47 protein-coding genes (1 of these 47 running past the window's edge) are annotated in these 57671 nt (G+C 63.2%); 27 read left to right on the top strand and 20 right to left on the bottom strand.

Annotated features, from left to right (window positions below):
- From CO670_RS22870 to CO670_RS22860, 3 genes are all read right to left on the bottom strand, one after another.
- Window positions 1-575, bottom strand: partial view of a glycosyltransferase gene (locus CO670_RS22870; protein ID WP_097592313.1) — the 5' portion only. It extends 448 nt beyond the left edge of the window; 575 of the gene's 1023 nt are visible here — the first part of the coding sequence; the start codon lies at window positions 573-575; its stop codon lies off the left edge, out of view.
- On the bottom strand, window positions 572-2323 hold the full coding sequence (locus CO670_RS22865) for a Wzz/FepE/Etk N-terminal domain-containing protein (RefSeq protein WP_097592312.1): 1752 nt from the start codon (window positions 2321-2323) through the stop codon (window positions 572-574). Before CO670_RS22865 ends, CO670_RS22870 begins: the two co-directional genes overlap by 4 nt.
- Window positions 2324-2442: 119 nt before the next feature.
- Window positions 2443-3144 carry a sugar transferase gene (locus CO670_RS22860; protein ID WP_097592311.1) on the bottom strand — a complete coding sequence of 234 codons (702 nt, stop codon included), beginning with the start codon at window positions 3142-3144 and terminating at the stop codon, window positions 2443-2445.
- A 471-nt stretch (window positions 3145-3615) separates the two neighbouring features.
- On the opposite strand from CO670_RS22860, the gene CO670_RS22855 reads away from it, so the two are divergent.
- From CO670_RS22855 to CO670_RS22835, 5 genes are all read left to right on the top strand, one after another.
- Window positions 3616-4353, top strand: a complete 738-nt coding sequence (locus CO670_RS22855; RefSeq protein ID WP_097592310.1) for a Crp/Fnr family transcriptional regulator — start codon at window positions 3616-3618, stop codon at window positions 4351-4353.
- Window positions 4353-5699: a glycosyltransferase family 4 protein gene (locus CO670_RS22850; protein ID WP_097592309.1), complete on the top strand. Its 1347-nt coding sequence runs from the start codon at window positions 4353-4355 to the stop codon at window positions 5697-5699. The genes CO670_RS22855 and CO670_RS22850 overlap by 1 nt, the downstream gene beginning before the upstream one ends.
- Entirely contained in the window at window positions 5696-6940 is a 1245-nt protein-coding gene (locus tag CO670_RS22845) for a glycosyltransferase family 4 protein (protein ID WP_097592308.1), read from the top strand. The genes CO670_RS22850 and CO670_RS22845 overlap by 4 nt, the downstream gene beginning before the upstream one ends.
- 78 nt (window positions 6941-7018) lie before the next feature.
- Window positions 7019-8500, top strand: a complete 1482-nt coding sequence (locus tag CO670_RS22840; protein ID WP_097592307.1) for a lipopolysaccharide biosynthesis protein — start codon at window positions 7019-7021, stop codon at window positions 8498-8500.
- 51 nt (window positions 8501-8551) lie between these two features.
- Entirely contained in the window at window positions 8552-9379 is an 828-nt protein-coding gene (locus CO670_RS22835) for a glycoside hydrolase family 16 protein (protein WP_097592306.1), read from the top strand.
- A gap of 27 nt (window positions 9380-9406) precedes the next feature.
- On the opposite strand, the gene ugpC is transcribed toward CO670_RS22835, so the two are convergent.
- From ugpC to CO670_RS22805, 6 genes are all read right to left on the bottom strand, one after another.
- On the bottom strand, window positions 9407-10480 hold the full coding sequence (ugpC, locus tag CO670_RS22830) for a sn-glycerol-3-phosphate ABC transporter ATP-binding protein UgpC (protein ID WP_097592305.1): 1074 nt from the start codon (window positions 10478-10480) through the stop codon (window positions 9407-9409).
- Complete coding sequence (locus CO670_RS22825) at window positions 10477-11403, bottom strand: PfkB family carbohydrate kinase (protein WP_097592304.1); 927 nt, start codon at window positions 11401-11403, stop codon at window positions 10477-10479. The genes ugpC and CO670_RS22825 overlap by 4 nt, the downstream gene beginning before the upstream one ends.
- A complete protein-coding gene (locus CO670_RS22820; RefSeq protein WP_097592303.1) occupies window positions 11404-12426 on the bottom strand; it encodes an SIS domain-containing protein in 1023 nt (340 codons plus the stop codon).
- A complete protein-coding gene (locus CO670_RS22815) occupies window positions 12423-13268 on the bottom strand; it encodes a carbohydrate ABC transporter permease (RefSeq protein ID WP_097592302.1) in 846 nt (281 codons plus the stop codon). Before CO670_RS22815 ends, CO670_RS22820 begins: the two co-directional genes overlap by 4 nt.
- A complete protein-coding gene (locus CO670_RS22810) occupies window positions 13268-14152 on the bottom strand; it encodes a sugar ABC transporter permease (RefSeq protein WP_097592301.1) in 885 nt (294 codons plus the stop codon). The genes CO670_RS22815 and CO670_RS22810 overlap by 1 nt, the downstream gene beginning before the upstream one ends.
- A 79-nt stretch (window positions 14153-14231) precedes the next feature.
- Window positions 14232-15470, bottom strand: a complete 1239-nt coding sequence (locus CO670_RS22805) for an extracellular solute-binding protein (RefSeq protein WP_097592300.1) — start codon at window positions 15468-15470, stop codon at window positions 14232-14234.
- Window positions 15471-15698: 228 nt separating this feature from the next.
- Between CO670_RS22805 and CO670_RS22800 the strand changes: the two genes are divergently transcribed.
- The 5 genes from CO670_RS22800 to CO670_RS22780 all read left to right on the top strand — a co-directional run bounded on the left by CO670_RS22800 (window position 15699) and on the right by CO670_RS22780 (window position 21681).
- Window positions 15699-16904 (top strand): ROK family transcriptional regulator, encoded by a 1206-nt coding sequence (locus CO670_RS22800; protein ID WP_097592299.1) that lies wholly within the window; start codon window positions 15699-15701, stop codon window positions 16902-16904.
- 364 nt (window positions 16905-17268) lie between these two features.
- The gene (locus tag CO670_RS22795) at window positions 17269-18624 is read left to right on the top strand and encodes an extracellular solute-binding protein (protein ID WP_097592298.1); all 1356 of its coding nucleotides are present in this window, start codon (window positions 17269-17271) and stop codon (window positions 18622-18624) included.
- Between the two features lie 125 nt (window positions 18625-18749).
- Window positions 18750-19634 carry a sugar ABC transporter permease gene (locus CO670_RS22790; RefSeq protein WP_097592297.1) on the top strand — a complete coding sequence of 295 codons (885 nt, stop codon included), beginning with the start codon at window positions 18750-18752 and terminating at the stop codon, window positions 19632-19634.
- A gap of 10 nt (window positions 19635-19644) precedes the next feature.
- Window positions 19645-20559, top strand: a complete 915-nt coding sequence (locus CO670_RS22785) for an ABC transporter permease subunit (protein WP_097592296.1) — start codon at window positions 19645-19647, stop codon at window positions 20557-20559.
- Between the two features lie 12 nt (window positions 20560-20571).
- Complete coding sequence (locus CO670_RS22780) at window positions 20572-21681, top strand: sn-glycerol-3-phosphate import ATP-binding protein UgpC (protein ID WP_097592295.1); 1110 nt, start codon at window positions 20572-20574, stop codon at window positions 21679-21681.
- 6 nt (window positions 21682-21687) lie between these two features.
- Here CO670_RS22780 and CO670_RS22775 read toward each other — a convergent pair whose 3' ends face one another.
- On the bottom strand, window positions 21688-22161 hold the full coding sequence (locus CO670_RS22775; protein ID WP_097592294.1) for a cupin domain-containing protein: 474 nt from the start codon (window positions 22159-22161) through the stop codon (window positions 21688-21690).
- Window positions 22162-22248: 87 nt separating this feature from the next.
- Between CO670_RS22775 and CO670_RS22770 the strand changes: the two genes are divergently transcribed.
- Window positions 22249-22785 (top strand): hypothetical protein, encoded by a 537-nt coding sequence (locus tag CO670_RS22770; protein WP_097592293.1) that lies wholly within the window; start codon window positions 22249-22251, stop codon window positions 22783-22785.
- Here CO670_RS22770 and CO670_RS22765 read toward each other — a convergent pair.
- A complete protein-coding gene (locus tag CO670_RS22765; RefSeq protein ID WP_097592292.1) occupies window positions 22782-23552 on the bottom strand; it encodes a TIM barrel protein in 771 nt (256 codons plus the stop codon). The genes CO670_RS22770 and CO670_RS22765 overlap by 4 nt on opposite strands.
- Before the next feature lie 128 nt (window positions 23553-23680).
- Here CO670_RS22765 and CO670_RS22760 point away from each other — a divergent pair, with 128 nt between their 5' ends.
- Entirely contained in the window at window positions 23681-24469 is a 789-nt protein-coding gene (locus CO670_RS22760) for an SDR family oxidoreductase (protein WP_097592291.1), read from the top strand.
- A 196-nt stretch (window positions 24470-24665) separates the two neighbouring features.
- Window positions 24666-25130 (top strand): Rrf2 family transcriptional regulator, encoded by a 465-nt coding sequence (locus CO670_RS22755; RefSeq protein WP_088687100.1) that lies wholly within the window; start codon window positions 24666-24668, stop codon window positions 25128-25130.
- A 12-nt stretch (window positions 25131-25142) separates the two neighbouring features.
- Here CO670_RS22755 and CO670_RS22750 read toward each other — a convergent pair whose 3' ends face one another.
- Complete coding sequence (locus CO670_RS22750) at window positions 25143-26267, bottom strand: acyl-CoA dehydrogenase family protein (RefSeq protein WP_097592290.1); 1125 nt, start codon at window positions 26265-26267, stop codon at window positions 25143-25145.
- A 162-nt stretch (window positions 26268-26429) separates the two neighbouring features.
- Here CO670_RS22750 and CO670_RS22745 point away from each other — a divergent pair, with 162 nt between their 5' ends.
- Window positions 26430-27206: a metallophosphoesterase family protein gene (locus CO670_RS22745; RefSeq protein ID WP_176539003.1), complete on the top strand. Its 777-nt coding sequence runs from the start codon at window positions 26430-26432 to the stop codon at window positions 27204-27206.
- Between the two features lie 9 nt (window positions 27207-27215).
- Here CO670_RS22745 and CO670_RS22740 read toward each other — a convergent pair whose 3' ends face one another.
- The 3 genes from CO670_RS22740 to CO670_RS22730 form a co-directional block, all read right to left on the bottom strand.
- Complete coding sequence (locus CO670_RS22740) at window positions 27216-30401, bottom strand: multidrug efflux RND transporter permease subunit (RefSeq protein WP_097592289.1); 3186 nt, start codon at window positions 30399-30401, stop codon at window positions 27216-27218.
- On the bottom strand, window positions 30398-31576 hold the full coding sequence (locus CO670_RS22735) for an efflux RND transporter periplasmic adaptor subunit (RefSeq protein ID WP_097592288.1): 1179 nt from the start codon (window positions 31574-31576) through the stop codon (window positions 30398-30400). The genes CO670_RS22740 and CO670_RS22735 overlap by 4 nt, the downstream gene beginning before the upstream one ends.
- 374 nt (window positions 31577-31950) lie before the next feature.
- Window positions 31951-33492 (bottom strand): cation:proton antiporter, encoded by a 1542-nt coding sequence (locus CO670_RS22730; RefSeq protein ID WP_097592326.1) that lies wholly within the window; start codon window positions 33490-33492, stop codon window positions 31951-31953.
- 217 nt (window positions 33493-33709) lie between these two features.
- Between CO670_RS22730 and CO670_RS22725 the strand changes: the two genes are divergently transcribed.
- Genes CO670_RS22725 through CO670_RS22715 form a run of 3 tightly spaced genes read left to right on the top strand, consistent with a single transcriptional unit; the run spans window position 33710 to window position 36921 of the window.
- On the top strand, window positions 33710-34174 hold the full coding sequence (locus CO670_RS22725) for a MarR family transcriptional regulator (protein ID WP_097592287.1): 465 nt from the start codon (window positions 33710-33712) through the stop codon (window positions 34172-34174).
- Entirely contained in the window at window positions 34167-35387 is a 1221-nt protein-coding gene (locus CO670_RS22720) for an HlyD family secretion protein (RefSeq protein WP_097592286.1), read from the top strand. Before CO670_RS22725 ends, CO670_RS22720 begins: the two co-directional genes overlap by 8 nt.
- A complete protein-coding gene (locus tag CO670_RS22715) occupies window positions 35380-36921 on the top strand; it encodes a DHA2 family efflux MFS transporter permease subunit (protein WP_097592285.1) in 1542 nt (513 codons plus the stop codon). Before CO670_RS22720 ends, CO670_RS22715 begins: the two co-directional genes overlap by 8 nt.
- A 59-nt stretch (window positions 36922-36980) precedes the next feature.
- Here CO670_RS22715 and CO670_RS22710 read toward each other — a convergent pair whose 3' ends face one another.
- From CO670_RS22710 to CO670_RS22700, 3 genes are all read right to left on the bottom strand, one after another.
- Window positions 36981-37598, bottom strand: a complete 618-nt coding sequence (locus CO670_RS22710; RefSeq protein ID WP_097592284.1) for a DNA-3-methyladenine glycosylase — start codon at window positions 37596-37598, stop codon at window positions 36981-36983.
- Between the two features lie 48 nt (window positions 37599-37646).
- Window positions 37647-37961, bottom strand: coding sequence for a hypothetical protein (locus tag CO670_RS22705; RefSeq protein ID WP_097592325.1), 315 nt, complete (start codon window positions 37959-37961; stop codon window positions 37647-37649).
- A 67-nt stretch (window positions 37962-38028) separates the two neighbouring features.
- The gene (locus CO670_RS22700; RefSeq protein ID WP_097592283.1) at window positions 38029-38937 is read right to left on the bottom strand and encodes a LysR family transcriptional regulator; all 909 of its coding nucleotides are present in this window, start codon (window positions 38935-38937) and stop codon (window positions 38029-38031) included.
- A 118-nt stretch (window positions 38938-39055) separates the two neighbouring features.
- Between CO670_RS22700 and CO670_RS22695 the strand changes: the two genes are divergently transcribed.
- Window positions 39056-39799, top strand: coding sequence for an SDR family oxidoreductase (locus CO670_RS22695; protein WP_097592282.1), 744 nt, complete (start codon window positions 39056-39058; stop codon window positions 39797-39799).
- Window positions 39800-40034: 235 nt separating this feature from the next.
- On the opposite strand, the gene CO670_RS22690 is transcribed toward CO670_RS22695, so the two are convergent.
- Window positions 40035-40946 carry a LysR family transcriptional regulator gene (locus CO670_RS22690; protein WP_097592281.1) on the bottom strand — a complete coding sequence of 304 codons (912 nt, stop codon included), beginning with the start codon at window positions 40944-40946 and terminating at the stop codon, window positions 40035-40037.
- 165 nt (window positions 40947-41111) lie between these two features.
- Between CO670_RS22690 and CO670_RS22685 the strand changes: the two genes are divergently transcribed.
- From CO670_RS22685 to CO670_RS22655, 7 genes are all read left to right on the top strand, one after another.
- Window positions 41112-41927: an alpha/beta hydrolase gene (locus CO670_RS22685; protein WP_097592324.1), complete on the top strand. Its 816-nt coding sequence runs from the start codon at window positions 41112-41114 to the stop codon at window positions 41925-41927.
- 46 nt (window positions 41928-41973) lie between these two features.
- Window positions 41974-43164, top strand: coding sequence for an efflux RND transporter periplasmic adaptor subunit (locus tag CO670_RS22680; protein ID WP_097592280.1), 1191 nt, complete (start codon window positions 41974-41976; stop codon window positions 43162-43164).
- Window positions 43165-43287: 123 nt separating this feature from the next.
- The gene (locus tag CO670_RS22675; protein ID WP_097592279.1) at window positions 43288-46488 is read left to right on the top strand and encodes a multidrug efflux RND transporter permease subunit; all 3201 of its coding nucleotides are present in this window, start codon (window positions 43288-43290) and stop codon (window positions 46486-46488) included.
- A gap of 250 nt (window positions 46489-46738) precedes the next feature.
- Complete coding sequence (locus CO670_RS22670; protein WP_097592278.1) at window positions 46739-47650, top strand: NAD(P)-dependent oxidoreductase; 912 nt, start codon at window positions 46739-46741, stop codon at window positions 47648-47650.
- Between the two features lie 14 nt (window positions 47651-47664).
- Window positions 47665-49431 (top strand): IlvD/Edd family dehydratase, encoded by a 1767-nt coding sequence (locus CO670_RS22665; protein WP_097592277.1) that lies wholly within the window; start codon window positions 47665-47667, stop codon window positions 49429-49431.
- Window positions 49432-49586: 155 nt separating this feature from the next.
- Window positions 49587-51377 carry a GGDEF domain-containing phosphodiesterase gene (locus CO670_RS22660; protein ID WP_097592276.1) on the top strand — a complete coding sequence of 597 codons (1791 nt, stop codon included), beginning with the start codon at window positions 49587-49589 and terminating at the stop codon, window positions 51375-51377.
- A gap of 297 nt (window positions 51378-51674) precedes the next feature.
- Window positions 51675-52526, top strand: a complete 852-nt coding sequence (locus CO670_RS22655; protein WP_097592275.1) for a GNAT family N-acetyltransferase — start codon at window positions 51675-51677, stop codon at window positions 52524-52526.
- Between the two features lie 93 nt (window positions 52527-52619).
- On the opposite strand, the gene CO670_RS22650 is transcribed toward CO670_RS22655, so the two are convergent.
- Window positions 52620-53537, bottom strand: a complete 918-nt coding sequence (locus tag CO670_RS22650; protein WP_097592274.1) for a DMT family transporter — start codon at window positions 53535-53537, stop codon at window positions 52620-52622.
- 193 nt (window positions 53538-53730) lie between these two features.
- On the opposite strand from CO670_RS22650, the gene CO670_RS22645 reads away from it, so the two are divergent.
- Both CO670_RS22645 and CO670_RS22640 read left to right on the top strand, forming a co-directional pair.
- Complete coding sequence (locus CO670_RS22645; protein ID WP_097592273.1) at window positions 53731-55029, top strand: adenylosuccinate synthase; 1299 nt, start codon at window positions 53731-53733, stop codon at window positions 55027-55029.
- A 60-nt stretch (window positions 55030-55089) separates the two neighbouring features.
- Window positions 55090-57609: a hypothetical protein gene (locus tag CO670_RS22640; protein WP_097592272.1), complete on the top strand. Its 2520-nt coding sequence runs from the start codon at window positions 55090-55092 to the stop codon at window positions 57607-57609.
- Window positions 57610-57671 lie beyond the last annotated feature (62 nt).

The following is a 57671-nucleotide window of genomic DNA, read 5'->3' as shown; positions in this document are numbered from 1 at the left end:
GCAAGGCGGACCGCCATGTTGCATCCATAGGCGTTGTAGACATCCGTGACCTGCTCGGCCCCTTCGCCGGCCGTTTCGATGGCCTGGAGCGCCTGCGGCATGGCGAGCCCGCCATCGAGGACGCCATCGGCCAGCACCTCGCCGGTGGCGATCGCCACGTCGGGCCGGGCTGCAAAGACGGCGGCCATCCGTGACAGGAAGGTTGTGGCGGGAATGAAGTCGTCGTCGAGGAAAATCAGGATGTCGATATCGGCTGCCGCCGCCTCGATGATCCTGTTGCGCTGGCACGTCAGGCCGCGGCTGCCGACGATGAGTTCCACATCGCCGCGGTCGGCGAGGCCGGCGGCATCCTCGACGGCGGGCACACAGATGATCAGCCGCTCCGCCTGGCGGGGCAGGCCTGTGAGATAATCGACGGTATCCCGCAGGATCGAGGGGCGGCCCGCCGAGGCGATCCCCACAGCAATCCGCAACGGATGTCCTGCGCGCGCCGCCGCGGCTTCCTCGCCGCAGGGCCAAGGCGTCGTTTCGCTCGGACCGGCCTGCCGGATTGCTCCTGCCGAAGGCGAGATCATGACTCTATTCTCTTCGGTGCATTGTTGATGATCGCGCCGAGGATCTCCGCGCCGACATTGCGCAGGGTGTCGATGACGCGCACGGTGTCGTCGATCGACGTGCGCCCATGCGAGGTGACCACGAGGACGCCATCCAGTTCCGGCGCGATTGCATTGGCATCGGGCGAAGCGGAGAAAGCGGAAATATCGACGAATATGGCGTCGAACTCCTTTTTCAGCTCGGCGAAGCTCAGCTGCGTGCGGCGGGAGCTCAGGCGAACGGCCGGCGTCACCGTCTCCACCGTGCCGAGCGGCAGGAATTTCAGTGTCGGGGTGAGGGGCAGGGCCGCCGTCTGGATCAGTTCGCCGTTGTCGAGAACATCGACGAGACCTGTGGAGCTGTGGGGCGCGATCGACGTGCTGAGCGAGGATTTGTGCGCGGCTGCATCGATCAGCAGCGTACGTGCCCCCGATATCGACGACAGGACCGCCAGTTCGCAGGCGATGGTCGAGGCGCCGCTGCCGGGATCGACGGCAACGATACCGATGACGACGCGACGCTTGCGCCGGAGACCGATGACGGTTGCGCTCAATTCCGCCATGCCCGGAATGACGGGATCGGCGGCCGTGGTGCTGCTGTCCCTGCCGGCGGCGAGGAAAGGTGCCGGATGGCCGCTCCGGTTCTTCGTCGATCTCGCCAGCAAGGTGACGGAGGACAGGCCGCCGGCGTCGGCGATCTGGTGGGGGCGGACGATCCGACGGTCGCTGGCGTGCCTGATCATGGCGAGCGCGAGGCCGGTGCCGAGGCCGACTGCGCCGGCAAAGGTCATGATGAGCGTGCTGCGCGGCCGCGCCTTCGACAGGGGCAGCGTGGCCCGCGAGACGATCGTGGCGTCGGACACGGGGTAGGTGATCCGCTGCTTGGCCTCGGTCAGCTGGGTCAGCGTGCTTTCATAAAGGGTGCGGCGGGCATCCGTCGCGCTCTGCAGCTCGGCGAGCTTGAACTGGTCGCGCGGATTGCTGTTGAAGGTGTTCAGGGCATTGGAGGCATCGGCCAGTCCGCGCTGCTGCTCCCGCAGGAATTTTTCCAGCCAGTCGCTGTATTGGCGGGAGGCATCGGCCTTCATCGCGATGTTCTTCTGGATATATTGCCTGGCGAGCGTATCGGCGATGGCGACCGCCTTCTGGGGGCTCGATGCCGCAGCCGATATCTCGATGACCGTCGAACTGCCGATCCGGCGTATGTCCATCATGCTGAGCAGCGTGGCGACCGTCACGTCGTGGAGACGTTCCTCCTCGGTCTGCGGTCTGGCTTGGGTTTCGTTGGCATTCTCAGCCGTATACACTTCCGCAGAAACGCCCAGCAGCCAGTCCTTCGCCTTGTCCAGCAGCGAGGGCTTCCAATCGATAAAGTCGGGATCGCTGTCGAGAGCCAGCGCCCTTACCGTGCCGGCGATGACATCGGTGGAGCTGGCGATTTCCAGCTGTCCTTCGATGAATGCGTCCTCCGCGATGGCTCTTTGCGTTTCGGAGCCGCTCACTTGGGGAAAGATCACCAGCTGGGTGCTGGCCACGAAGGTGGGCTTGGCCGTCAGCAGGTAGCTTGCGGCGAAAATCAGGAAGACGACGGCCGTCCCCGCGATCCACGGCCAGCGCATCTTCAGGAAGAAGAGCATGTCGCGCAGGGTCAGCGGCGCGTTGCCGCCCGTGGCTGCGGCTGCGGGCAGGGATATCGGAGAAACACCGCTGAAGATCGTGCTTGAGGTCATGTCGTCCTAATCCAAAATGGCGAGATTACGGAGGTACGAGGTGCTGGCTGCTTGGAAGGGACGAGGGGAGTAGCGTATCTTCCGATTTCGGGCATGATCGGCGCTCACCCTCTGAACGCTCAGTACGAGCCGCGCTGCGAGAACAGAGCGGGAATGGTCTTGGCGATGATGACGAAGTCGCGGCCGAGCGACCAGTTGTTGATATAATGGACGTCGAGGGAGACCCGGTGCTCGTAGCTGACGTCGTTGCGCCCGCTCGTCTGCCAGTGGCCGGTCAGGCCCGGGCGTACGGCCATGTAGGCCCATATATGCTCGCCGTAGCGGGGCAATTCCTCGGCGGTGACAGGCCGCGGTCCGACGAGGCTCATGTCGCCACGCACGATATTGATCAGCTGGGGAAGCTCGTCGATGCTCGACCGCCTGAGGATATCGCCGATGGCGGTGATCCTCGGATCGTCCTTCAGCTTGCGCGTCGTTTCCCATTCGACCCGCGCAGCCGGATTGTTTTGCAGCAGTTCGGCAAGCTGGGCACTGGCGTCGGTCTTCATGGTGCGAAACTTGAGGCATCCGAAGGCCGCGCCGCCGACGCCGATGCGCGTATGGGAATAGAAGACGGGACCGCGATCGCTGAGCTTCACGATCATTGCGATGATCAACAGAAGCGGAGAAAGCAGGGCCAGAGCGGTGATCGCGACGACGAGGTCGATTGCGCGCTTCGATGATTTGCCTGCTGCACGAGGCCGGGACGCGTGGAGCTCGCCGCCATTCGCGGGACCTCCGACACGCGACCATGCCTCGAAACTATGTGCTTCCCATGTCATCGGCCGCCTCCAGAACATCGGTTAAGAACCGTTCAAAGTTTGCTGCGCCGCACTCTGGTTGTCTGTTACCAAGGTCATAATGCCTAACAAATTCTTTATGCTACTAACCGGCGCAAGATAATTTCGACTGTCCCGCGATAAACCTTCTTCTCATTTTAACGGCGATATAACCTAACTGTTGGTGATCAATATGTGTTTTTCATTTATAAATTTGATATCTTCATTTAAGCTATTGCTTATTTTTAGTTCATTAAGTCACTTTAATAGGCATATGTATTTAGAATTTTGATCGTTTTCTGGATTGTTGAAGCTTTTGATTTCGTTTGTCGATGTATTTCTATCTGAAAGTTAAATGTAGACTTGACATTTTCACTGTCTCTCGGTGGTGTTATTTGACTTCGATATTAACGCAATATAAATGATGCAGTGCAGCATTGCTTATGGTCATTCCGGGTACTGGGAGTTTTGCGCATGGACGGAGCGACGCATCTATCGGATCGCAGGGTCGGCATCGGCAAGGCAGCGATTTCTGCCGGCAGGGGCATTCATCTCAGCAGCCGTATCGTTCTCGACGATGAATTTCTTTCCTGCCGCTCGAGCGTGCGGCGTTTTCGCCGGGGCGAAATCATCGCCGGGGCGGGCGTTCTCGTCGATACGTTCGCGCGCGTGCATTCGGGGCTGGTCAGCGCCAGCACGATGCTTCCCGACGGCCGGGAATTCATCGTCGAGATCATTCCGAAAGCAGGTCTCATCGGCGAGCTCGAGGTGCTGCGCAGGCAGACCTTGACCCTTGAATACCGGGCCGGCTCCAATTGCGAGCTGCATTTCTTCGAAGGCCGGCTGCTGCGCGACATGTATGCCAGCGACCCCTGCTTTCGCGAGAAGGTTTTCTCCAGGGCGCTGGCGCGGATTTCGGAGCTCGAGCAGCGGATCATATCGAATGCCGCCTCGACGCTGCAGTCGAGGCTGGCCAGCACGTTGCTGCGGCTTTCCGCGGTCTATGGGAAAGATGCGGCAAACAGCGGCGACGAACTGATCATTTCGCAAAACGACCTGGCCGCAACGCTGCCGGCGTCCCGCGAGAAGGTCAACCAGTGCCTGCGGCGCCTGCGGGAATGCAAGATCATCGACGGAGGGCAGGGCAAGATCCGAATCCTCAACCGCAGGGCTCTGGAAGCCTGTGCCAATGGCGCGATGTCGGTGAAGTGATGCGTCCGTCGCTTTCCGAGGCCCTGAAACTCGCCGCAAATGTCAACCGTTTCCCCCGCCCCGGCAGGGCAAGGATCGATCGCGTGGTCGTCATCGACGACTACTCGACGGCCAGAGGCGGCGCGACGGCGCTGGCAGTGCTGTCAGCGAAGCTGTTTCGCGGCCTCGATATTCCCGTGACCTATATTTGCGGCGATGACGCGGCCAATGCGGAGCTTGTCGCGCTCGGGGTCTCGATGGTCGGCCTCCACAGCCGCGACCTGCTGAGCGCCGAGCGTGCGAAGGCCTTCGTGACCGGCATCCACAACGGCGCCGCCGTGCGAATGGTGGCGGACTGGATTGCGGCAAACGATACCGCGCATACCGTCTACCACGTCCATGGCTGGCATCAGATCCTGTCTCCCGCACTGTTCAAGGCGCTGGCGCCGGTCGCCGGCCGGTGCGCCGTTCATGCGCATGATTTCTTCACCGCCTGTCCGAACGGCGCCTTCTTCGACTATCAGTCCCAGCAGACCTGTGTTCGCCGCCCGCTCGGTGCCGGCTGCGTTGTGACGGCCTGCGACAAGCGGAGCTATTCGCACAAATTATGGCGGGTCGCCCGCGGCTCCAACATCCTCCGGCTGCTGAGGGATCGGGCCGAGTTCGGCCGGATCATCCTGCTGCACGAGAAGATGGCGCGCTTCCTCGTCGGTGCCGGCTATCGGCCGGAACGGCTGACGACGATCCGCAATCCCGTCGCGCCTTTGTCGATCAAGCGCATCGAGGCTGAGGCGAACGACGAGTTCGTCTTCATCGGCCGGCTGGACGAGGAGAAGGGCATCGAAGACGCCGTTGCCGCCACGCGCCGGGCCGGCGTCAGACTCTGCGTGATCGGCGACGGGCCACTGATGCCGCAGGTGGCGGCCTCCGGAGATCACGTCCGGGCGCTCGGCTGGCAGTTGCATGCCGAGATCGGCCCGACGATCCGCAAGGCGCGCGCATTGCTGATGCCGTCGCGCTATCCCGAACCCTTCGGTCTCGTCGCTATCGAAGCGGCCCGCAGCGGCCTGCCCGTCATCATGTCGCGCGGCGCCTTTCTGGCCGAGGAAATGGAACGTGCCGGCATGGCGCTTGCCTGCGATACGGCGGATGAAAGCGCCTTTGCAGATACGCTGACGCGATTCAGCCAGATGCCGAGGCATGAGGTCCGCGCCATGAGCGAGCGGGCTTTCCTGATGTCGCCCGATCTCGCCTCGACACATGAGGAATGGCGCGACGCGCTTCTTGCCGAATATCACGGCCTGATTTCGACGCATGCGGTTCGCGAGCCGACAAACGGTGTGGCGATACAAGGAGTATTCAGTTGACCCTTAAAGCAACAACCTCCCTTCCCGATGCAAGAGCGTTTCTCGCTGACGCACCCGTCATGGCGAAACGGCGTGTCGTGGAGGCCGGAAGCGCAAGCGACGGCAGGCAGCTCCGCGTCGCCATCGTGCATTACTGGCTCGTTTCGATGCGCGGCGGCGAAAAGGTCGTCGAAGAGCTTTGCCGCATGTTTCCGCAAGCCGACATCTTCACCCTGGTCTGCAACCGGGATCGCATCAGCGATTTCCTGAAGACGCGCAACATCCGCACGTCCTTCCTGCAGAAGATCCCCGGCGCGCAGCGGCATTATACCAAGATGCTGCCGCTGATGCCCTTCGCGCTCGAGCAGTTCGATCTGCAGGATTACGATCTCGTGCTGTCGAGTGAATCCGGGCCGGCCAAGGGCATCATCACACGCGCCGACGCGCTGCATGTCTGCTACTGCCATTCGCCGATGCGCTACATCTGGGACCAGTTCCATGTCTATCGCCATGGTCTTCCCTGGGTCGGCCGCGCCCTGATGTCGATCACCGCGCCGATGCTGCGCGCCTGGGATGTGACGACCGCCTCGCGGGTCGATATGTTCGTCGCCAATTCCGACTATGTCGCAAGCCGCATCCGGCGCTTTTACGACCGGGATTCCGTCGTCATCCATCCGCCCGTTGCGACCGACGATTTTGCGGTGGGGAAGGGGAAAGGCGAATTCTATCTCTATGCCGGACAGCTGACGACCTACAAGCGGCCGGATATAGCCGTTCGCGCCTGCACCGAAGCCGGTCGCAAGCTGGTGGTGATCGGCGAGGGAGAGCAGCTGCCCTATCTGAAATCGATTGCCGGACCGACCGTCGAGTTTCTCGGCCATCAGCCCTTCAACGTGCTGCGCGATCACCTGTCGCGATGCCGTGCCCTCTTGTTTCCGGGCACCGAGGATTTCGGCATCCTGCCGGTGGAGGCCATGGCATCGGGACGTCCGGTTCTCGCTTTCGACGCCGGCGGCGCCAGAGAAACCGTTTCCTCGCCGCAGGTCGGCTTCCGTTTCGCCGAGCAGACGACGGAAGCTCTGCTGGAAACGATGGCGGCGTTCGAAGAGGTCGAGGACGATATCGATCCGCATGCGATCCGCGCACACGCGCTGAAATTCTCCTCCGCCGTGTTCCGCGACCGGCTGAGCAATCTCATCGAGCAGCAGCTGTCCGACCATGGCGACCGATCCGCCGACGTTTTCAGAAGACGGCCGGGCTGAAGGCAGGGAACGGAGCTGCCTGTTTTGCTGCCGCGACCGAAACCGTCTCACACCGTCGATGAGGAATGATAGCAGATCATGTCAAGCGTATCTCAAAGGACGGCGACGGCGAGCATCTGGACGGTCAGCGGAAAATTCCTGGCGCGGCTGCTCGATTTCGTCAGTCTCCTTATTCTGGCGAGGCTTTTGAGCCCGGCGGATTTCGGCCTGGTCGCCATTGCAACCTCGGTGCTCGTGATCGTCGAAACGGTGCTGGATCTGCCGTTGACGCAGGCCCTGATGCGCCAGCCGTCGCCTTCGGACAAGATGTTTGCCACGGCCTTCACCCTCAGCCTGCTGCGAGGGACTGCCATCAGCCTGCTGATGATCATCATCTCCTGGCCGATGGCGGTGATCTACGACGATTCCCGGCTCTTTGCCCTTGTCGCCGTTCTCTCGATCGCGCCTGCCATGCGCAGCATGATCAGCCCGCGCATGGTGCTCTTCATGCAGCGCTTCGATTTCAAGCGCGAATTCGCGCTCGATCTCATCACCAAGGGCTCGACATTGCTGTTCGGGGTCGGCGTGGCAGTCACGACCGGCAGCTATTGGGGGCTGGCGGCCGGAGCGGTCGCAGGTCCGACTGCGGCGATGATCACCTCTTACATCTTTGCGCCGATGCGGCCGGCCTTCAGTCTCTCGGAATGGAAGCACTTTCAGGACATGATCAGCTGGAACACCGTGTCGCAGGTGCTGAATTCGATCAACTGGCAACTCGACCGGCTGCTGCTGCCGCGCTTTACCGGCCTGTCGACCTTCGGTGCCTTCAGCGTTGCCGACAATATTGCCGGGATTCCGTACCAGACCTTCGTCGGGCCGCTGTTGCGCCCGCTGATGGCGGCATTTTCCACCGTCGAAGACCGTCGCAATCTGGTGACTGCCTATCTGAAGGCGACGAATGCGATCAGCTTCGTTGCCGCGCCCGTTCTCATCGCGCTCGCCATGCTCGCCGAGCCGACCGTGCGCGTCCTCGTCGGCGAGAAATGGCTATCCGCTGCGCCGATCCTGCAATGGCTCTGCCTTGTCAGCCTGCTGGGTCTTCCCACCAACATCATGCCGGCTTTGGCCATGGCGTTGGACAATACCCGTTCGCTGGCTCTGAGGATGTTTGCCGAATTCGCCGTCCGGGTGCCGGTCGCCATCCTCGGCATTGCCTATTTTCAGGTGGCGGGGGCGCTCGGGGCGCGGATCGTGGCCGTGCTCGTCGCCTATGCCGCATCGCTCGTCATCACGCGGCGGCTCATCGGCGCGAGTTTTGTCGCGCAGCTGAGCTCCTTCTGCCGTCCGCTGGCCGCGAGCCTGCCGATGATCGTCTTCCTGCTCTGGGTGCAGCCGATGCTCTCCGCGATGCCCGTCGGCTTCAATCTCATCGCCGGCCTGGCGCTGTGCGGCGGGGCGGCGGTGGGGATTTTCTGGGCCTTCGCATTGCTGCTGTGGCAGATCGTCGGCAGGCCCGACGGCATCGAGACGATCGTCGTTCAAAGGCTGACGCCGCGGCGTAACGGGGTTCTCACCTCATGATGGAAACAGGTGCAGTCCAATGATTGGGTTTGGCGTTTTCGGAGGAACGAAATGCATTACGGGATATCTTCTAAGGCTCTTGGTCTGCTCGTCGTTCTCGGTCTGGGGGCTTTGCCCGGCCAGCCGAGCGTCGCCCAGGAGCCGATCAACATGAATGCCTACCAGCTGATGTTCGAGGAGAATTTCGACAGTCTCGACGTTTCGGCATGGGGCGAGAGAAGCTCCCGCTGGATCGCCCATACGCCCTGGAACGGCGATTTCGGTGACGCCCGCTTCACGGATCCGGCCCCGGGCTTTCCGTTCACCACCGATCAGGGAATCCTGAAGATCGAAGCGCGCAAGGGAGAGGACGGAACCTGGCGCTCGGGCCTGCTGTCGGCGGTCAACCCGAAAGGCGAGGGGTTCTCGCAGCAGTTCGGCTATTTCGAAGCGCGGATGAAGCTGCCGCCGGGCAAGGGTGTCTGGCCGGCCTTCTGGCTCATCGGACTCGACCGGTCGAAATACACCGCCGAGATCGACGTCCTGGAATATTACGGACGCGCGCCCTACGAATTCAGCATGGGCTTTCATATCTGGCGCCAGGCCCATGGCGGCCAGAACTCCAACGGCGGCTACTGGAAGACCGTCCAGGATGGAATTCTAAACAGCGAGTATCATACCTACGGCGTCGACATCCAGGCCGACAAAACGACCTTCTATCTGGATCGCGAATACCTCTGGAGCTTCGACACGCCGAAGGAATTCCACATGCCGTTCTATCCGCTGGTGAACCTGGCGCTCGGCTCGGGCTGGCCGATCGACGAAACGCCGAACCCTTCCATTCTGCTGGTCGACTATATCCACGTCTACAAGCGGAAGCCTGCCGACGCGGGGAATTGAACGAACGACCGCTTCGGCCGCTCCATCTCAGCCCAGGCAGCTGAGACCTGTTTGCGGATCGAAGAGATGCATCGCCTCCTCATCGAAGAAGAGCGTGAGCTTTTGGCTGTCGCGGATCGCCGTGCGCGGCGGCAGGCAGGCCATCAGCCGCTGGTTTCCTGCGAGCGCGGTCACGACGAGTTCGGGGCCGGTCAGTTCCGCGACCTCCGGGGTCGCCTCGATCGACGGGCCGGCTCCGTCCGTGCGGAGCGCTTCGGGACGGATGCCGAGGATCAGGTCACGGCCGTCGCCGGCCGCCTCGCGGAAACGGGTGGGCAAGGGCAGGCCGGCATCGGATCCTGAAAGCATCAGCCGGCCGTCACGCACCGTCACCTTCAGCAGGTTCATCGGCGGCGCGCCGACGAAGGTCGCGACATAGAGCGTGGCCGGATGATTGTAGATCTCTTCCGGCGTGCCCAGCTGCTCGATGCGGCCGTCGCGCATGACGGCGATGCGGCTTGCCAGCGTCATCGCCTCGATCTGGTCATGGGTGACATAGACGACCGTGGTCTTCAGCATCTGATGCAGCCGCTTGATCTCGGTGCGCATTTCCATCCGCAGCTTGGCGTCGAGATTGGAGAGCGGCTCGTCGAAGAGGAACACTTCCGGCTTGCGCACCAGTGCGCGGCCGATCGCGACGCGCTGGCGCTGGCCGCCGGAAAGCTGGCTCGGCTTGCGATCGAGGAGGTTTTCGATCTGCAGGAGCTTGGCGGCGTCGCGCACCGCCTTGTCGCGCTCGGGCGTCGGCACTTTTCGCATTTCCAGGCCGAAGCCGATGTTCCGCTGCACCGTCAGATTGGGATAGAGCGCATAGGATTGAAAAACCATGGCGATGTCGCGGTCCTTCGGGTGCACACCGAGCACCGACCGCCCGCCGATCCTGACATCGCCGCTCGTCGCCTCGGCAAGGCCGGCGATGATGTTGAGCAGCGTGGACTTGCCGCAGCCGGAGGAGCCGAGCAGCACGAGGAATTCGCCGCTTTCCAGCGAAATGTCGATGCCTTTCAGCGTCTCCACCTCGCCATAGGTCTTGCGGATATTTTCGATGTCGAGCGCGCTCATCGCACGGTCTCCTGTTGGGATGACGGACCGTAGCTGCGGGGAAGGGTGGAGATGGCACGCGAGGCAACCTGCGTTCCGGCCGCCAGGCACGAAGCCAGCGGCTTGCCGTCTGCCAGTGCTGCCAGGAAACCGGCGTTGAAGACATCGCCGGCGCCGATCGTATCGACGACGTTGACGATGGGCGCGGCTACCGAGACCGGGAGGCCATCCGGCCCGATCGCGATGGCGCCATCCGGGCCGCGCTTGACGACGACGATCGCGCCCTCCGGCATATGCGACCTGATCTCACGGGCGGCCTCGACCGGATCGTTGACGCCGGCAAGCGTCGTCGTCTCGACCTCGTTCAGGAGGGCGATGCCGCTACGGGAAAGCCAGGCGCGGGCGGCATCGCAATTTTTTTCGGTCCAGCCGTCGAGCGGCCAGCCGGTATCGAGCGCGACGGTGATGTCGTGGCTGTCGGCCCAGTCGAAGAAGGCGTCATATTCGCTCGCCAGGTCGTCGGTCAGAAAGCCGCCGCAGAGAAGCGCGTAACCGCCGCGCAGCCTTTCGCCGTCGATGACGGCGAATACGTCCGCGAGGCTGAAGCGCGGCAGATGGCCGGTCGTCGTGAAGAAGGTGCGCTCGCCGTCCGGATGGGTGATGCCGACGGAAAGCGTCGTTTTCTCGGGGCGTACCGGCCAATTCTCGGAACGATGGCCGAAGGCTTCCGCCAGCCAGCGGCCGAACTGGTCGCTGCCGATATTGGCGGCAATCTCGAATTCGATGCCGAGCGCCTGCCAGGCGAGCGCGCTGTTGCCGGCTGATCCGCCGACCCTGAGCTCGTCATGATCGACGATGATTTCCGTGCCGGCCTTCGGCCAGGGGGCGGCCGGTCCGAGGATGAGATCGACATTGACGTTGCCGATGACTGCAAGCGGCCGCATTCATTCACTCCGGGTAATCTTGGTGGAACGGACCGGCGTTCCGGCATTCTCCACGCGGGTTTCGGCAAAAGCGATCATCAGCCGCTGGGCGACCGGCAGCATGGCGAAGATCGCCGCAAGGCCCGTCGCCGGGGCAAAACGGATCGTCACCGCTCCCGCGACGGGGGCGTCGTTCGAGGCGTCGAACAGGATGACGGGCGCGCCGGTCTCGACGGCGGACACCGCCATTGCGGTGACGAGGCCGGCGGTTTCGTCGAGACCTCGGAACAGCACGACGCCGATCTCCGGCCCCAGCATCTCCATCGGGCCATGGCGCAGCTGGCCGCCTTCGAGCGAGAAGCAGGGGCGGCGCGAAAGTTCTGTCAGCCCGAGGGCCAATGCCTCGGCGACGCCTTGCAGGCGGCGGCCGGAGGTGACGACGGTCGACACTGTTTCGAGTGCGGCAAGCGCCGCTGTGATGTCATGGTCTTCGGGCGCCTTGAGGACGGCAAGTGCGGCTGCCGGATCTTCGCCGAGGGCGGAAAGGATTGCCAAATGCAGGGCGAAGGTCACCGTCAGGCTGCGGGTAGCGGCGAAAGCGAGCTCGGTGCCGCCGCTGCCGACCAATGAGGGGGCGGTTCCGGCGAGGAAGGAACTGCCTTCGAGCGTCAGGCCGAAGGTTTCCTCAGTGCCGCCGGTCTCGTTGAACCAGCGCACCACTTCGGCGCTTTCGCCCGATTGTGAGGTGACGAAGACCGTCCTGCCGGCGATCGGCAGCGGCTGGCCGAGCTGTTCGGAGAGCGGCAGGGCGACGGCATCGATGCCGAGGGCACGGTAGAGCGGCTCGACGGCGCGGTTGACCGCATGCGAGCCGCCCATTCCGAGCAGAAGCAGCCGGCCGGTCTTCTCAAGCGAGGCGGCGGCTCTTGCCGCCATGGGTGCCGCGGCTTCATAAGAGGCAATCGCATCGGCGTGCTGGCGCGCCATTTCGCGATCGATCGCCGCAAGTCCGGCGGCCCGGCTTTTCTCCGTTGTCATGTTCATCCCTTGACACCGCCGCTGGTGAGCCCCGAAATCAGGGCGCGTTGCATGACGAGACCGATCAGCACCGGGGGCAGGGCGGCGAGCACGCCTGCCGTGGCGATCAGTCCGTAATCGGAAACGCGGCCGCCGGCGAGATCGGCAATGGCGACGGTCAGCGTCTTGGCGCGCTGGTCCGAGGTGAAGAGCAGCGCATAGAAGAATTCATCCCAGGCAAGCAGGAAGGCAAAGAGGCTCGATGTCGCGACCACGGGGGCGGCGAGCGGCAGGGTGATGATCCTCAGCGTCTGGAACAGGCCGGCGCCGTCGATCATCGCAGCGGATTCGATCTCACGCGGGATGGAATCGAAGCCCGATTTCATCAGCCAGGTGGTGAAGGGCGCCAGGATGGTAAGATAGACCAAGGCGAGGCCGAAGACGTTGTTCAGCATGCCGAGATGGGAGAGACCCATATAGAGCGGTACGGCGAGCGCCACCGGCGGCAGCATGTAGGTGGCGATCACCATCGACAGCGACCAGCCGACCGAAGGCGTGCGCGACACCGCCCATCCGGCCGGAATGGCAAGAGCAATGGCGGCGATCGTCGCCATGCCGGCCACCTCGATGCTGTTGCGCAGCGACGAGGTGAAGGCGGCGCCGGCGCTGTTTTCCAGCGTCGACAGCAGGACTTGGTATCGGGAGAAATCCGCCGCCTGCGGCCACCAGCGCAGCGGCTTTGCCGCAAGGTCGGCGGCCGGCGAGATGCTCATGATGAAGAGCCACAGGATCGGCGCCAGGATGACGGCGGCAAGCAGGAGCGCGCAAAGATGGATGAAAGCGGAAAAGAGCGGGCTCTGGCGTTCCATCAGGCGGCACTCCCGGCGGTCTTGCGCACCAGGGCGGCGTAGCCGGCGGCAAGCAGCGTCACCAGCAGCGTGACGATCAAGGCCAAGGACGCGCCCGAGCCCGCCCGCTGGAAGGAGAAGGCTTCCTGATAGACGAGGATCGAGAGCGTGCGGGTGCTGTTGGCCGGGCCGCCACGGGTCATGACCCAGATGATGTCGAATACCTTGAAGGCCTCGATCGTGCGCAGCACGAGCGCCACCATCAGCGGGCCGGCGAGATAGGGCAGGATGACGAAGCGGAAGCGGGCGAAGGGGCCGGCGCCGTCGACGAGCGAAGCGGCGGTGATATCGCGCGGCACGGCCTGGAGCGCGGCAAGCGCGATCAGCGCCACCAGCGGAAAATTCTTCCAGCAGTCGGCGACGATGAGGGCGGCGAGCGCGGTGCCCGGCTCGCCGAGCCAGGAGCGATAGGCATCGAGCAGGCCGAGCTGCGTCAGCGCGGCGTTGAGCGCACCGTATTCCGGATTGTAGATCAATCGCCAGAGCGTGGCGTTGACGACGGTCGGCAGCGCCCAGGGCAGGATCATCAGGGCGCGCAGCGCCGTGCGGCCGCGGAACTGCTGGTTCAGCAGGAGGGCGGCAAGCACGCCGATCACCATCTCGGCGGCGACCGAGACGATCGCGAACCAGGCTGTGGTGACCAGCGTGCGCTGGAAATTCGAGCCGGAGAGCATCTTCACGTAATTGTCGATGCCGACGAAATTGCCGCCGGTGCCGACGAGCTTGGCATCGGTGAAGGAGAGGCCGACGGTATCGACCAGCGGCCAGCCGATGACCCAGATCATGACCACGAGAAGCGGCAGCATCAACAGCCACGCGCGCGTTGTCAGCCATGTGCCCGACATCGAGGCGACCCTTTTTCATTCTTAGGTTATTGGAATCGAGCCGGGCGACGACAGGCGCCGCCCGGGGTTCATGCCGGGCTCAGAGGCCGCTGTTTTCGGCGGCCGACTTCAGCGCGTCCTCGGGCGTCGACTGGCCGAGCAGCGATTCCTGGATCGCCTGCTGCAGCGCCGTCGAAAGCTCCTGATATTTCGGCGTCGTCGGGCGCGGATACATGGCGGCGAGGCCAACCTTGGCGGCCGAGATCAGCTCCTCCTGGCCCTTGGTAACGGCCGGGTCCGCGTAGGAGGAGGCCCAGATCGGCAGGCTGAGCTTGGCGTAGGCGTTCTGTGTCGCCTGCGACGTCATGAAGGTGATGTATTTCCAGGCCTCGTCGGGATGTTTGCTGGCGGAGGTGATGCCGAGGCCCATCGAGCCGTTGACGGCCGAAGCCTCGCTCTTGCCGGCGACACCCGGCGCCGGCACGACGCCGACCTTGCCTGCGACCTTGCTGTCCTTCGGGTCGTTGGCCATGTTGTACATGTAGGTCCAGTTCAGCGCGAAGGCGGCATCGCCGTTCTGGAAGACCTTGCGGACATCCTCTTCCAGGAATTCCTTGGAATTCGGGTTCGTCAGGCCGGATGTATAGCTCGAGACCATGTATTTCAGCGCATCGAGGCCGCCGCCGGTCTGGAAGGCCGGCTTGCCGTCCTTCAGGAAATCGCCGCCATAGGCGCTGACGAGCGTGGTGTAGTCGCAAACCGCGGCTTCGGCCTGCGACCAGCTCCAGGCGATCGGGGTGGCGAGCAGGCCCTTGTCCTTGATGGTCTTCGCCTGTTCGGCCAGTTCGTCCCAGGTTTTCGGCGGGGCCTTGATGCCGGCCTTTTCCAGGATTTCCTTGTTGTAAAACAGGTATTTGGTGTCGAGGATCCACGGCATGCCGTAATATTTGCCGTCATACTGCACGGTGGTCCAGGCGCCCGGCAGCACGCCCTTCTTCGTCTCCTCGGTGATGCGGGAGGAGACGTCGACCAGCACCTTGTTGGTGGCGTATTCGGCCGGCCAGATGACGTCGAAAAGGACGACGTCGTAACCGCCGCCGGAACCCTGCGCCAGCACGGTCTTGTCGTGCAGGCCTTCATAGGGAACGAATTCGAGATTGACCTTGATATCCGGGTTCGCCTTGGCGAAAGCGTCGGTCATGGCGCGCACATCGGCCTCGCTGTAGGCGGCCTGCGCCATGAACAGCGCGTTGAGCGTCGTTTCGGCGAAAGCATGCGGGGCAAGGGATGCGCCGATCAAGGCCGCACCCAAAAGCGTCTTGTTCAAGGATTTCAGCATTGCAGCCTCCAGTTTTTGACATTTACGCATGGCCGAGGGCGGATTTTCCGCCATCGGTTTTCGAGAAGGCACGCGTGAGAAAAAACGTGCCGGTTCGTGATCTCGGAGCGTCGTTGGAAGCCCTGTGCGGCTTCTTGCGTTCCCTGGAACTCTTCGGTCCCTTATTAAGTCAATTGTCTTGACTTATTACTTCTTCAACATTCTACTGGAGTCAAGAGGCAATTGCACATGAATGACAGCAGGCCGATCAGGGCCAAGAGCGGCACCAATCACGAAGGCACCAGCGCGCATAACCGGCGTGTGATGATCGACGCCCTGCGGATCAACGGTGCGCTCTCGCGCGCCGATCTGGCGCGGGCGACGCGGCTGACCAAGCAGACGGTGTCGAATATCATCGAGGAGCTCGAGCGCGACGGTCTCGTCAGTTCGCAGGAGGCGGTACGAAAGGGCAGGGGCCAGCCCTCGACGCCGTATCGGCTCGTTCCCGAGGGCGCCTTTGCGATCGGCCTGCAGATCGACCGGCATGTGACTCGGGCGGTCGCCGTCGATCTCGTCGGCAGCGTTCTCGTGCGCGCCGAGGCCGGTTTGCCGCCCGGAGGCCCGTCGACAGGCGCGAAGGTCATTCTCGATCTCGTCGCCGGCGTGCGTTCGAAGCTCGCCGCGATCGTCCAGCAATCGGAGACGCGGCTGGTCGGCCTCGGCGTCGCGATGCCCGGTCCCTTCGGGATCGACGGCAGCGGCGACGATCCGTGGATGATGGAGGCCTGGCAGAAGTTTCCGCTGCTGGAGACCCTCACCGCAGGCACCGGGCTCGATGTTGGCCTGCAGAACGATGCGGCCGCAGCCGCGACCGCCGAGCGCATGGTGGGAGCCGCCCACGGCCTCGATCATGCCGTCTGCCTCTTCGTCGGCTACGGCATCGGCGCCGGCCTCATCCTGAACGGTGAACTCTACCGCGGCGCCAACGGCAATGCCGGCGAGATCGGCATGGCGCTGCTCTTTGCCGACGGCAAATCGACGCCGCTCGAACACCGCGCCTCGCTCGCCTCGCTTTACCAGCATCTGTCGGCCGACCCCGCCGACCCCGATCTTCATGCGCGCATCGACGACCTCGCTTCGAGGGGCGATCCGAGCATCGAGGCCTGGATCGGGGCGGCGGCGGCGGATCTGCGCTGGAGCATCCATTTGATCGAAACGATCTTCGATCCGCAGACGGTGATCCTCTGCGGCAGTGCGCCGGAAGGGCTGGTGAACAGGCTGATTGCGGCGATCGGGCCGCTGCTCCCTTCGATCGCCGAAAGGCGCGGCCGCACCCTGCCGCGCCTGCAGCCCGGCATGGCCGATCCCTGGTCGGTAGCGCTCGGGGCGGCCGCCGGACCGATCAGCCGGGCGTTCGATCCGCATTTTGCTGCAATTTTGAAGGATCCCCGCTGATTTCGAGGCTGAAACCGAGCGTTGCACAGCAGTGCAACAGCAGAAAAATGGCCTTCTTTGTAAGTTTCAAGCGACCATTGCCAGTGAATAAAGAGGTTCTGTCGAAGTATAGGCAAATATTGAAAATCGTTGAAATTTATAGGAATTCTGGTATAGATATAACTATTCGGCAGTGCGCTGGGGTGGTTGGCAAGGCTTCTCTCAATATAGCCTTCAGCCGTGGCAAATAACATCCGCATGAAGGTTTCGTGACGGCACGATTTCGGTTGTTTCATGTCATGGAATATTCATTGGCCGCGGCAATTTGGACCAGCTAATAGGGCGTGCGCTGAAAGTGCGCGTCTCTTTTACGTTCGAGGTTCTCATGCAAGCCAAGCTTCTCGGCGCCGTCGGCGCCCTTCTCGCTACAGCGTTTCTCGCTGGCCCGGCTGCCGCCGCCGAAAAGACCAAGATTGACTTCTGGTTCGGCAATTCCGGTGACATCGCAAAGCGTGTCCAGGAACAGTGCGATCGCTTCAACCAGTCGCAGGCCGATTACGAAGTCGTCTGCACCAGCCAGGGCAGCTACGACGCCTCCCTGCAGAACACCATTGCCGCCTTCCGCGCCGGCAAGCAGCCGACCATCGCCCAGGTTTCCGACGCCGGCACGCTCGACATCATGCTTTCCGGCGCCTACTACCCGGCAAACAAGCTGATGGCCGACATGGGCTACACCGTCGACTGGAACGATTACTTCTCGGGCATCGCCGGCTACTACGCCACGTCGAAGGGCGAGATGTATTCCTTCCCCTTCAACTCCTCGACCGCTCTGCTCTACTGGAACAAGGACGCCTTCGCCAAGATCGGCAAGGATCATGCTCCGGCGACCTGGAAGGAAGCCGGTGAGGACTTCAAGGCTCTGAAGGATGCCGGCTATGCATGCCCGCTCGCCTTCGACATCTCCAACAACGAAGTCTGGCAGTACGTCGAGCAGTTCGAAGCCGTCAACGGCGAGCCGATCGCCACGAAGAAGAACGGTTTCGAAGGCCTCGACGCCGAGCTTGTCTTCAACAAGAACCCGCTTCTCGTCAGCTACATCAAGGACCTCAAGTCCTGGTACGACAACAAGCTCGCCGTCATCAAGAACAAGGCCGTCGGCCAGACCTTCGTCGAAGCCTTCGCCGCCGGCGACTGCCAGGTCATCCTGACCTCGGTCGGCGACCACGGCAATATCGGCCGCACCGCCAAGCAGGGCATGAACTGGGGCGTTGCCATGCTCCCGACCTATGGTGACGCAACCCGTCACAGCTCCTATGTCGGCGGCGCTTCGCTCTGGGTTCTGAAGGGCCATTCGGACGCCGAGTACAAGGCGGCAGCCGCCTTCTTCAACTTCATCGCCAAGCCGGAAGAAGCCCTGACCTGGTCGACGGTTACCGGCTATATCCCGGTCCGCAACTCCGGCTTCGAATATCTGAAGAAGCAGGGCTTCTACGACAAGGCGCCTTACGCCGGCCGCGAACTCGCCATTCAGAGCCTGACCGTTTCCCCGGCTGGCGATGCAGCGGCCAAGGGCATCCGTCTCGGCGGCCTGCTGCAGGTCCGCACCGAGATCGCCAACAGCCTGCAGGCCATCTTCGTCAACAATGCCGACGTCCAGGCCTCGTTCGACTCGGCCGCCGAACGCGGCAACCAGCTCCTGCGCCGCTTCCAGCAGACCTACAAGAACGTTCAGCTCCCCTGATCGCCTGATCGAGCCGCACCCGGTCCGCCTCGCGCGCCGGGTGCGTCTTTGTAAGTTCTCCCCATCAGTCGCGGATGCGCGCTGCCGCCCGCGCCTGACGTCAAACCAGGCGAAAACGACCACCCATGGAAAAGCGCGTCACTTTCTCCTCGACGACGATCGGCCTGCTGTTCGCATTCCCGATGCTGCTGCTGATCTTCGTCTTCTTCTACTGGCCGAGCGCGCAGGCGCTCTATTGGGCATTCACGCTCGAGCAGCCATGGGGCGGCGGCAATGCCTGGGTCGGCTTCGACAATTTCAAGCTGCTGCTCAGCGATCCGATCTATTGGGAATCGATCACCCGCAGCATGGTCTTCGGCTTCAGCTCGACGATCATTGCCATGGGGCTGGCGCTCATCCTGGCGCTTTTGACGGATCGCGAACTGCGCGGCCACAAGATCTACCGGTCGGTTTTCATCTGGCCCTATGCGATCGCCGCGCCCGCTCTCGGGCTCGCCTTCCGCTTCATCCTGGCGCCGGAGGCCGGCCTTCTCTCGGTCATCAACCATGTCTGGCCGGGGCTCTGGAATCCCGCGCTCGACGGCAAGGACGCGATGATCGCCGTCATCGTCGCCTTCTCCTGGAAATATATCGGCTATAACTTCATCTTCTTCCTCTCGGCTCTGCAGGGCATTCCGCGCTCGCTGATCGAAGCGGCCGCCATGGACGGGTCGGGGCCGCTGCGCCGCATGTGGGACCTCCAGCTGCCGCTGCTGACCCCGACCTTGTTCTTCCTGCTGGTCATCAACATCACCGAAAGCTTCCAGGATTCCTTCGGCATCGTCGACGTCATGACGCAGGGCGGCCCGGCGCGCACGACGGAGCTGATGGTCTACAAGATTTATTTCGACGGTTTCCGGGGCCTCGATTATTCGGGCGCTGCGGCGCAATCCATCATCCTGATGCTGCTCGTCGTCATGCTCACCATCTTCCAGTTCCGCTTCATCGAGCGGCGCGTGCACTACAAGTGAGGTCGCGGACATGATCGAACGCACGCCGATATTCAACTTCATCTGCTACACGCTTCTGGCGCTCGGCATGGTGATCGCGCTCCTGCCTTTCGTCATCGTCATCATCGCATCGACGCTCGATCTGGAGACGGTCAACCGCGTGCCGCTGCCGCTGACGCCGGGCTCGCATTTCTGGGACAACGCCCGGGAAGCCTGGGTGCGCGCCGATCTCGGCAACAAGCTGCTGCACAGCATCATCTTCGCCACGTCGGTCGCTGCCGGCAAGGTCATCCTTTCCGCCATGGCGGCCTTCTCGATCGTCTATTTCCGCTTCCGCGGCCGGCACCTGATTTTCTGGATCATCTTCATCACGCTGATGCTGCCGCTCGAAGTCCGTATCGTGCCGACCTATTCGATCGCCGCCAATGCGCTGCAGCCTTTCCAAACGATCCTCGATGTCACCGGCATCAGTTGGCTCGTTGCACAGATCACCGGGATCCAGATCAAGCTGGAATGGGGCCTGCTGAATTCCTATACCGGCCTCGTGGCGCCGCTCGTCGCCACCGCGACCGGCACCTTCCTCTACCGGCAGTTCTACCTGACGGTTCCCGATGAGCTTGCGGAGGCTTCGAAGATGGACGGATCGGGGGCGGTCCGGTTCTTCTGGGACATTCTGTTGCCGCTGTCGCGACCGAACATGATCGCGCTGTTCACGATCATGTTCGTCTGGGCATGGAACCAGTATCTCTGGCCGCTTCTCATCACCACCGATCCGAATTTCGGTATTGCGGTGACGCAGCTCAAGACCTTGATCCCATCCGAATTCGGCCTGCCTGACTGGAACGTCGCCATGGCGGGTACACTTATCATCATGTCGCCGCCGCTCGTGCTCGTCATCCTGATGCAGCGCTGGTTCGTGCGTGGCCTCATCTCCACCGAGAAGTGAAGGAACAGTTCTGTGGCACCGATCTCAATCCGTGATGTGAAGAAGAGCTACGGCAAACATCCCGTCGTTCACGGCGTCGACCTGGAGATCCAGTCCGGCGAATTCATCGTCATCCTCGGCCCTTCCGGCTGCGGCAAGTCCACGCTCTTGCGCATGATCGCCGGCCTCGAGGAAATCAGCGGCGGCGAAATCGCCATCGACGGCCGCGTCGTCAACCAGCTGGAGCCGCGCGAGCGCGGCTGCGCCATGGTGTTCCAGAACTACGCGCTCTATCCGCATATGACCGTGGCCCAGAATATCGGCTACGCCCTGAAGGTCGCCGGTGTGGCGAAGGCGGAGCGGGAGCGACGCATTGGAGAGGTCGCCAAAGCGCTCAGCCTCGAACCCTTCCTCGACCGCCGGCCGGCCGCGCTTTCCGGCGGCCAGCGCCAGCGCGTCGCCATGGGCCGCGCGATGATCCGCGAGCCGAAGGTGTTCCTCTTCGACGAGCCGCTGTCGAACCTCGACGCCAAGCTGCGCATCGCCATGCGCGCCGAAATCCGCCGCCTCCACCGGCGCCTCGGCGCCACCTCGATCTTTGTCACGCATGACCAGACCGAGGCGATGACGCTCGCCGACCGGCTGGTGGTGATGAATGGCGGCAGGGTCGAGCAGGTCGGCACGCCGGAAGAGGTCTATCATCATCCGGTCTCGCGTTTCGTCGCCGGCTTCGTCGGCACCCCGGCGATGAACCTGCTCGAAGGCACGATCAACGACGAGGGCGTCTTCGTCTATGATCAGAGCCGCAAGATCGCGCTGCCGCGCGAACGCGCCGCGAGCCTGAAGGGAAAGCGCGTCGTGCTCGGCATGCGCGCCGAGGCCGCCCGGCTGGTGGCGCCGGATGCGCCCGGCGCTTTGATCGCGACGGCCGATTTCATCGAAGAGCTCGGCGCGAGCCGTGTCGTTCATGCCGATTTCGACGGGCTGCCTTTTGCCGTGGCGCTGACGGAAGTCGTGACGGTGAAATCGGGCGATCAGATCGGCATCGCGATCGATCACAATGCAATCCACCTCTATGCCTACGATACCGGCCGTATCATCGAGAATTCCGCCATGAGCAGCGCCGCCACGGTTCACGCGTAACGGATATCAGCGATGGATCGGATCGATCCAGGGAACGTCTTCCGGTTTTTCCACCGGCTCGATATCGAGATTGACGACGACGGGCTCCTGGCCTGAGCGGACGAGCACGCATTCCAGCGTCTTGTCACGGCTGGCGTTGATCTCCTGATGCGGTACATAGGGCGGGACATAGATGAAATCGCCAGGCCCGGCTTCGGCGGTATATTCCAGATGCTCGCCCCAGCGCATGCGGGCCTTGCCCTTGACCACGTAGATAATGCTTTCGAGATCGCCGTGATGGTGGGCGCCGGTCTTGGCGTTGGCATGGATCGTCACCGTGCCGGCCCAGATCTTCTCGGCGCCGGCGCGCGCATTGTTGATCGCGGTCGCGCGGTTCATGCCCGGCGTCTGCGCGGTGTTGGGATCGAGCGAATTGCCGGGAATGACCTTGACGCCATGTTCCCGCCAGTCGATGTGAGAATGCTCGTGGTTGCCGCTCATGCCTTGCCTCCATCTTTGATGTAAACAATCTAGGTAGGCGCGGCCCGCCGGCCAAGCGGATTTATCTTCAAGGAAAGCATTCACCCGATGAGCCATCTCCCGCAGATCGATTACGACGCCGCTTCGCAAGAGGTTCGCGCGGCGCATGATGAAGAGATCAGGCTGCGCGGGCGCATGACCAACATGAAGCGGACGCTCTTACATTCGCCGGTCGCCCATCGCATCTATGCCGAGTGGTTCACGCTGCGGGCCGAGCTCGATCCTGTCATCAGCGATCGGGAGGTCTGGATCTTCTCGCATGCGATCTCGAAGGCGGCGAAGTCGAAGATCGCCATCACCTTCTTTCGCCGGGCGCTGATCGGCAAGGGTTTCGACCCCGATGCGCTGGAGCTTTCGGAAACGGAAGCGCTGCTCGACGCCTTCGGCAGGGCTGTTGTCACCGATTCCAATGCCGTTCCGGCCGATCTCTGGGCCAAGCTGAAGGAGCGCTACGAGACCAAGACGCTCGTCGATCTCGTCGCTTTCGCCGGCATCATGCTGGCGACCGCCGTCTTCAACAATGTCGTCGAGGTCGAGTTCGATCCCGAACTCGAGGCCTTCGCAGAAGGCGCCAATTCGAGCTAGCCGCCGAGCGAGGCGATCGCGGCCTTGACGGCGTCCGCACCGGATCTGGTCGGCCGGTATTCGAGGCCGACGGCGCCATCATAGCCGTTGGCGAAGATCCAGTTGAGGCGGTGGGCGAGGTCGATGCCGCCGGAGCCCGGTTCGTTGCGGCCGGGATGATCGGCGACATGGACGTGGAAGACGCGGTCGAGACGGCCGTTCAGCACCTCTTCGGTGCGTTCGTCCATCACGGCGGAATGGTAGATATCATAGACGATGCCGATCTCGGGACGGGTGACGTCATCGACGATATCGAGCCCTTCGCGGGTCGAAGCAAGGAAATAGCCGATGTGGTCGATGCGGGTGTTGAGCGGCTCGACGCCGAGGCGCACGCCGCTGCCTTCGAGGATATCGGCGCCGGCTTTCAGCGTTTCGGTGAGCGCCTGGCGCTGCGCCTGCTGGGTGAAGCCGGGAAGATCGTCGCCTGCCTGGGCGATCAGCACCGGCGCGCCGAGACGCCTGGCGACGGCGGCGGACTCGGCAAGGCCCTTGAGCCAGGCCTGCCGGTTGGCGGCGTCGGTCAGCGCGATCATCGGTTCGGCAACGAGGCTGGTGACGGCAAGTCCGGTTTCATCAAGCGCCGCCTTGATCGCGTCCAGGTCCTTGTCGGTCCAGCGCCAGAATTCGACCGCCGTCAGGCCGCCGGCATGGGCGCGGCGGATGCGATCGGGAAAACTGCCGGCCTCTTCGGCAAACAGCCACTCTATGCAGGCTGAATAACGTCGCATGAAACTCCTCCGATCGGTCGATGCAGACATGCGCCAGATCGAAGCCTGCCGCAAGGCTTGACGCCCGGATTCATTGGCGGAACACTCGCCCCATCGGGCCGGGCTCGCCGGCGCTTCTGGAGGAAGATATGGATCTCGGATTGAAGGGAAAGATCGCGGTCATAACGGGCGCATCGGTCGGCATCGGGCTGGCGATCGCCGAGGGGCTGGCGGCTGAGGGCACGGATCTCGTGCTCGCCGCGCGCGGCGGTGAGCGGCTGGAGGCGGAAGCCGCCCGCATTGCCGAGAAATACGGCGTCAGCGCCACCGCCGTTGCCGCCGACGTCGCGACGGCAGCAGGAACGGAGGCGATCATTGCTGCGGCCGCAGAACGGGGCGGGGCCGATATCCTCATCAACAACGCCGGCACCGGATCGAACGAGACGGTGATGGAGGCGCCGGACGAGAAGTGGCAGGCCTATTGGGACCTGCACGTGATGGCCGCCGTGCGGCTGGCGCGCGGGATCGCGCCGCAGATGAAGAAACGCGGCGGCGGGGTGATCCTGCACAATGCCTCGATCTGCGCCGTCCAGCCGCTCTGGTACGAGCCGATCTACAATGTCAGCAAATCGGCGCTGATGATGTTTTCCAAGACGCTGTCGACCGAGCTCATCCCCGACAACATCCGCGTCAACTGCATCAATGCCGGCCTGATCCTGACGCCGGACTGGATCAAGACCGCCAAGCAACTGACGGCCGAAAGCGGCGGCAACTGGGAAGGCTATTTGCAGAGCGTCGCCAACGAGCATGCCGCCTCCAAACGTTTCGGCACGCCGGAGGAGCTGGCAAACGTCTTCGTCTTCCTGAGTTCGGAGCGGGCGAGCTACTGCATCGGCTCGACCTATTTCGTCGATGGCGGCATGCTGAAGACGATCTGACAAAGCAGCGCGGGCGGCAGGGCCGGGGCTGCAATCGAGCGGCGCCCGGAATGTCGCCGCGTAGCCGCCGGAGGGGTAGGCGGATGTTGCCAATATAAGCTATAAATAATAGCTATTTTGTTGTATGTTCACGCTTTTGACGCTATTTGCCTGCTATTATCAGGGTGAATACTGCGATCTCCACAGGGCGACGACGATGCTGACGAAAAAGGGAAAATACGGGCTGAAGGCGCTGGTCGATCTGGCGCGGCTGGCGCCAGGAGAAACCGCCTTCATTAACGACATCGCGTCACGCAACAATATCCCGAAGAAGTTTCTCGACACGATCCTGCTGGAACTGCGCAATGTCGGCATCCTGCGCTCGAAGAAGGGACCGGGCGGCGGCTATTCCCTGTCGCGGCCGGCTTCCGAAATCCGCATCGGCCACGTCATCCGCACATTGGACGGCCCCCTGGCGCCGATCCGCTGCGCCAGCCGCACGGCTTTCGAGGCCTGCGATGACTGCGCCGATCCGGAAACCTGTCAGGTGCGGCGCTCGATGACCGATGTCCGGGACGCGATCGCCGCCATTCTCGACAATATGAGCCTCGAACAATTCGTTTCCGGCGGCGGCCGCATCGAAGGCGACAAAGAGGAATTTCCCATCTCCGCCGCCAGCTGAGATCTCGTCGCTTCAAGCCTCGCCCAGCTTCGCCATATGATCGCCGGCCGTCCGCAGCAGCCGGTCTCGCGGCAGCGACAGCGCGTGGATGCGGGCATTGCGCCAATGGCGGTCGAGATTGAGCCCGATGCCGGCCGATATCTCCCCCGCAAGTTCGAAGAGCGCATTTGCAGTGCCGAGCGCCGTATCGCCTGCCATGATTGCGGCAGCCGAAGCGGAGAAATGCGCATCCGCGGTCGCGGCCTCTCCGGAATTGACCTGGGCGATATCGAGCTTGCGGCCGGCCCGTTCGAGCGCTGCCGCCGTCGTTTCGATGCGGACGGCGTGCTGGCCGAGCGGCGCAAGGATGGCGCTGCGATCGCCGATCGTGGTCAGCAGGTCGCTCAATCCGGCACGCGCGATGCCGAGGCTGACGCCGGCCTTGAGCAGCAGGCCAAGCGAGATGCCTGTCGAATATTCGGAGGCAGGAGCGGGCCCAATCGCATCGGCATTGACATGGAGCTCGGCGACGATCGCCGTCGCCGATCCATTGGTGCGCTGGCCGAAGCCATCCCAATCATCGACCGCCTGAACATTGTCGTCGCCGCGGGCAAGATAGAGCGTGACCGGACGGCCGGGCGGGGCGGTGGCGGCAGCGGCGACCCAGTCGGCAAAGAGAATGCCGGGCGCCTGGCGCGTGCGCCCGCTTACACGGTAGCCCGGGCCTTCGGCGGTCAGGCTGGCGGCGTCGTCGAAGGTGGCGGCCGCGAAGCGGTCGCCGAGCAGCACGCGGGCAAACAGCGATGTTTTCAGATCCTCGGAGGCCTGGGTGCGGATGTTCTCCAGCACGCAGAAATGGTTTCCCAGCGCCTCGCCGATCGAGGCATCGCCCTCGGCGATGATCGCGACGATTTCGGCCAGCAGGGCGTTCGAGACGTCGAGCCCTTCATATTCGGGCGGAACGGTGATTGCCGTCAGCCCCGATGCCGACAGCGCGTCGAGCTCGGCGTGCGGCAGGATGCGGTTGACGTCGCGTTCGCTCGCCTGACGCCGGAATGCGGCGGCGAGATCGCGGGCCATGGATATCGCCTCCTCTTCGCTTTCGATGCGGTGCGCGGGAGGCCTGAGGCTATCATGAAGCTGCGATACCGTTCCCATCGGTCACTCTTCCTCGATGGCTACAGCAGTGAGGGATTGATCCTCGAATGATAAGGCCGGTTTTTCTACGAAACCCGAAAGCTTTGAATTTTCTTACCAACTTGATCGCCTTGTCCTCTGCTCTACTTTGGGTCAATTAGGGACAATCTGATCGGAAACATGATGAGCGACTCTCTCGCCCGCAACAGCGAGGTTTGGAAAATGGGGCGCCAGCAGAGACCGCGTCTGACGCTTGAGATTGCCGATATCCCGACCTATGCGATCGGCGATGTTCACGGCCGGTACGACCTGCTTGTGAAAGCCGAGGAGGCTATCCTGCGCGACGGTGCGCAGCTGCCGGGGCGCAAGCTGATCGTGATGCTCGGCGATTACATCGATCGCGGCCCTGAGTCGGCGCAGGTCATCAGCTATCTGATGGAGCCGATGCCCGATGGTTTCGAGCGCATCTGCCTTGCCGGCAACCACGAAATCGCCATGCTCGACTATATCGACGGCTGGGCCTCCTATGACGACTGGATGCGCATGGGATCGGCGGAATTGCTCAAATCCTATGGCCTCGATCCGGAGCATCTGCCGCTGATCTTCCCATCCGGTGCGCAGCTCGACGCCTTCATCCGCCATTCTCTGCCGCGGACGCATATCGATTTCATGCGGGCGATGCCGGTGATGCTGGACACGCCCGATGTGCTCTTCGTTCATGCCGGCATCGATCCGACGGTGCCGCTTGCCGCCCAGACGGACGAGGACCTGGTTCTCATCCGCCATCGCTTTCTCGAAAGCAGGGTGCCCCTGCCGAAGCTCGTCGTCCACGGCCACACGCCGAACGATGAGCCCGACATCCGGCCGAGGCGGCTCAATCTGGACACGCGCGCCTTTCGCAGTGGCAAGCTCACCGTCGCCCGCTTCTGGCGGGGCCAGGTGCATCTGTTTTCCACCTGACCCGCCGTTTTAGACGGTCTCTCTTTCAACCGGCACCGCCTCGACCGGCTTTTCAGCCGTTCGGCTGCGGCGCCGGCCGCGCAGCACGACGTAGAAGACCGGCGTCAGGAACAGGCCGAAGAGCGTGACGCCGAGCATGCCGGAGAAAACGGCGGTGCCGAGCGACTGGCGCATTTCGGCGCCGGGACCGGTGGCGATGGCGAGCGGCAGAACGCCGAAGATGAAGGCGAATGCCGTCATCAGGATCGGGCGCAGGCGAAGGTGGCTGGCCTCGATGGCGGCCTCGACCGGCGATTTGCCTTCCTCTTCCGCCTGTCTTGCGAACTCGACGATCAGAATGGCGTTCTTGGCCGCAAGGCCGATCAGCACGATCAGGCCGATCTGCGTCAGAACGTTATTGTCCATTCCTCTCAGCGAAACCCCGATCAGCGCCGCGAGCACCGCGAGCGGGACGATGAGAATGATCGCCAGCGGCAGAACCCAGCTTTCATATTGAGCCGCCAGCGCCAGGAAGACGAAAATGACGGAGAGGGCGAAGATATAGACGGCGGTATTGCCGGTATGGGTCTCCTGATAGGCGAGTTCCGTCCATTCGAAGGTCGTTCCCGGCGGCAGGATCTTGGCCGCCAGTTCCTCCATCTTCTTCAGCGCATCGCCTGTCGAGGTGCCGGGCGTCGGATTGCCCTGAAGCGGCACCGAGACATACATGTTGTAGCGCTGCACGAGGGCCGGGCCGCTGGAATCCTGGATATCCATCAGGGTGCCGAGCGGCACCAGTGCGCCGGTCGCCGAGCGAACCTTCAGGGCGAGAATGTCTTCCCTGTCCATGCGGTATTGCCGGTCGGCCTGGGCGCGCACCTGGTAGACGCGGCCGAACGCATTGAAATCGTTGACGTAGGCCACGCCGAGATTGATCGACAGCGCGTTGAAGATGTTGGGGATCGGCACGTTCAGGAAGCGCGCCTTGTCGCGGTCGATCGACAGGAAATATTGCGGGCTTGCATCGGAGAAAGTCGTAAAGACGCCGGTCAGCCCCTCGGTCGTTGCCGCCGCTCCCATCATCTGGCGGGCAAGGCCGAGCACGCGCGTCATGTCGGGGTTTTCAAGATCGGAAATCTGCATCTTGAAGCCGCCGGAATTGCCGACGCCGCGCACGGAGGGCGGCGGAATGGCGATGATGAAGGCTTCCTGGATGCTTTGCAGCTTGCCGAAGAGTTCGCCGATGATCTTGTTGGCGTTGTCTCCGCCTTCCTCGCGTTCGGCGAAGGATTTGAAAGGAACGAAGACGACGCCCGAATTCGAGGCATTGGTGAATGTCGCCCCGCTGAAGCCGGCGAATTGCACGGCGTTGCCGACGCCGGGCACGGTTCGGGCGATGTCGCCCACCCGTTTGACGACGGCATCGGTGCGCGCGAGCGAGGCGCCGTCGGGAAGCTGGACGACGACGATCGCGTAGCCCTGGTCCATGGTCGGGATGAAGCCTGAAGGAACGCGGGTGCTCATGTACCAGGTCGCGCCGAGAAGACCGACGAAGGCAAGCATCGAGCAGGTCAAACCTACCCAGCTGCTGACCAGGTGACGGACGGTCCAGGAATAGCCGGAGCTCATCCGGTCGAAGCCGCGGTTGAAGCCGTTTGCAAGGCCCGTTCCGAGGCGCGATGCGATGCTTCTGCGCTTGTTCTCGTGATCGTGGGGTTTCAGCAATATGCCAGCGAGCGCGGGTGACAGCGTCAGGGAGTTCAGCGCCGATATCGCGGTGGTGACGGCGATCGTGACGGCGAACTGCCTGTAGAACTGGCCTGAGATGCCTGGGATGAAGGCCGTCGGCACGAAGACCGCGATCAGCACCAGGGAGATGGCGATGACCGCGGTTCCCACTTCGTCCATGGTGACGTGAGAGGCCTCTTTCGGCGTCATGCCGCGCGCCAGATTGCGCTCGACATTTTCCACCACGACGATCGCGTCGTCGACGACGATGCCGATCGCCAGCACGAGGCCGAAGAGCGTCAGCATGTTCAGCGAAAAGCCGAAGGCCAGGAGCACGGCGAAGGTGCCGATCAGCGAGACGGGAATGGCGACGATCGGTATGATCGCGGTCCGCCAGGATTGCAGGAAGACGAGGACGACGATCGCCACCAGAATGGCCGCTTCGGCGATGGTCTTATAGACCTCATTGATCGAAGCCGAGATGAATTCGGTCGTGTCGTAGACGATGCGATACTCCAGACCCTCCGGGAAGTTCTGGGAGATGTCCTTCATGATCGTCTGGACCTGATGGGCGGTGTCGAGGGCATTGGTGCCCGGCCGGGCGAAAATGCCAAGCGCAACAGCGGGATCGTTGTTGAGATAGCTGTTGGTGACGTAATCCTGCGCGCCGAGTTCGATGCGGGCGACATCCTGCAGCTGCACGAGCCGGCCGGCTCCCGTCGATTTGACGATGACGTAGCGGAATTCGCGCGCGTCGGAAAAGCGTCCGTCCGTTCGCACCGTATATTCGAAGGCGTTCCTGCCGGTCACCGGCGGCGCGCCGATCTTGCCGCCGGAGACCTGGACGTTCTGGTCTCTCAAGGCGGAGACGACGTCGTCCGATGTCATGCCGTAGGCGGAGAGTTTTTCCGGGTCCAGCCAGATGCGCATCGAATATTGCCGCTCGCCGAAAAGCTGCACGTCGCCGACGCCGTCGAGGCGCACGAGCACGTCGCGAATGCGGTTGCGGGCGTAGTTCGAAACGTAAAGCTGGTCATAGCGATGCGACGGCGACAGAAGGTGCACCACCATCATCAGATCGGGCGAGCTCTTGTCCGTCGTCACGCCGAGCCGCTGGACTTCCTCGGGAAGACGGGGAAGCGCGATCGACACGCGATTCTGGACGAGCACCTGGACCTTGTCGAGATCGGTGCCGAGCTTGAAGGTGATCGTCAGCGACATGGCGCCGTCGGCGCTGGAATAGGAGGACATGTAGAGCATGTCCTCGACGCCGTTGATCTGCTGCTCCAGCGGCGTCGAAACGGTGTCGGCGATGGTCTGTGGGTCGGCACCCGGATAGGAAGTGCGCACGACGATGGTGGGCGGCGCGATCTCCGGATATTGGGAGACCGGCAGCTGCGTGTAGGCGATGCCGCCGACGACGAGGAAGAGGATCGAGATGACGGCCGCGAAAATCGGCCGGTCCACGAAAAAGTGCGCAAATCTCATTGTCCGGTCTCCGCATTCGCGGCTTCCGGCGGCATGTCCTGCCGCTCCTGCGGCAGTTCGCTCATCTCGGGCGTGATCGTCGAGCCCGGCCTTGCGCGCATCAGGCCGTTGACGATGATCGTCTCGGTGCCGTCGAGGCCCTCGCGGATGACGCGATAGCCGTAGAGCCGCGGTCCGGGCCGCACCGGCTTGGTCGAAACCTTGCCTTGCGCATCGACGACATAGACGACGCGTTCGTTCTGGTCGGAGCCGATCGCCTCATCCGGGACGAGGATGGCCTTGTAGGTGTTGGAGGCTGCGACCTGCACGCGGCCGAACAGGCCCGGCTGCAAGACGAGATCGGGATTTGCAAGGCGGGCGCGGATGCGAATGGTGCCGCTCTCGTTGTCGACCCGGTTCTCGGCGAAATCGAGTTTCCCCTTGAAGGGTTTGGCGGTGGGATCGGAGATCGTGACGGAGACGTCAACGCCGCCGCCGCCGAGCTGGAGGTCCGTGCCCATCTTGCGGGCGGTGTCTGCGAAATTCAGCAGGCGGCGCTCGTCGACGTCGAAATAGAAATCGATCGGATCGAGGGAAACGATGGTGGTAAGCACCGTCTGGTCGGCCTGGACGAGGTTGCCTGTCGAGATCAGGCGACGGTCGATGCGGCCGCCGAGCGGCGCCTTGATCTCGGTATATTCGAGGTCGAGCGCCGCGCGATCGGCGGCGGCCTGCGCGCCGCGGACATTGGCCTGGGCGGAATCGAATTCGCGGCGGCGATCGTCGAGCGTCTGAGCGGACTGGCTGCCGCTCGAAGCCAGCGACTGGGCGCGCTTATACTGCGCATCGGCGAAGACAAGGGTGGACTGCGACGCTTCGAGCGCGGCCTTTGCCTGGTTGAGCGCGGTTATGAACGGCCGCTGGTCGATGACGAAAAGCAGGTCGCCCTGCTTGACCAGGGCGCCATCCTCGAAATGAACTTCCTGCAGGTAGCCGCCGACGCGCGAGCGCACGGAGACCTCGTCGACCGGCTGGAAACGCCCGATGAATTCGTCATTATCGACGACATCGCGCACGACAGGCTTTGCGACGGTGACGGGAGGCGGGGCGGAGGGAGCGCCCTGAGCCATTGCGGCCAAAGGCATGAACGTGGCGATGCAGCCGAGCATCAATATCCGTCGAAGCGCGTAAGTCATACCGGTCCCTCCAATCTCGACGGCCGATCGACTGCCGCCGAACCTAAGATGAAGTGATGCTATTCATGTCTTGCTGCTGTGGACGGAAGCCTTAGAGCATGATGCCGAAAAGTGTGAGCGGTTTTCGGACGACATCATGCTCTAACTCTTTAAGTTAGAACAGGATTCAGATTTTAGGCCAACCGGGCCTGAAATCATCCTGTTCTAGCTTCCGTGATTTCCCCCGGCGCCCGATCGATGGAAGGGAAGGCCGGCACGCGATGCACAATGGAAAAATCGTAATGCTGTGGAACGGGATATAAGCGGCAGCGGCGAAAAATAGCAAATGCCAATTATGTCAAATTCCGGTTTCCACCAAAACGTCATGGCGCACATCAGCTCTCGACGATCTCGTCGCGGCCGGGTGGCAGGACGGCGAGTTCGGCCCAGTCGAGCTCCTGCTCCAGCGTGTGGAAGACATCGTCGTCGATCTCGCCGGCGCGGCGCATCACCGCCAGTTTGCGGCGTTTCGCGGTGATGATGTTGCGGCGCTGCTTGTCGAGCCTGCTGACCTCGCGGGGGTGTTTTCCGTCGACGGCGATCTCGCGCTCGGAAGTATAGACCTCGCGCAGAATGCGGGTGGATTTGTCCTCGCCGTCAAGCTCGGCAAGCGCTGCATCGATGAGCGCGATGCGGGCTTTGGTGAGATCGCGGTCCAAGGATGTGTCCGGATCGAATTTCAGGAAGCGGATCAACGGCCCGAGCGTCAGCCCCTGGACGATGAGCGTGCCGAGGACGACGGCAAGGGCGCTGAGCAGGATGATGTCGCGGTCGTGGAAGTCGATCGGCAGGGCGAGCGCGGTCGCCAGCGTCACGAGGCCGCGCATGCCGCACCATCCGGCCAGCAGGCTCGTCGCAAAGGTGGGAACGGCTTGTTTCGTTCGCCCGCGCGCGGCGAGATAAGTGATCGCGCGATTATAGAGAAGCACCCAGATCAGGCGGACGACGATGACGGTGACGAAGACCGCCATGGCCAGGGTGATTGCGAAGTCGAGGCGGCCGGGATCGATATCAACGACGATTTGGCGAACCTGCAGGCCCATCAGCAGGAAGGCGAGCACGTTGAGCAGGAAGACCGCGGCTTCCCAAACCGAATAGGAATGGATGCGGTGGCGGGCCGACTGCCGCTCAGGCATGTAGCGGGCGATCACCATGGCATAGACGACGATGGTCAAAATCGCCGAAAGGTGCAGTCGCTCGGCGATGATCCATGCGCCGAACGTGGCGACGAATTCGAGCAAGGTGCCGCCGAGCGTGCCCGCGAGTTTGACGCCGACGACCATGTAGAGACGGCCGAGGAGATAGCCGAGGAGGATCCCTCCCGGCACTGCAAGCGCCAGCTGCGCCAGGGCGCCGCTGAAGAAGGCCGGGCTCGAGGCGGCCGCTACCGCGGCGCTGAAGATGAGGAGCGCGACCGCGTCGTTCAAAAGGCTCTCGCCTTTCAGAACCACGTAGGTCTGGCGCGGCAGGTCGAAGCGGTCGAGCATGGCAGTCGCCGCTGCCGCATCGGGTGGCGCGACGATGGCGCCGAGGGCCAGGGCTGCGGCAAGCGGCAGGCCAGCCGTCGTCATGGCGACGGCGGCGACCGCGACGGCCGTCAGGATGACGGCGATGGCGGCGAGCGAGAAGAGCGGCAGCCAGTTGCGCCTCAACGTTCGTGGCGGCAGGTCATAGGCGGCGTCGAAGAGGACGGGCGCGATCAGCAGCGCCAGCGCCAGTTGCGGGTCGATGGCGACCTCGGGCGCCCAGGGTACGGCGGCGACGATGATGCCGGCGATTGCCAGCATCGTGGGATAAGGGATGCGGAATTTCCGGGAGAATTGCAGGAAGACGATCGCCACCAGAAGCAATGTCAGCATGCTTTCGAAGAACGCCATCGAGCCCTCCTGCGCGCCTCCGGCGGAGGCGATCTCCATCGGAAATTAGGGCTGAGGCCGGCCTGCGGCCACCGTACGAAGCCAGTCTCCTTGCGGCGGCTGCGGCATTTTGGCCGCGGCTGCGGAATCTGCCGCCAGCGCTCTTGTGCAGCGCACAGGCGGGGAATATATCTACCCATATCATAAGTATGCTTATAAATAGCCGGCAAAGGTCTCCATGAACACCACGCCCACACTCGGTTTCCTTCTCCATGACGTCGCGCGGCTGCTGCGCAAGCGGTTCGAGCAACGCGCGAAGTGCCTTGGGCTGACGCGTTCGCAATGGCAGACGCTTGCCTATCTATCGAACAATGAAGGTATCCATCAGAGCGGGCTTGCCGAAATCCTCGAAATCGAGCCGATCACGCTGGTGCGCATCCTCGACAAGCTCGCCGAGCGCGGGCTGATCGAGCGCCGCCAGCACCCGACCGACCGGCGTGTCTGGCTGCTCTATATGCGCGAAGAGGCGCATCCGCTGCTCGCCGAAATGCGCGAGCTCGGCGATGTGACCCGGGCCGAGGCGCTGGAAGGCGTTTCAGCCGAGCAGCGCGAGCAGCTCTATCAGATCCTATCCGCAATGAAGACGAACCTGGTGCAGGCTTGCCGAACACCGGTTGAAGAGAATGAGATGAATGATGGCTGATCAACCCCACCTCCGCGTCGTAGCCGACGCCAATGCCAAGACATCTGAAGAAAACCAAGTCAAACAGCAGGAAACGGTAGCCGAAGCGCCTTCATCCAGTTCAGCGCCGGCTGCCGCCGTGGCTGCGCCTGGCGGTAACAAGGTCCGCCGCCGGCGCAGTCTCACGCGGCCCGTTCTTTTCGCCCTGCTGCCGGTGGCGCTCGTCGTCGGTGGTTATTACTACGTTAATGGTGGCCAGGTGATGTCGACCGACAACGCCTATATCCAGGCCGATATGGTCGGGGTTACCACCGATGTCTCCGGCATCGTCGATCAGATCAACGTGCATGAGAACGAGGCGGTCAAGGCGGGGCAGGTGCTCTTCAACCTAAAATCGGATTCCTTCAAGATCGCGCTCGATGGCGCCAAGGCGCAGCTCGGCGCCCAGCGCAACCAGATCATGAACCTCAAGGCGAGCTATCAGCAGTCGCTTGCCGAGATCACCCAGGCTGAGGCCGATCTGCCCTATTATCAGGATCAATTCGACCGGCAGCAGAGCCTCGTGAACAATGGCAGCGCGACGCAGTCCGCCTATGACGAGGCCAAGCACAATCTGGAGGCCGCCCGGCAGAAGGTTGCCGTCGCCAGGGCGGAAGCCGCAACGACGCTCGCCCAGCTCGGCGGATCGGCCGACCAGCCGGTCGAGGAAAACCCGCTCTATCTGCAGGCCAAGTCACAGGTCGACAATGCACAGCGCGAGTTCGACCACAGCGTCGTCAAGGCGCCGTTCGACGGCATCGTCACCAATGTCAACGCGCTGCAGGTCGGCTCCTATCTGCAGGCTTCGCAGCAGGCTTTCTCGCTTGTCGCCACCGATCATCTCTGGATCGCCGCAAGCCCGAAGGAAACCGAGCTGACCTATGTCAAGTCAGGCCAGACGGCAGAGATCTACGTCGACACCTATCCGGGCGTCACGTGGAAGGGCAAGGTCGAGAGCATCAGCCCGGCTTCCGGCTCCAGTTTCTCGCTTCTGCCGGCGCAGAACACCACCGGCAACTGGGTGAAGGTCGTGCAGCGCATTCCGATGCGCGTCAGCATCGAGGACACCGCGGGCAAGCCGCCGCTTCGCGTCGGTATGAGCACGGTGGTCGATATCGACACCGGCCATGCCCGCGGCCTGCCTGACTTCGTCAACAAGCTTCTGGACCGGTCTCAGGGCAAGGACCATGAGTAACGTTCCCGCATCCGCAGCGGCTCCCGTCGCCAATCGCGGCGCGATCACCGCCTGCGTCATTCTCGCCGTCATCATGCAGGCGCTGGACACGACGATCGCCAACGTGGCGCTGCCTTATATTCAGGGCAGCGTGTCGGCCTCCGCCGACCAGATCAACTGGGTGCTGACCTCCTACATCGTCGCGGCGGCGATCATGACGCCGCCATCCGGTTTCCTCGCCGCCAAGTTCGGCCGCAAGCGGGTGCTGCTCGTCGCCATTGCGGGCTTCGTCGGCGCCTCGGTGCTCTGCGGCCTTGCGCAGTCGCTGAACCAGATCGTCGCCTTCCGCCTGCTGCAGGGCCTGTTCGGCGCATCGCTGGTGCCGCTTTCCCAGGGCATCCTCCTCGACATCTATACGGTCGAGGAGCGCGGCTCGGCCATGGCCCTCTTCGGCGTCTCGGTCATGGTCGGTCCTGTCCTCGGGCCCGTCATCGGCGGCTGGCTGACCGACAATATCAGCTGGCGCTGGGTGTTCTACATCAACGTGCCGATCGGCGCGCTCGCCTTCGCCGGCATCGTCATCTTCGTCTCGGAAACGAAGAGGGATGCGCTCGCCAAGCTCGACTGGTTCGGTTTCGGCATGATGAGCCTGTTCATCGCCTCGCTCCAGCTCTTCCTGGACAGGGGCGAGCAGCTCGACTGGTTCTCATCTGGCGAGATCATGCTCGAAGCGATCATCTGCGCCGCCGCATTCTATCTGCTTCTGGTGCACACGCTGACGGCGAAGAAATCCTTCGTCAATCCGAAGCTGTTTCTCGACCAGAACTTCTCGATCAGCATGATCTTCATCTTCGTGATCGGCATCACCTATCTCGCCTCGCTGGCGCTGATGACGCCCTATCTCCAGACGCTGATGGGCTATCCCGTCATCACCGCCGGCATCGTGATGGGTCCGCGCGGCCTCGGCACCATGCTGTGCATGTTCATCGTCGGGCGGCTGATCGGCAAGGTCGATACGCGCTGGCTGCTGGTGCTGGGGCTCGGGCTGACCGCCTGGGCGATGTACGACATGACGGGCTGGACGCCCGACGTCTCGCAATGGACGATCGTCTCGGTCGGCTTCATCCAGGGCGCCGGTCTCGGTTTTCTCTTCGTGCCGCTGACGACGATCGCTTTCGCCACGCTGCCCGCCCATATGCGCGGCGACGGCACGGGTCTCTACAACCTGTCGCGCAATATCGGCTCGTCGGTCGGCATCTCGATCGTCTCGGCGCTGATCGTCGAAAACACCCAGAGCAATCATGAATCGATCGCCGCCTATGTCACGCCGTTCAACCACGCCTTCAACGCGGTCGCGGCGCAGGGGCTCAGTCCCGTGACGGCGGCGGGGCGCGCCTCGCTCAACGAGATCATCACGCTGCAATCGACGATCATCGCCTATATGGACGATTTCAAGCTGTTGATGCTGATGTCGCTCGCGGTCATTCCGCTGGTGTTTCTGCTGCGCAAGCCGAAGGCGGCGCCTGCCGTCGATCATAGCGCCGTCATGGAATAGGCCGCGAAGCTGCACGCAATTCCGGACGCAAAACCGTTGCACACTTTTGCTGGAATTGCTTAGCGAAACGGCTTGCTGAGATAACGCGATCCCTGAATGCCGAAGCGCCAAGGTGCTTCGGCATTTTTCGTGATGCCGATGCGCTTTCCCGAAACGACAGGCACCGGCGCGGACGGCGTCAGCGCATAGGGCGGGCGGTCGAGCAGCCGGTCGTTGATGTCGATATCGATGCCGAGCGCCTGGCAGAGCTTGCCGGGGCCGCTGCAGAGCGCCGTCAACATGTCGGTGCCGCGCCGCTCCATCATGGCGGGGATTCCCGCCTCCGGCTCAAGCGCCCGGATCAGCACGGCCGAACCCGGGTGGCAGACGAAATTCAGGCACCAGTACATACCGTAGATGCGGTAGATATAGACATTGCCGGGCCGGCCGAACATGGCGCCGTTGCGCTTGGTCGGCCCGCGAAAACTGTGCGAGGCCTCGTCATCGGGAAAATAAGCTTCCGTCTCGGTGATGCGGCCGCCGGCGCCATTGACGATCAGGTGGCAGCCGAGCAGATCGCGGGCGACAGCGATTGCGTCCCTTTCGAAAAACGCGCTCAAGCTTTCGCCGGCAAGCGCGCCGGCGCCGATCGCGCTTTTTGTCATTCCACCATCGGTCATGGCCGAGGCAGATACCATCCGGCGCGCCTGCCGTCATCCCAAAACCGCCTGGCGTGGCGGGCGCTATTACCGGCCGGCCTTCGGGTCGCGCATCGGGATCGAAGAGACGGTGACGGAGACCGGGTCGCTCGCCGGGAAGGAATCTTCCAAGCCCTCCTCCAGCTCCTCTTCGAGCAGGGCGGGATCCTTGCTGCGCGCACTGTCGCCATGGGCCGGTTCGATGGCTGCCGCGAGCAGGGCCTTGGCGCGCGAGATGGCGTTTTCGGCGGTCAGTTCCGGCGTGCTGCACAGCGTCACGGCAATGCGGTCTTCGCCCTCGCCGCCGAATTCGACGACGAAGCCGTCTTCCGTCTGGTAGACGGTGATGTCGTTGAGTGCCATGGCCATCCCCCTCCTGCGCCTCAATAGGACGCGCGGCGCCGCAGCGCTCATATTAGCAAGGCTCGATTTACTGAAGCGCGTTTTCGGAATTTTGTCGAGGGAAGACCTTCACCAGCCAGTCGATGAACACGCGCACGCGCGGCGAAAGCTGGCGGTTGCGGGGATAGAGCAGGGAGACCGGGGTCGGGGTCAGCGGGAAATCCTCAAGCACATGGATCAGCGTCCCGTCGGCGAGGTCTTTTTCGGCGTGGTAGCGCGGGATCTGGATCAGGCCGAGGCCCAGCCTTGCCGCCGAAACATAACTTTCGGCGGCATTGACGGCGACGGCGGCGGGGAGGGTGATCTCGCGCACGGTGCCCTCGACGATGAATTCGAGCGGCAGCAGGCTGCCGGTGGCGCTGGAGCGGAAACCGATCATGCGATGGCCGGCCAGCCGGGCCGGATGCTCGGGCAGCCCGTGGGCATTGATATAGGCGGGAGAGGCAAGGGTGATCTCATCCAGCATGGCAACGCGGCGGGCGACCATGTCGCTATCCGCCGGCGTGCCGACGCGCAGCACGCAATCGACGCCCTCGCGCACCAGATCGACCAGCCGGTCGCCCTCGCTCATGTAGAATTCGATCTCCGGATAGGTTTCGAGAAAGGACGGCAGGCTCGGCAGCACGAAATGGCGGGCGAGCGTCCCGTGCACGTCGACGCGCAGCAGGCCTTTCGGTTTGGCGCCGGCAAAAGCGCCTTCGGCATCCTCGATATCGGCGAGGATCGACAGGCAGCGCTGATAATAGGCTTCGCCGTCGAGCGTCGGGCTGACATGGCGCGTCGTGCGCTGGAGCAGGCGAACGCCGAGGCGGGCTTCGAGCTGCTTCACCGCATCGGTGACGGTCGAGCGCGGCAGGCCGCTGTCTTCCGCGGCATGGGTGAAGCTGCGCCTTTCCACGATGCGGCAGAAGACACGCATGGCATCGAACCTGTCCATGTAATTTGTTCGCTATTCCCGGATAGTGATGCCGAAGAATGCCAGATTATCCGCGCCAAGAAAAGGCGCATCTTCTCCTCATCGAAAACGCGCTGCGGCGCTAAGAAGGAGAACAACCATGGCTTTCAACGCAAACAGCAAGGTCGCACTGGTCACCGGCGCATCCCGCGGCATCGGTGCTGAAGTCGCCAGACGTCTTGCCAGGGAGGGTTTCACCGTCGTCATCAACTATTCCGGCAACGCCGCGCCGGCCGAGGAACTGGCTCGGGAGATCGAGCTGGCCGGCGGCCAGGCGCTGACGGCGAAGGCCGATGTCACCGAGGCGCAAGCCGTCCGCCGCATGTTCGATGCTGCGGAAGCCGCTTTCGGCGGCGTCGATGTGCTCGTCAACAATGCCGGCATCATGATGCTCTCCCCGCTTGCCGAGGCTAACGACGAAAGCTTCGACCGCCAGATCGGCGTCAACCTGAAGGGCACCTTCAATACGCTGCGGGAAGCGGCGAAGCGCCTGCGCGACGGCGGCCGGATCATCAATTTCTCGACCTCGGTCGTCGGGCTGAAGCTCGAAACCTACGGGATCTACGCCGCCACCAAGGCGGCCGTCGAAACGCTGACGGCGATCATGGCCAAGGAGATGCGCGGCCGCAACATCACCGTCAATGCCGTCGCGCCCGGTCCTGTCGCCACCGAGCTTTTCCTCAACGGCAAGTCGGAGGACCTCATCGCCCGCATGGCCAGGATGAACCCGCTGGAGCGCCTCGGCACACCCGAGGACATCGCGGCTGCGGTGGCCTTCCTCGCCGGTCCGGATGGCGGCTGGATCAACGGCCAGACGCTGCGCGCCAATGGCGGCATGATCTGACGAAGGCATCGTCATCGCAATTATGTGAACGAAGCCTGCGGCTTTGCCTCTTACAATCTTTCGGAGAGTGCCTATAACTCATTTATCGCGAAAGAGTGGAGTCCCTTCCGCTCTCTTGCGAACCTCCAGCGCCTGCCGCACCCTCCCTACGGTGCGACAGGCACGATGTTCAAGAATTGCGGCCCGTCGAAGGTGTCCCCTGCCTTCCGGGCCGTACCTGTTTCGGCTTTTACGCTCAGAGGTCGTTCAGCCGCGCCTCGGTCAGGAGCTTCACCAGCCAGTCGACGAAGACGCGGACCTTGTTGCTGAGGTGGCGGTTCGGTGGATAGACCACGTAGAGTGGGATCGCATCGCGGCGCCACTCCGGCAACACGCGCAGCAGTTCGCCTCGCGCCATCGGCGCGCGCGCCATGAAGCTTGGTATCTGGGCAACGCCAAGCCCCGCCAGCGCCGCGGTCAGATAGGTGCGGCTGTCGTTGACCGAAGCGATGTAGCGCGGTGTGATCTCGACCATTTCGTTGCCCTTGCGGAATTCGAAAGGCAGCGTCCGGTTGTTCTGGGCGCGGAAATAATTGACGGAATAGTGTGTCGCCTCCAGATCCTCCGGCCGCTCGGGCATGCCGAACTTCTGGATGTAGAGCGGGGCGGCGCAGGTGATCAGTTCCATCTCCGAAACACGCCGCGCGATCAGCGATTGATCGGTCGGCGTGCCGGCCCGCAACGCGCAGTCGACGTTTTCCGCGAGATAATCGACCGTGCGGTCGCTGACGCCGAGATCCAGGCGGATGTCGGGGTAGCGCTGATAGAAATCGCACAGAGCCGGAACGATGACCTCATCGGCGAAGGCGCCGCTCATTTCGACGCGCAGCCGTCCGCTCGGCAGGCTCTGCGAGTTGGACAGGCTGCCGTCGAGTTCCTCCAGTTCGGAGATGATCTGGGCGGCGCGTTCGTAATAAAGGGCGCCGTCCGTGGTCACCATGACCCGGCGGGTGGTGCGGTTCAGAAGCTTGGTGCGCAGATGCGCTTCCAGGCCCTGGATGAGATTGGTTACCGTCGCCTTGGGCATGGCGAGCATGTCGGCGGCGCGGGTGAAATTGCCCGTCTCCACCACGCGGATGAAGACGCGCATTGCCGAAAGCTGGTCCATCGGTTTCGAGTCCGCAGTTTGCGTTGCACCATTATTCGAGAATTGGAACAGTGTAATCGCGATATCGCTTCTTATTCCCTGTTCTGAATAACAATATCTTTTTTGTGCAAAATGCAAGCGGCAGGCGTTGTCCGCTTGTGGCTGGCCGAAGAAGAGACCGAACCGATGACGGTGGAATGGAAAGATATGATGCTGGATAAGGTGGCCATCGGCCCCGTGTCCGCGCGTGTCTACCAGGGCGCCGATTACGGCAAGGGTCCGCCGATCGTGCTTTACCTGCATGGCGGCGCCTTTCTCGACAGCGAGACGAATGTCGATCGGCCGGTGGCGATGAGCCTCGCCAAATCAGGCGCCATTGTCGCCGCCGTCGATTACAGCAGCCTGTCCGGCAACCTGTTTCCGAAGGCGCTGGAAGTTTCCTTCTCCGTTTTCACCTACCTCGCCAACAAGCGCGCCGCCGGTCTCGGCGACCGCAAGTCGCTGCTTTTCGTCGCCGGCGAAGAGGCGGGCGGCAATGTCGCAGCCGGCGTGGCGCTCAAGGCGCGCGACCAGATGCCGGATGCGCTCGACGGCCAGGTGCTGATTTCGCCGCTGCTCGATCCCTTCATGGGCACGTCGTCGATCCGCAAGGCCGAAGCGGTCGGCATGCGCCAGCGCTGGACGGAGGGCTGGAGCCATTACTTGAGCGGCGGCGGCTGCCATCCCTATGCGGCGCCCTGCCTCTGTTCGCGTCTTTCCGGCGTCGCGCCGGCGCTGATCTTCACCGCGGAGGACGATCCTCTGCACGACGAAACACTTGGTTACGGTGCCCGCCTGAAAAAGGCCGGCGTCGGTGTGCGCCAGCATGTCCTTCCCGCCGGGACGGGCTGGCCCTCGATTTATGGTGGGAAATCCGGGGAAGCGCCGGACTGGCAGGAACACGTCAGCCGTCATTTCGGAAGCTTCCTTCAGGACGTGAGCGTCCAACCGCAATTGCATTGAAGAAGATCTGATATTTCGGCGGCCTGGGGCCGCAAGGAGAGCACTGATGACGTCCAGAAGTAAGCGCTGGGCCCTGGTGGGCGCCGGCATAGGCCTTGTTGCGTCGGTTTCGGGCGCTGCATTGTTTTTCGAACTGCCGATGAGCAGGACCGCTACGGCAGCGTCCGAGCCGGCGCAGCCCCCCGCCGTGCCGGTGACGGTTGCCGTCGTCGCGGCGCGCGACGTGACGGCTTGGGAGAGCTTCTCCGGCCGCCTCGAAGCGGTCGATCGTGTCCAGGTTCGCCCCCGTGTCGAAGGCGCGATCCTCTCGGTGGCTTTCCGCGAGGGCGCGCTGGTGAAGCAGGGCGACCTGCTCTTCACCATCGACCCTGCTCCCTATCAGGCGAGTGTGGCGCAGGCCCAAGGTCAAGTCGCTTCGGCCGAAGCCAAGGTCAGCCTGGCGCAGACCGAGCTCGACCGCGGCCGCAGGCTTTCCGACAACCGCACCATTTCCCAGAGCGATCTCGATCAGCGCCAGAGCGCGCTGGCCGAGGCTCAGGCCGGGCTGCGTTCGGCGCAGGCCGCATTGCAGTCGGCCCAGCTCAATCTCGATTATACGCAGGTGCGCGCGCCGGTCTCGGGCCGCATCGGCAAGATCGAGGTGACGACGGGCAACCTGGTTGCGGCCGGTTCGGCATCACCTGCGCTGACGACGCTCGTTTCGGTCGATCCGATCTATGCGAGCTTCAACGCCAGCGAAGAGATGGTGACGCGCGCGCTTGCCCAGCTGCCGCAGACCGACAGCGCTCTGCCTCCTGTCGAGCAGATCCCCGTCGAGGTCGGCACGCTCGCCGACGATGGCACCCCCATCAAGGGCAAGCTGCAGCTGATCGACAACGAAGTCGATGCATCGAGCGGCACCATCAGCGTGCGCGCCGTCTTCGACAATCCGGGCGGGCGCCTCATCCCCGGCCAGTTCGTGCGCGTGCGCATGGGCCAGCCGAAGGCCGAGAACAAGATCGTCATCAGCGATCGCGCCGTCGGCACGGACCAGGACAAGAAGTTCGTCTTCGTCGTCGATGGCGAGAACAAGGTCGCCTACCGCCAGGTCCAGCTCGGCATGCTGTCGGACGGCCAGCGGGTGGTCGAAAGCGGCCTGACCGCCGGCGAGAAGATCGTCGTCAACGGCCTGCAGCGCATTCGTCCGGGCGCCGTCGTCATCCCGCAGATGGAAGAGAAGGTCGCGACCGCGCAGTAACGGCCTGAATGCCCTCTTCCATCAGGGAGAGGGCTATATCCGAAATAATACGACCTACCGGCGGGCTTCCAAACCGCCGGCGAGGGACTTTGCATCCATGTTCACCCCGGAGAGGGCTTTGATATGAACATCTCCAGATTCTTTGTCGACCGGCCGGTCTTTGCCGGCGTTCTTTCGGTCCTCATCGTGGTTGCCGGCCTGATCGGCCTGCGCGCGCTGCCGATTTCCGAATATCCCGAAGTCGTGCCGCCGTCGGTCGTCGTGCGCGCCACCTATCCCGGCGCCAACCCGAGCGTCATCGCCGAAACCGTGGCCACGCCGCTCGAAGAGCAGATCAACGGCGTCGAGGGCATGCTCTACATGTCCAGCCAGGCGACGTCGGACGGCGTGCTCACCGTCACCGTCACCTTCAAGCTCGGCACCGACCCCGACAAGGCGCAGCAGCTGGTGCAGAACCGCGTCAGCCAGGCCGAACCGCGCCTGCCGGCGGAAGTGCGCGCACTCGGCATTACGACGGTCAAGAGCTCGCCCGACTTCATTATGGTCGTCAACCTCGTCTCCGACGGGAACAGCCACGACATCACCTATCTGCGCAACTACGCGACGCTGAACGTCAAGGATCGGCTCGCCCGCATCGCCGGCGTCGGCCAGGTGCAGGTCTTCGGCGCCGGCGATTATTCGATGCGCGTCTGGATCGATCCGCAGAAGGCCGCCGAGCACGATCTTGCTGCAAGCGATATCAGCAATGCGATCAGCTCGCAGAACGTCCAGGCGGCGGCCGGCATCATCGGCGCGTCGCCGAGCCAGCCGGGCGTCGATCTGCAGCTCAACGTCAATGCCCAGGGCCGCCTGCGCACGCCCGAGGAGTTCGGCAACATCATCGTCAAGACGGGCGCCAATGGCGAAATCACCCGCCTTCGCGACGTCGCCCGCATCGAGCTCGGCGCCGCCGACTACACGCTGCGCTCGCTGCTCGACGGCAAGCCGGCGGTCGCCGTCGCCGTGCTCCAGGCGCCCGGTTCGAACGCCATCGAGATCGCCGACAATGTGCGTGCGACCATGGATCAGCTGCAGCTGGCCATGCCCGAAGGCGTGAAATACGAGATCGTTTACGATACGACGAAATTCGTGCGCTCTTCGATCGAGAAGGTCATCGACACGCTGCTCGAAGCTGTCGCCCTCGTCGTCCTCGTCGTCATCTTGTTCCTGCAGACATGGCGCGCCTCGATCATTCCGCTGATCGCGGTCCCGGTCTCGATCATCGGCACCTTCGCGGTCATGTATGTCCTCGGCTTCTCGATCAACGCGCTCAGCCTGTTCGGCCTGGTGCTTGCGATCGGTATCGTCGTCGACGACGCGATCGTGGTCGTCGAAAACGTCGAACGCAATATCGAACAGGGCCTGTCGCCACGAGCCGCCACCTACAAGGCGATGAAGGAAGTCTCCGGCCCGATCATCGCGATCGCGCTGGTGCTCGTCGCGGTCTTCGTGCCGCTCGCCTTCATCTCCGGACTGTCGGGTCAGTTCTATCGCCAGTTCGCGCTGACGATCGCGATCTCCACCGTCATCTCGGCCTTCAACTCGCTCACCCTGTCGCCGGCGCTCGCAGCCCTTCTCCTGAAGGGTCATCATGCGCCGAAGGACTGGCTGACTCGGTTCATGGACGCGATCTTCGGCTGGTTCTTCCGCGGCTTCAACCGTGTCTTCGGCGCCGGTTCGAATGCCTACGGCAAGGGCGTGGGCGGGTTGGTGTCGCGCAAGAGCATCGTCATGGTGGTCTATCTGGCGCTGGTCGGCGCGACCTACAGCATGTTCACCACCGTCCCGGGCGGCTTCGTGCCGTCGCAGGACAAGCAGTATCTGATCGGTTTCGCTCAGCTGCCGGATGCCGCAAGCCTCGACCGCACGGAAGACGTCATCAAACGGATGACCGATATCGCGCTCGCCCAGCCGGGAGTCGCCAATGCGATCGCCTTCCCGGGCCTGTCGATCAACGGCTTCACCAATTCCTCGAATGCCGGCATCGTCTTCGTGACGCTGAAGGACTTCGAGGAGCGGAAGACGCCTGATCTGTCGGGCGGGGCCATCGCCATGGCGCTGAACCAGAAATTCGGCGCCATCCAGGATGCCTTCATCGCCATGTTCCCGCCGCCGCCGGTCAACGGTCTCGGCACGACGGGCGGTTTCAAGCTGCAGATCGAGGATCGTGCGGGTCTCGGCAACCAGGCGCTCGACGAGGCGACCAAGGCGGTGCTCGCCAAGGCCTACCAGACGCCTGAGCTGGCCGGCCTGTTCTCCAGCTTCCAGATCAACGTGCCGCAGCTCTATGCGGATCTCGACCGCGCCAAGGCCGAGCAGCTTGGGGTTTCCGTCACCGACGTCTTCCAGACGCTGCAGATCTATCTCGGTTCGCTCTATGTGAACGACTTCAACGCCTTCGGCCGCACCTACAGCGTCCGGGTGCAGGCCGATGCGAAATTCCGCGCCCAGCCGGAAGATATCGGCCAGTTGAAGGTGCGTTCGGCATCGGGCGAGATGATCCCGCTTTCGGCGCTGCTGAAGGTGGAGCCGAGCACCGGTCCGGAGCGCGCCAACCGTTACAACGGCTTCCTCGCCGCCGATATCAACGGCGGTCCGGCGCCGGGCTTCTCGTCCGGTCAGGCGCAGGCGGCAATCGAGAAGATCCTTCGCGAGACCCTGCCTGCCGGCATCGACTTCGAATGGACGGATCTGACCTATCAGCAGATCCTCGCCGGCAATTCGAGTGTCGTCGTCTTCCCGCTGGCGCTGCTGCTCGTCTTCCTGGTGCTTGCCGCCCAGTATGAGAGCCTGACGCTGCCGCTCGCGATCATCATGATCGTGCCGATGGGCGTGCTCGCTGCGCTGACGGGCGTCTGGCTCACCGGTGGAGACAACAACATCTTCACCCAGATCGGCCTGGTCGTCCTTGTCGGCCTATCGGCGAAGAACGCGATCCTCATCGTGGAGTTCGCCCGCGAGCTGGAGTTCGAAGGCAGAACGCCGCGGGAGGCCGCGGTCGAAGCCAGCCGCCTGCGTCTTCGCCCGATCCTCATGACCTCCATGGCCTTCATCATGGGCGTCGTGCCGCTCGTCGTCTCCACCGGCGCCGGCGCGGAAATGCGTGCGGCCATGGGTGTGGCTGTTTTCTCCGGCATGATCGGCGTGACCCTCTTCGGCATCTTCATGACGCCGGTGTTCTACGTGCTGCTGCGGCGGATGACGGGCAACCGCCCGCTCGTCCAGCACAAGCCGGACGAACACAAGGAGGAAGAGGCCGAGGTCATCCGGCTCGCGGCGGAATAACGAAATTCAACCTTCCTTTGTCGAGTAAATCGGGCGGGGACTTCGGTTCTCGCCCGTATCGTTTTCTGAAGCATCGTTCAGATGACGCCGTGCTCTATTTCCTTGATTTGGATGCGGATGAGCTTACGCCGATCAGGCCTGAAGCCATCCGCAGGCAAGGCGCCCGATAAAAATGCGTTACGTCCATCAAAACGGTTTGCAACGATGGGCGAGCGGACTATCAAAGACGGACAGCAGTTGGGAGGACTGAATGGCAGGGTCTGGTAAAGATCATGACGGCAGGCGGATTGCCTTTCTCGGCACCGGCCTGATGGGAGCGCCGATGGCCCGCCGGCTGATCGCGGCGGGTTTTTCCCTCACGGTCTGGAATCGCGATCCCGGCAAGGCCGAACCGCTTACGGCAGAAGGTGCGGTCCGGGCTGAAACGCCCGGCGAGGCCGTTTCGGGCGCCGATGTCGTCATCACCATGCTGACCAATGCCGAGGCGGTGGGGAACGTGCTGTTCGAGCGCGGGGCGGCCGAAGCGATGGCGCCGGGCGCCACCGTCGTCGACATGAGTTCGATTGCCCCGCATTTTGCCCGCGAGCATGCGGTAAGCCTTGCCGAACGCGGCATCAACCACGTCGACGCGCCGGTTTCCGGCGGCGTCGTCGGGGCGCAGGCCGGTACGCTGGCGATCATGGCCGGCGGCGACGAGGCGGTCATCGCAGCGCTTGCCGATGTCTTCGCGCCGATGGGGCGCGTCACCCGTGTCGGCCCGAGCGGAGCGGGTCAGCTTGCCAAGCTTGCAAACCAGCAGATCGTCGCGGTGACGATCGGCGCGGTGGCCGAAGCGATGATGCTGATTGCGGCGGGCGGCGGCTCGCCGGCCGCTTTCCGCGACGCCATTCGCGGCGGTTTTGCAGAGAGCCGTATCCTTGATCTGCACGGCAAACGCATGGTCGAGCGGCAGTTTGCGCCAGGCGGTTCCTCCACCAACCAGCTCAAGGACCTGAACGCCGCCATGGAGACGGCGAAGGTCTTGTCGTTGACGCTGCCTTTGACAGCTGCAGTCCACGCCGAATTCAGCGAATTCGTCGCCAACGGCAATGGCGAGAAGGATCACAGCGCGCTTCTTCTCCATCTCGAAGAGAAGAATGGCCGGCGGGGAGAAGATCAGTGACGGACAGCCGATCGATGAAGCGCCGCCTGCGTTCACAGGACTGGTTCGACAATCCCGATCATATCGACATGGCGGCGCTCTATCTCGAGCGTTTCATGAATTACGGCATCACGCCGGAAGAGCTGCGTTCCGGCAAGCCGATCATCGGGATCGCCCAGAGCGGCAGCGACCTCACGCCCTGCAACAGGGTGCATGTCGAGCTCGCCAAGCGCGTGCGCGACGGCATTCGCGATGCCGGCGGCATTCCGATCGAATTTCCCACGCACCCGATCTTCGAGAACTGTAAGCGCCCGACGGCCGCGCTCGACCGCAACCTCGCCTATCTCGGCCTCGTCGAAATCCTCTACGGCTATCCGCTCGATGGCGTGGTGCTGACGACCGGCTGCGACAAGACCACGCCTTCGGCGATCATGGCGGCCTCGACGGTCGATATTCCGGCGATCGTGCTCTCGGGCGGGCCGATGCTCGACGGCTGGCATGAGGGGGAGCTCGTCGGCTCCGGCACGGTGATCTGGCGGATGCGGCGGAAATATGCGGCAGGCGAGATCGATCGGGAAGAGTTCCTGCAGGCAGCGCTCGATTCGGCTCCGTCAGTCGGCCATTGCAATACTATGGGGACCGCGTCGACGATGAATGCGCTCGCCGAAGCGCTCGGCCTCTCGCTGACCGGCTGCGGCGCCATTCCGGCCGCCTATCGCGAGCGCGGCCAGATGGCCTACCGCACCGGGCGGCGCGCCGTCGAGATCGTGTTCGAAGACCTGAAGCCGTCCGACATCCTGACGCGCGAGGCTTTTCTCAACGCGATCCGCACCAATTCGGCGATCGGCGGCTCGACCAATGCGCAGCCGCATCTGGCCGCCATGGCCAAACATGCCGGTGTCGAGCTTCATCCCGACGACTGGCAGGTGCACGGCTTCGATATCCCGCTGCTGGCCAATGTCCAGCCGGCCGGCGTCTATCTCGGCGAGCGCTATCATCGCGCCGGCGGCACCCCGGCGATCATGTGGGAGCTGCTGCAGGCCGGAAAGCTCGACGGCAGCTGTCGCACCGTGACCGGCAGGACGATGGCCGACAACCTCGAAGGGCGCGAGGCGAGCGACCGCCAAGTCATTCGGCCGTTCGACGAGCCGCTGAAGGAGCGGGCGGGCTTCCTCGTCCTCAAGGGCAACCTCTTCGATTTCGCCATCATGAAGATGAGTGTCGTCTCGGAGGATTTCCGCCAGCGCTATCTCCGGGAGCCCGGGCGGGAAGGCGTCTTCGAGGGCAGGGCGGTCGTCTTCGATGGGTCTGAAGATTATCATAAGCGCATCAACGATCCCGATCTCGGCATCGACGAGAATACCATCCTCGTCATTCGCGGCGCGGGGCCGCTCGGCTGGCCGGGGTCGGCCGAGGTCGTCAACATGCAGCCGCCGGATCATCTGCTCAAGCGTGGCATCCGCAGCCTGCCGACGATCGGCGACGGCCGCCAGTCGGGCACGGCCGACAGCCCTTCCATCCTCAACGCTTCGCCGGAAAGTGCCGCTGGCGGCGGCCTCGCCTGGCTCCGCACCGGCGATGTCATCCGCATCGATTTCAACCAGGGACACTGCGACATGCTGGTCGATGAAGCCGAGATCGAACGGCGCAAGGGCGATGGCATTCCGCCGGTGCCGGCGGACGCCACGCCCTGGCAGCGGATCTACCGACGCTCGGTGACGCAGCTGTCTGACGGCGCCGTTCTGGAGGGGGCGGCGGAGTTCCGACAGATTGCCAAAAACCCGCCGCGGCACAATCATTGATTTGCGTGGACGCGGCCTGCAATCCCTTTGATCCAAAAAGGGAAGCCGTAACGAACGGTTCACCTAGTGACTAGTTCGCGCCTCCGGACAAGGCTTCCTTAATGCCGGGCTGAGACCATATTGCCATTAAGGAAGCTTCCAAGGCTGAGACCGCGTTGCCAGAAAACAAAGCCACACGATCCGAACAAGAGTTTCAGGATCTTCTGCGCCGTCTCGAACTCGCCCTCGATGCATCCCAGATCGGTGTCTGGGAGCACAGCATCGCGAAGGACGGGATCTTATGGGACGCGCAGATGCACCGGCTCTATGAAACCGGCGAGACATGCCGGCATGTGCCGGCGTGGTTCTGGTCGAATGCGATCCATCCCGATGACCGCGAGCGGGCCGAACGCGACTTCGACCAGGCGATCGCGGCGCGAGGCGCTTATAACTCCCAGTTCCGGATCGTGCTGCCGGGCGGCGAAATCCGCCATCTCAGGTCGCGCGCGCATTTCTATGTCGATGCGGAAGGGATGCCCTCCTTTATCGGCGCCGAGTGGGATGTGAGCGCCGACGTGCAGCTCAATGCGGAACTCGCGCGGCAGAAGATCGTCGCCGAGGCGAGGGCGCTGGCGCTCGAGGAAAGCAATGCGCGCATCGAGCATGTCGCCGATCACGATTATCTCACGGGCCTGCCGAACCGGCGCCTGCTCGACAAGCGGCTCGCGGAGCTGCCGGCCGACCGAAGCATCGCGACGCTCGGCGTGCTGCATCTCGACCTCGACCAGTTCAAGCAGATCAATGACAGCCATGGCCATGCGGCGGGCGATGCTGTGCTGAGAGCCGCAGCGCTTCGCATCACCGCGGCCATTCCCGCCAATGGCATGGTGGCCCGCGTCGGCGGCGACGAATTCGTCATCGTGCTGGTCAATTTCACCGATCTCGCCGAATTGAAGCTGATCACCGAGGATCTCCAGCGGCGGCTGCGGAAGAAGATCCGCTTCGGCGAACAGATGCTGCAGTCCGGTGCTTCGATCGGCGTTTCCTGGAGCGGCGACCGGCGGGCGCGCAACTTGCTCGCCGAATCTGATCTGGCGCTCTACCAGGCCAAGAAGCTCGGGCGCAACCGCGTCGAATTCTTCACACGGCAGCTGCAGGAGGACATGCGCGCCAAGCGCCGCCTCGCCGAAGAGCTGAAGCTCGGACTGGAGCGCGGCGAGATCGTTCCCTATTATCAGGTGCAGGTCGATGCCCGGACGCGGGAGGTGATCGGTTTCGAGGCGCTGGCCCGCTGGAAACATCCCGAGAAAGGCGTGCTTGCGCCGGGGGTATTCCTGAAAATCGCCGACGAGCACGGGCTTTCGGCGGAAATCGATGCGGCGATCCTGAAAAGCGTTCTGGAAGACCGGCTGTTCTGGCTGTTGCGCGGCGTCGCGGTGCCGCGCATCGCCGTCAATATTTCGGCATCTCGCCTTGCCGATCCGGCGCTGCTCGGCAAGCTGAGGAAACTCGACATTCCGCCCGGCGTCATCGCCTTCGAACTGATCGAGACCATTTTCCTCGACGACAGCGACGAGAAGCTGCTCGAGCATATCGACGATATCAAGAAGATGGGCATCGACATCGAGATCGACGATTTCGGATCGGGTCACGCCTCGCTCATCGGTCTCGTCAAGCTGCGGCCGAAACGGCTGAAGATCGACCGGCAGCTCGTCAAGGAAGTCGTCAGTTCCGCCGAGCAGCGGCGCGTGGTGGGGTCGATCGTGGAGATCGCCAAGGCGCTCGATGTCGAGGTGATCGCCGAGGGCATCGAGACCGAGGAGCATGCCGTCGTGCTGGCTGAGCTCGGTTGCGACGGTTTCCAGGGTTATGCATTCGGTTATCCCGCGCCGGCGGCCGAGATGGACCGGCTTTTTTCATCGATGATGAGCGGGACCGAAAAGCAAAAGACGGCGATGGGCGGCTGAGATGCTTTCCTCGCCGTTAAGAGCCGGCGGACGTTATATCTTCGCTGCGGCGTTTTGCTCCCATCGGCGGGAAGAGAAACGGGCCCTAAGTAATTTTCTTGAGCTTGCAACGGCCCCGTTTCATGATAATGCGGAAACGAAGCTTTTTGCATTGCATCGAAAATGATTATACGCGTCGCCAAGACCATGAGCGCGGGATTCTCCATCATTTGCAGGTGCAATCGGGGAGCCTGGACCTGACAATTGCTTTGCCGTTGCCGGGATGGACTTGCGGGACATTCAATCTGGGAAGGTCGCATGAATTCGGGGGATTTTGCCGTTCGTTCGATGCGGCCCGGCGAACTGGAGCTCGTGCTCGAATGGGCGCGCCAGGAGGGATGGAACCCGGGCCTCGACGATTCGCTGGCATTTCTCGAAGCCGATCCTTCGGGCTTCTTCGTCGGCGCCATCGGTGAGGTTCCGGTCGGCTCGATCTCGGTCGTCAAATATGGCGACAGTTTCGCCTTTATCGGCCTCTACATCGTCCATCCGGATTTCCGCGGCAAAGGTTACGGCAAGGCGATCTGGGAGGCGGGCATCGCCACGGCGGAAGGCCGGACGATCGGTCTCGACGGCGTTGCCGCACAGCAGGAAAATTACCGCAAGGTAGGCTTCGAGCCCGCCTATTCCACCATCCGCTACGGCGGTGTCGCCTCTTGCCTGCCTGTCTCGACGCTCGTTGCGCAGCCGGTGCTGGATTCACGCCTCGAAGGCCTGCAGCGCTACGATTCGGCGATCTTTCCGCAGCCGCGGGATGCCTTCCTCGCCGCCTGGTGCACCGGCCGCAAGGGCCGCCGGACGGCCGTGGTGCGCAAGAGCCACAAGATTCGCGGCTACGGCACGATCCGCCGCTGTTACGAAGGCTACAAGATCGGGCCGCTCTTTGCCAATGATGCCGACAGCGCCGCGGCGCTGCTTGCCGAACTGATCCCCGAGGCGAAGGGGGCTTCGATCTTCATCGACATTCCCGTCGAGAACCGCGAGGCGGTGGCACTTGCCGAAAGCATTGGCCTTCGACCGGTGTTCGAGACGATGCGCATGTATCGCGGGCCGGCACCAGCCATCCCGCTGAAACACGTCTTCGGCGTGACCACACTGGAGCTTGGTTAGACCGGCTACGCTTTCACAAGCGCAGTCGGCCTAACTCTTTGTTTTGACGCAATTCCAGACAGAAAACCGCTTCACACTTTTCTTGGAATTGCTCTAGTCCACCGGCGAAGCAGGCACTGTCGGAGCCGAGGCTTTCGGCCGGCCCTTTTCGGCGATAGCGATGCCGCCCAAGGTCAGCACCAGTGCGATCATATGGAAAGACTGAAGCTTTTCGCCGATCAGGGCGACGGAGAGCAGGGTTCCGAATACCGGCACGAGATTGATGAAGAGCCCGGCGCGGTTGGCGCCGATCGCTTCGACGCCCTTGATATAAAGGATCTGCGCCAGCAGCGAGGGGAAGATCGCCGTGTAGAGCGTGATGCCCCAGCCGGCCTGATCAGGCCATTGCGCCGCACCGCGGCCTGCTTCCCAAAGGAGCAGCGGCAGCGAGGTCAACATGGCGGCGATGGCTGGGAAGGCCATCAGCGTTCGCCAGTCGACCGGCGGTTTCCAGCGCAGGAAGATCGTATAGAGCGAATAGGCGACGATGGCGATCAGCATCAGCCCGTCGCCGCGGTTGAGCTGCAGCTGCAGCAGCGTGGCGAGGTCGCCATGGGCGGCCGTCAGCGCCACGCCCACCAGCGTCAGTCCGAAGCCGAGGCATTGCGCCAGCGAAATGCCGGTGCGGAAGAAAACGAAATTGAGCAGGAAGATCAGCATGGGGATGCCGGCCTGCTCGATGGCGACATTGATCGCCGTCGTATATTGCACCGCCGAGTAAAGCATGGCGTTGAAGAGCGTGTAGCCGATGGCGCCGTAGCACAGCAGCAGCGGCAGGTTTTTCCTGGCGACGGGCCAGTCCTTCTTGAGCTGCGGCACCGAAATCAGAGCGATCAGCGCGACGGCCAGGAACCAGCGCAGGAAGGTCAGCATCATCGGGCTGACATGGCCGACCGCAAGCTTGCCGGCGACCGAGTTGCCGCCCCAGCAGAGGGTGGCAATGACGAGGCAGATATAGGCCGTGGCTTGCAAGAGCGTTTCTTCCTCGTGTTTTGGTGAGCGACAAGCGACGTTTTCGCAGGGGAAATAGCCTGCCGGCGGCTGATTTGTCACGTAAAAAGCCCAATCGGCTGTGACAACAGGGTCGCTTTCCCAAAAACAAAGCTTTATAGATGCGCGGGTTTGAGCAGGTGCGCGGTTCAGCGCCGGTAACAGGAAGAGTTAGATGACGAACGTAGTCGTGGTCGGTTCGCAATGGGGTGACGAAGGCAAGGGCAAGATTGTCGACTGGCTTTCTGAACGCGCGGATATCGTCGTGCGCTATCAGGGCGGACACAATGCCGGCCATACGCTCGTCATCGACGGCACGAGCTACAAGCTCTCGCTGCTGCCGTCCGGCGTCGTGCGTCCGGGCAAGATGGCGGTGATCGGCAACGGCGTCGTCGTCGACCCGCACGCGCTGATCGCCGAGATCGGCCGGCTGGAGGCCCAGGGTGTGAAGGTGACGCCTGACAATCTGCGGATCGCCGACAATGCGACGCTCATCCTGTCGCTGCACCGCGAACTCGACGCGATGCGCGAAGACGCTGCATCGAACAGCGGCACCAAGATCGGCACGACGCGCCGCGGCATCGGCCCGGCCTATGAAGACAAGGTCGGCCGCCGCGCCATCCGGGTCATGGATCTCGCCGATCTCGACAGCCTTTCCGGCAAGGTCGACCGTATTCTCACGCACCACAATGCGCTTCGCCGCGGCCTCGGCGTCGCAGAGGTCAGCCACCAGGCGATCATGGAGGAACTGACCTCGATCGCCGATCGGGTGCTGCCGTTCCGCGATACCGTCTGGCTCTTCCTCGACAAGGAGCGCCGCAAGGGCGCCCGCATTCTCTTCGAAGGCGCGCAGGGCAGTCTCCTCGACATCGACCACGGCACCTATCCTTTCGTGACCTCCTCGAACACGGTGGCCGGTCAGGCCGCTGCCGGTTCCGGCATGGGTCCCGGCTCTCTCGGCTATATCCTCGGCATCACCAAGGCCTATACGACCCGCGTCGGCGAAGGCCCGTTCCCGACCGAGCTGACCGACGAAATCGGCCAGTTCCTCGGCGAAAAGGGGCATGAGTTCGGTACCGTGACGGGGCGCAAGCGCCGCTGCGGCTGGTTCGATGCGGCCCTCGTACGCCAGTCGATCGCCACCAACGGCATCACCGGCATCGCGCTCACCAAACTCGACGTGCTCGACGGCCTCGAAGAATTGAAGATCTGCGTCGGCTATATGCTCGACGGCGAACAGATTGATCATCTTCCCGCAAGCCAGGGAGCGCAAGCTAGGGTCGAACCGGTCTATGTCACGCTGGAGGGATGGAAGGAATCGACCGTGGGCGCGCGCAGCTGGGCGGATCTTCCGGCACAGGCGATCAAGTATGTTCGCCAGGTCGAAGAGCTGATCGGGGCGCCGGTCGCGCTGCTTTCCACCAGCCCGGAGCGGGATGACACCATACTTGTGACCGATCCGTTTGAGGATTAAGCTCACGGGTCACTGTAGGGGATAGTTCGGGAGAGTGCCGGACTTCTTGAGAAAGTACTGATGGCGGATTTTATTGCAGTTATTCGGCGGGCCGTCGACGGCCTGGCTGAAAATACCCCCGAGATGCGGGTGAAGGTCTACGAACGTGCTCGCGGCGCAGTGCAGCGGCAGCTCGAGAACATGAAGCCGCGCCCGCCGGAAGCCATGCTGCAACGCCAGCTCGAAAAGCTCGAGGCCGCCATCCGCGAAGTGGAAGGCGAACACGCCGAGGCGCTGCCGCTCGATGAGGCGGTGGCGGCCGAAGCCGAGCCGGAGGTTTCGGAAGAACAAGCGGTTCACGACGAAGGCGAATCAGCGCCTGTGGCGGAGACGGCAGCCGGGGAACCGGTTTACGAAGCCTATGCCGAACCGCAGGCCGCCGAGCCTGCCGAGACCGCCGAAGAACCGGGTCACCAGCACGTAGAGGCCGTCGCGCCGCAGGAGCATCACGAAGAGGCCCCTGCCGACGAGCCCCTTTCTGAAGAGGCAGCTGCCCCCGCCGAGACCCATGTTTCCCCGGAGGAAGAGGAGCCCGCTCCCGCCGAGACATACTGGCACCCCTCGCATGAGGAGGAGGCGCCGCCCGAGGAATGGCATGCCGCCGAGGCGCATCACGCCGCTGCCGAGGACGTGCCCGGCGAGGACGGCCTTCGGGAGCCGGTCGCCGAGCATCACCCCTACGAGGAAGCCGGCGATTACCGGGGTGACGAGCAGCATCCCGCGCAAGCCGAAGAGATCGCGGCCGAACCGGCTGCTGCCGACGCCGACGAGCCTCAGGGCGAGGCGGCTTACGAGCCCATCGAGTCTTTCCAGCCGGTTGCTGGCGGCCTGGACCATGCGGCTCAGCGGCTGGTGGAGCCGGTCGCCGATTTCGATCGTCCGCAGGAATTTGTCGAGCATAGCCGCGAGGAGCCGCTGCAGGCGGATGCCGCGGGACATTTCGATCCCGTTTGGGCCGAGCCTGCCGCCGAGACGCCGGCCCCGGCGCCCAAGGATGCCGAGACCGAATGGGCGGAAGAGGAACTCCGGCAATATTCGGAAACGGCGCCTGTTACCGCCGATACTTCGGCGCGCGCTTTCGAAGAGGTGATATCGAGCCTCGAAAAAGTGGCGCCCGCCGCCGTCATGCCCACCGCCAAGGAAGCCTTTTCCTGGGAGAAGGCCGCCTTCGACGACCTGCCGCCGATCGAGGCCGGCACCGACAAGAAGACGCCGGTTTCCTCGCATTTCGACGATGTCGATATCTTCGCCGAAGTGCACGACGGAAAGCCTGCGCCCGCCGCCGGCGCGCCGAACGAGCAATGGCGCGAAGCAAAGACGTTGCGTGGCTACGATCGCCGCGGCCCGGTCGCCGCTGACGACGATGACAGCAATCCGGGAATGGATATCGATCAGCTCGTTGCCTCCAAGCTGCAGGGCAAGAGCTTCCGCATGGAGCCGAAACGCCGCCGCTTCGGCATCGGCACGGTGATCACCCTCATCTTCGCGCTCATTCTGATCGGCGGCGGCGCCTATGCCGGCTGGATGAACAGAGAGGCACTGGTGGCGATGGTCGACGGGCTGGTCAGCTCGGCGCCGTCGCAGGCGACCCGGAACGAAGCGACGATGGCTCCGTCCGAGTCTGCAACGCCTCAACAGCCGGGCGCAGCGGCGCCGGCCGTCCAGCCGACAGCCCCACAGAGTGCTGAGAATACTTCCCCGGCGTCGGCCCAGCCGAACCAGCAGGTGGCGTCGCTGAACAATGACGGTGCGGCGGCCAGCTCGAAGTTTACCCAGCGGTTGCTGACTGATGGCACCGAGGTCGATAGCGGGCCGGCCAGCGTGCCGGGAACGCCGACCGCGGAAGGAAAATCGGTCGCCGAACAGAATGTCGCCGCGGCCGATACGCCGCCGGCGAGCGCGCAAGGCGATGCGGCACCGGCCGAAACATTGACGCCGAACGGTCCGGCGGCATCACCGCAGCAGACCGCACCCGTCGGCTCGTCGCAGAAGATGTTCCTCTATGAGGAGCGCATCGGCCAGAGCTCGCCGACGGCGATCGAAGGATCGGTCGTCTGGAGCGTGCAGCACGAGGCCGGCCAGGATGGCCGGCAGGAGGCGACGGTGCAGGGCAACGTCACCGTTCCCGAGCGCAATCTTTCGGCGCTCGTCACCTTCAAGCGCAATTCCGATCCGTCGCTGCCGGCAAGCCACCTCGTCGAGATCGTCTTCTCCGTGCCGCCGAATTTCGAAGGCGGCAGCATCGAAAGCGTTCAGCGCATCTCGATGAAACGCACGGAGCAGGACCGTGGCGATGCGCTGATCGCGGTTCCGGCCAAGATCACCGACGATTTCCACATGATCGCGCTCAACGACTATCCCGACGCCCGCAAAGCCAATCTGGATCTCATGGCGACCCGCAGCTGGATCGATATTCCGATCACCTACCGCAACGGCCGCCGCGCGCTGCTGACTATGGAAAAGGGCGATTCAGGAATGCAGGCCTTCACCACCGCGATCAAGGAATGGAACGCGCTCGGAGATGTCTCGACGAGCCAGTGAGGTGGATCGCGGCTGTTCTGCCGGTGGCCCCCTCATCCGCCTGCCGGCACCTTTGTAACTTC

This window comes from Rhizobium sp. J15 (assembly GCF_002531825.1).
GTDB lineage: Bacteria > Pseudomonadota > Alphaproteobacteria > Rhizobiales > Rhizobiaceae > Rhizobium.
This window is presented reverse-complemented; position numbering and strand designations above follow the sequence as displayed.

Coding starts and splice junctions, on each gene's coding strand:
- CO670_RS22865 (WP_097592312.1), bottom strand. CDS start 2,323: ATGACCTCAAGCACGATCTTCAGCGGTGTTTCTCCGATATCCCTGCCC.
- CO670_RS22860 (WP_097592311.1), bottom strand. CDS start 3,144: ATGACATGGGAAGCACATAGTTTCGAGGCATGGTCGCGTGTCGGAGGT.
- CO670_RS22855 (WP_097592310.1), top strand. CDS start 3,616: ATGGACGGAGCGACGCATCTATCGGATCGCAGGGTCGGCATCGGCAAG.
- CO670_RS22850 (WP_097592309.1), top strand. CDS start 4,353: ATGCGTCCGTCGCTTTCCGAGGCCCTGAAACTCGCCGCAAATGTCAAC.
- CO670_RS22840 (WP_097592307.1), top strand. CDS start 7,019: ATGTCAAGCGTATCTCAAAGGACGGCGACGGCGAGCATCTGGACGGTC.
- CO670_RS22835 (WP_097592306.1), top strand. CDS start 8,552: ATGCATTACGGGATATCTTCTAAGGCTCTTGGTCTGCTCGTCGTTCTC.
- ugpC (WP_097592305.1), bottom strand. CDS start 10,480: ATGAGCGCGCTCGACATCGAAAATATCCGCAAGACCTATGGCGAGGTG.
- CO670_RS22825 (WP_097592304.1), bottom strand. CDS start 11,403: ATGCGGCCGCTTGCAGTCATCGGCAACGTCAATGTCGATCTCATCCTC.
- CO670_RS22820 (WP_097592303.1), bottom strand. CDS start 12,426: ATGAACATGACAACGGAGAAAAGCCGGGCCGCCGGACTTGCGGCGATC.
- CO670_RS22815 (WP_097592302.1), bottom strand. CDS start 13,268: ATGGAACGCCAGAGCCCGCTCTTTTCCGCTTTCATCCATCTTTGCGCG.
- CO670_RS22810 (WP_097592301.1), bottom strand. CDS start 14,152: ATGTCGGGCACATGGCTGACAACGCGCGCGTGGCTGTTGATGCTGCCG.
- CO670_RS22805 (WP_097592300.1), bottom strand. CDS start 15,470: ATGCTGAAATCCTTGAACAAGACGCTTTTGGGTGCGGCCTTGATCGGC.
- CO670_RS22800 (WP_097592299.1), top strand. CDS start 15,699: ATGAATGACAGCAGGCCGATCAGGGCCAAGAGCGGCACCAATCACGAA.
- CO670_RS22795 (WP_097592298.1), top strand. CDS start 17,269: ATGCAAGCCAAGCTTCTCGGCGCCGTCGGCGCCCTTCTCGCTACAGCG.
- CO670_RS22790 (WP_097592297.1), top strand. CDS start 18,750: ATGGAAAAGCGCGTCACTTTCTCCTCGACGACGATCGGCCTGCTGTTC.
- CO670_RS22785 (WP_097592296.1), top strand. CDS start 19,645: ATGATCGAACGCACGCCGATATTCAACTTCATCTGCTACACGCTTCTG.
- CO670_RS22775 (WP_097592294.1), bottom strand. CDS start 22,161: ATGAGCGGCAACCACGAGCATTCTCACATCGACTGGCGGGAACATGGC.
- CO670_RS22770 (WP_097592293.1), top strand. CDS start 22,249: ATGAGCCATCTCCCGCAGATCGATTACGACGCCGCTTCGCAAGAGGTT.
- CO670_RS22765 (WP_097592292.1), bottom strand. CDS start 23,552: ATGCGACGTTATTCAGCCTGCATAGAGTGGCTGTTTGCCGAAGAGGCC.
- CO670_RS22760 (WP_097592291.1), top strand. CDS start 23,681: ATGGATCTCGGATTGAAGGGAAAGATCGCGGTCATAACGGGCGCATCG.
- CO670_RS22755 (WP_088687100.1), top strand. CDS start 24,666: ATGCTGACGAAAAAGGGAAAATACGGGCTGAAGGCGCTGGTCGATCTG.
- CO670_RS22750 (WP_097592290.1), bottom strand. CDS start 26,267: ATGGGAACGGTATCGCAGCTTCATGATAGCCTCAGGCCTCCCGCGCAC.
- CO670_RS22745 (WP_176539003.1), top strand. CDS start 26,430: ATGAGCGACTCTCTCGCCCGCAACAGCGAGGTTTGGAAAATGGGGCGC.
- CO670_RS22740 (WP_097592289.1), bottom strand. CDS start 30,401: ATGAGATTTGCGCACTTTTTCGTGGACCGGCCGATTTTCGCGGCCGTC.
- CO670_RS22735 (WP_097592288.1), bottom strand. CDS start 31,576: ATGACTTACGCGCTTCGACGGATATTGATGCTCGGCTGCATCGCCACG.
- CO670_RS22730 (WP_097592326.1), bottom strand. CDS start 33,492: ATGGCGTTCTTCGAAAGCATGCTGACATTGCTTCTGGTGGCGATCGTC.
- CO670_RS22725 (WP_097592287.1), top strand. CDS start 33,710: ATGAACACCACGCCCACACTCGGTTTCCTTCTCCATGACGTCGCGCGG.
- CO670_RS22720 (WP_097592286.1), top strand. CDS start 34,167: ATGGCTGATCAACCCCACCTCCGCGTCGTAGCCGACGCCAATGCCAAG.
- CO670_RS22715 (WP_097592285.1), top strand. CDS start 35,380: ATGAGTAACGTTCCCGCATCCGCAGCGGCTCCCGTCGCCAATCGCGGC.
- CO670_RS22710 (WP_097592284.1), bottom strand. CDS start 37,598: ATGGTATCTGCCTCGGCCATGACCGATGGTGGAATGACAAAAAGCGCG.
- CO670_RS22705 (WP_097592325.1), bottom strand. CDS start 37,961: ATGGCACTCAACGACATCACCGTCTACCAGACGGAAGACGGCTTCGTC.
- CO670_RS22700 (WP_097592283.1), bottom strand. CDS start 38,937: ATGGACAGGTTCGATGCCATGCGTGTCTTCTGCCGCATCGTGGAAAGG.
- CO670_RS22695 (WP_097592282.1), top strand. CDS start 39,056: ATGGCTTTCAACGCAAACAGCAAGGTCGCACTGGTCACCGGCGCATCC.
- CO670_RS22690 (WP_097592281.1), bottom strand. CDS start 40,946: ATGGACCAGCTTTCGGCAATGCGCGTCTTCATCCGCGTGGTGGAGACG.
- CO670_RS22685 (WP_097592324.1), top strand. CDS start 41,112: ATGACGGTGGAATGGAAAGATATGATGCTGGATAAGGTGGCCATCGGC.
- CO670_RS22680 (WP_097592280.1), top strand. CDS start 41,974: ATGACGTCCAGAAGTAAGCGCTGGGCCCTGGTGGGCGCCGGCATAGGC.
- CO670_RS22675 (WP_097592279.1), top strand. CDS start 43,288: ATGAACATCTCCAGATTCTTTGTCGACCGGCCGGTCTTTGCCGGCGTT.
- CO670_RS22670 (WP_097592278.1), top strand. CDS start 46,739: ATGGCAGGGTCTGGTAAAGATCATGACGGCAGGCGGATTGCCTTTCTC.
- CO670_RS22665 (WP_097592277.1), top strand. CDS start 47,665: ATGAAGCGCCGCCTGCGTTCACAGGACTGGTTCGACAATCCCGATCAT.
- CO670_RS22655 (WP_097592275.1), top strand. CDS start 51,675: ATGAATTCGGGGGATTTTGCCGTTCGTTCGATGCGGCCCGGCGAACTG.
- CO670_RS22645 (WP_097592273.1), top strand. CDS start 53,731: ATGACGAACGTAGTCGTGGTCGGTTCGCAATGGGGTGACGAAGGCAAG.
- CO670_RS22640 (WP_097592272.1), top strand. CDS start 55,090: ATGGCGGATTTTATTGCAGTTATTCGGCGGGCCGTCGACGGCCTGGCT.